The organism is Providencia sp. wls1922, assembly GCF_009706505.1.
GTDB classification, from domain to species: Bacteria; Pseudomonadota; Gammaproteobacteria; order Enterobacterales; family Enterobacteriaceae; genus Providencia; species Providencia lanzhouensis.
This window is the reverse complement of the sequence record NZ_WLUG01000027.1, coordinates 1-50,478: the sequence shown is the minus strand read 5'-3', so window position 1 is coordinate 50,478 and position 50,478 is coordinate 1. Positions and strand designations below refer to the sequence as shown.

At 41.8% G+C, this 50,478-nt stretch carries 46 protein-coding genes and 1 other annotated feature; of the genes, 22 read left to right on the top strand and 24 right to left on the bottom strand.

The window, feature by feature from the left end:
- The first annotated feature begins 6 nt into the window (after positions 1-6).
- The 4 genes from htpX to asmA all read left to right on the top strand — a co-directional run bounded on the left by htpX (position 7) and on the right by asmA (position 4,400).
- The gene (gene htpX, locus GKR71_RS01375; protein ID WP_036949682.1) at positions 7-963 is read left to right on the top strand and encodes a zinc metalloprotease HtpX; all 957 of its coding nucleotides are present in this window, start codon (positions 7-9) and stop codon (positions 961-963) included.
- 170 nt (positions 964-1,133) lie between these two features.
- Positions 1,134-1,778: a uridine kinase gene (udk, locus tag GKR71_RS01370; RefSeq protein WP_036949681.1), complete on the top strand. Its 645-nt coding sequence runs from the start codon at positions 1,134-1,136 to the stop codon at positions 1,776-1,778.
- Positions 1,779-1,843: 65 nt separating this feature from the next.
- A complete protein-coding gene (dcd, locus tag GKR71_RS01365) occupies positions 1,844-2,425 on the top strand; it encodes a dCTP deaminase (RefSeq protein ID WP_036949679.1) in 582 nt (193 codons plus the stop codon).
- A gap of 112 nt (positions 2,426-2,537) precedes the next feature.
- Positions 2,538-4,400 carry an outer membrane assembly protein AsmA gene (gene asmA / locus GKR71_RS01360; RefSeq protein ID WP_154633849.1) on the top strand — a complete coding sequence of 621 codons (1,863 nt, stop codon included), beginning with the start codon at positions 2,538-2,540 and terminating at the stop codon, positions 4,398-4,400.
- A 67-nt stretch (positions 4,401-4,467) separates the two neighbouring features.
- On the opposite strand, the gene GKR71_RS01355 is transcribed toward asmA, so the two are convergent.
- Complete coding sequence (locus GKR71_RS01355) at positions 4,468-5,145, bottom strand: hypothetical protein (RefSeq protein ID WP_154609424.1); 678 nt, start codon at positions 5,143-5,145, stop codon at positions 4,468-4,470.
- Positions 5,146-5,359: 214 nt separating this feature from the next.
- Complete coding sequence (locus GKR71_RS01350) at positions 5,360-6,943, bottom strand: TerC family protein (protein ID WP_036949673.1); 1,584 nt, start codon at positions 6,941-6,943, stop codon at positions 5,360-5,362.
- A 242-nt stretch (positions 6,944-7,185) separates the two neighbouring features.
- Here GKR71_RS01350 and gndA point away from each other — a divergent pair, with 242 nt between their 5' ends.
- The 5 genes from gndA to GKR71_RS01325 all read left to right on the top strand — a co-directional run bounded on the left by gndA (position 7,186) and on the right by GKR71_RS01325 (position 12,808).
- Complete coding sequence (gene gndA / locus GKR71_RS01345; protein ID WP_108478980.1) at positions 7,186-8,592, top strand: NADP-dependent phosphogluconate dehydrogenase; 1,407 nt, start codon at positions 7,186-7,188, stop codon at positions 8,590-8,592.
- Positions 8,593-8,848: 256 nt separating this feature from the next.
- Positions 8,849-10,141 carry a DKNYY domain-containing protein gene (locus tag GKR71_RS01340; protein WP_230084995.1) on the top strand — a complete coding sequence of 431 codons (1,293 nt, stop codon included), beginning with the start codon at positions 8,849-8,851 and terminating at the stop codon, positions 10,139-10,141.
- An 87-nt stretch (positions 10,142-10,228) separates the two neighbouring features.
- On the top strand, positions 10,229-11,422 hold the full coding sequence (locus GKR71_RS01335; RefSeq protein WP_036951940.1) for a multidrug effflux MFS transporter: 1,194 nt from the start codon (positions 10,229-10,231) through the stop codon (positions 11,420-11,422).
- Between the two features lie 128 nt (positions 11,423-11,550).
- A complete protein-coding gene (locus GKR71_RS01330) occupies positions 11,551-12,186 on the top strand; it encodes a CatB-related O-acetyltransferase (RefSeq protein ID WP_154599915.1) in 636 nt (211 codons plus the stop codon).
- Between the two features lie 199 nt (positions 12,187-12,385).
- Positions 12,386-12,808: an FxLYD domain-containing protein gene (locus GKR71_RS01325; protein WP_036951934.1), complete on the top strand. Its 423-nt coding sequence runs from the start codon at positions 12,386-12,388 to the stop codon at positions 12,806-12,808.
- A 55-nt stretch (positions 12,809-12,863) separates the two neighbouring features.
- On the opposite strand, the gene GKR71_RS01320 is transcribed toward GKR71_RS01325, so the two are convergent.
- From GKR71_RS01320 to hisG, 9 genes are all read right to left on the bottom strand, one after another.
- On the bottom strand, positions 12,864-13,292 hold the full coding sequence (locus tag GKR71_RS01320) for a YbaK/prolyl-tRNA synthetase associated domain-containing protein (RefSeq protein ID WP_230084997.1): 429 nt from the start codon (positions 13,290-13,292) through the stop codon (positions 12,864-12,866).
- A 188-nt stretch (positions 13,293-13,480) separates the two neighbouring features.
- Complete coding sequence (hisIE, locus tag GKR71_RS01315; RefSeq protein ID WP_154633847.1) at positions 13,481-14,092, bottom strand: bifunctional phosphoribosyl-AMP cyclohydrolase/phosphoribosyl-ATP diphosphatase HisIE; 612 nt, start codon at positions 14,090-14,092, stop codon at positions 13,481-13,483.
- Positions 14,086-14,862: an imidazole glycerol phosphate synthase subunit HisF gene (hisF, locus tag GKR71_RS01310; protein WP_154633846.1), complete on the bottom strand. Its 777-nt coding sequence runs from the start codon at positions 14,860-14,862 to the stop codon at positions 14,086-14,088. Before hisF ends, hisIE begins: the two co-directional genes overlap by 7 nt.
- Positions 14,844-15,581, bottom strand: a complete 738-nt coding sequence (gene hisA, locus GKR71_RS01305) for a 1-(5-phosphoribosyl)-5-[(5-phosphoribosylamino)methylideneamino]imidazole-4-carboxamide isomerase (protein ID WP_036951923.1) — start codon at positions 15,579-15,581, stop codon at positions 14,844-14,846. The genes hisF and hisA overlap by 19 nt, the downstream gene beginning before the upstream one ends.
- Before the next feature lie 5 nt (positions 15,582-15,586).
- Positions 15,587-16,180, bottom strand: coding sequence for an imidazole glycerol phosphate synthase subunit HisH (hisH, locus tag GKR71_RS01300; RefSeq protein ID WP_154633845.1), 594 nt, complete (start codon positions 16,178-16,180; stop codon positions 15,587-15,589).
- Positions 16,180-17,247, bottom strand: a complete 1,068-nt coding sequence (hisB, locus tag GKR71_RS01295; protein ID WP_036951917.1) for a bifunctional histidinol-phosphatase/imidazoleglycerol-phosphate dehydratase HisB — start codon at positions 17,245-17,247, stop codon at positions 16,180-16,182. Before hisB ends, hisH begins: the two co-directional genes overlap by 1 nt.
- A gap of 13 nt (positions 17,248-17,260) precedes the next feature.
- Complete coding sequence (hisC, locus tag GKR71_RS01290; RefSeq protein ID WP_036951914.1) at positions 17,261-18,331, bottom strand: histidinol-phosphate transaminase; 1,071 nt, start codon at positions 18,329-18,331, stop codon at positions 17,261-17,263.
- Between the two features lie 3 nt (positions 18,332-18,334).
- Positions 18,335-19,651 carry a histidinol dehydrogenase gene (gene hisD / locus GKR71_RS01285; RefSeq protein ID WP_036951911.1) on the bottom strand — a complete coding sequence of 439 codons (1,317 nt, stop codon included), beginning with the start codon at positions 19,649-19,651 and terminating at the stop codon, positions 18,335-18,337.
- A gap of 6 nt (positions 19,652-19,657) precedes the next feature.
- Positions 19,658-20,557 carry an ATP phosphoribosyltransferase gene (gene hisG, locus GKR71_RS01280; RefSeq protein ID WP_036952018.1) on the bottom strand — a complete coding sequence of 300 codons (900 nt, stop codon included), beginning with the start codon at positions 20,555-20,557 and terminating at the stop codon, positions 19,658-19,660.
- A 40-nt stretch (positions 20,558-20,597) separates the two neighbouring features.
- Positions 20,598-20,725 (bottom strand) — a sequence feature (His leader region).
- A 252-nt stretch (positions 20,726-20,977) separates the two neighbouring features.
- Between hisG and GKR71_RS01275 the strand changes: the two genes are divergently transcribed.
- Complete coding sequence (locus tag GKR71_RS01275) at positions 20,978-21,802, top strand: SDR family oxidoreductase (RefSeq protein WP_036951908.1); 825 nt, start codon at positions 20,978-20,980, stop codon at positions 21,800-21,802.
- A gap of 41 nt (positions 21,803-21,843) precedes the next feature.
- Here GKR71_RS01275 and GKR71_RS01270 read toward each other — a convergent pair whose 3' ends face one another.
- Positions 21,844-22,467, bottom strand: a complete 624-nt coding sequence (locus GKR71_RS01270; protein WP_036951905.1) for a glutathione S-transferase family protein — start codon at positions 22,465-22,467, stop codon at positions 21,844-21,846.
- Between the two features lie 283 nt (positions 22,468-22,750).
- Between GKR71_RS01270 and GKR71_RS01265 the strand changes: the two genes are divergently transcribed.
- Both GKR71_RS01265 and GKR71_RS01260 read left to right on the top strand, forming a co-directional pair.
- Positions 22,751-23,956 carry a serine hydrolase gene (locus tag GKR71_RS01265; RefSeq protein ID WP_154599918.1) on the top strand — a complete coding sequence of 402 codons (1,206 nt, stop codon included), beginning with the start codon at positions 22,751-22,753 and terminating at the stop codon, positions 23,954-23,956.
- Positions 23,957-24,203: 247 nt separating this feature from the next.
- Entirely contained in the window at positions 24,204-25,772 is a 1,569-nt protein-coding gene (locus GKR71_RS01260) for a hypothetical protein (protein ID WP_154633844.1), read from the top strand.
- Between the two features lie 64 nt (positions 25,773-25,836).
- On the opposite strand, the gene GKR71_RS01255 is transcribed toward GKR71_RS01260, so the two are convergent.
- The 4 genes from GKR71_RS01255 to GKR71_RS01240 form a co-directional block, all read right to left on the bottom strand.
- Positions 25,837-27,204: an L-serine ammonia-lyase gene (locus GKR71_RS01255; RefSeq protein ID WP_036951897.1), complete on the bottom strand. Its 1,368-nt coding sequence runs from the start codon at positions 27,202-27,204 to the stop codon at positions 25,837-25,839.
- 154 nt (positions 27,205-27,358) lie between these two features.
- Complete coding sequence (locus GKR71_RS01250) at positions 27,359-28,675, bottom strand: serine/threonine transporter (RefSeq protein WP_108478971.1); 1,317 nt, start codon at positions 28,673-28,675, stop codon at positions 27,359-27,361.
- A gap of 905 nt (positions 28,676-29,580) precedes the next feature.
- Entirely contained in the window at positions 29,581-30,189 is a 609-nt protein-coding gene (ybjG, locus tag GKR71_RS01245; protein WP_230084994.1) for an undecaprenyl-diphosphate phosphatase, read from the bottom strand.
- 419 nt (positions 30,190-30,608) lie between these two features.
- Positions 30,609-30,872 (bottom strand): GrxA family glutaredoxin, encoded by a 264-nt coding sequence (locus tag GKR71_RS01240; protein WP_006657693.1) that lies wholly within the window; start codon positions 30,870-30,872, stop codon positions 30,609-30,611.
- A gap of 192 nt (positions 30,873-31,064) precedes the next feature.
- Here GKR71_RS01240 and GKR71_RS01235 point away from each other — a divergent pair, with 192 nt between their 5' ends.
- The 3 genes from GKR71_RS01235 to rlmC all read left to right on the top strand — a co-directional run bounded on the left by GKR71_RS01235 (position 31,065) and on the right by rlmC (position 33,234).
- Positions 31,065-31,421: a YbjC family protein gene (locus GKR71_RS01235; protein WP_154609407.1), complete on the top strand. Its 357-nt coding sequence runs from the start codon at positions 31,065-31,067 to the stop codon at positions 31,419-31,421.
- Between the two features lie 159 nt (positions 31,422-31,580).
- On the top strand, positions 31,581-32,099 hold the full coding sequence (locus GKR71_RS01230) for a YbjN domain-containing protein (protein WP_036951887.1): 519 nt from the start codon (positions 31,581-31,583) through the stop codon (positions 32,097-32,099).
- Between the two features lie 7 nt (positions 32,100-32,106).
- The gene (gene rlmC / locus GKR71_RS01225; protein WP_154599922.1) at positions 32,107-33,234 is read left to right on the top strand and encodes a 23S rRNA (uracil(747)-C(5))-methyltransferase RlmC; all 1,128 of its coding nucleotides are present in this window, start codon (positions 32,107-32,109) and stop codon (positions 33,232-33,234) included.
- A gap of 24 nt (positions 33,235-33,258) precedes the next feature.
- Here rlmC and GKR71_RS01220 read toward each other — a convergent pair whose 3' ends face one another.
- The 7 genes from GKR71_RS01220 to GKR71_RS01190 all read right to left on the bottom strand — a co-directional run bounded on the left by GKR71_RS01220 (position 33,259) and on the right by GKR71_RS01190 (position 40,294).
- Positions 33,259-34,659, bottom strand: coding sequence for a hypothetical protein (locus GKR71_RS01220; protein ID WP_154599923.1), 1,401 nt, complete (start codon positions 34,657-34,659; stop codon positions 33,259-33,261).
- Between the two features lie 176 nt (positions 34,660-34,835).
- Positions 34,836-35,504 carry an arginine ABC transporter permease ArtM gene (gene artM, locus GKR71_RS01215; RefSeq protein WP_036951879.1) on the bottom strand — a complete coding sequence of 223 codons (669 nt, stop codon included), beginning with the start codon at positions 35,502-35,504 and terminating at the stop codon, positions 34,836-34,838.
- Positions 35,501-36,241, bottom strand: coding sequence for an arginine ABC transporter permease ArtQ (artQ, locus tag GKR71_RS01210; protein WP_154633843.1), 741 nt, complete (start codon positions 36,239-36,241; stop codon positions 35,501-35,503). The genes artM and artQ overlap by 4 nt, the downstream gene beginning before the upstream one ends.
- A 12-nt stretch (positions 36,242-36,253) precedes the next feature.
- Positions 36,254-36,997 (bottom strand): arginine ABC transporter substrate-binding protein, encoded by a 744-nt coding sequence (gene artJ / locus GKR71_RS01205; RefSeq protein WP_036951873.1) that lies wholly within the window; start codon positions 36,995-36,997, stop codon positions 36,254-36,256.
- A gap of 36 nt (positions 36,998-37,033) precedes the next feature.
- The gene (gene artP, locus GKR71_RS01200) at positions 37,034-37,762 is read right to left on the bottom strand and encodes an arginine ABC transporter ATP-binding protein ArtP (protein WP_036951870.1); all 729 of its coding nucleotides are present in this window, start codon (positions 37,760-37,762) and stop codon (positions 37,034-37,036) included.
- 99 nt (positions 37,763-37,861) lie between these two features.
- Entirely contained in the window at positions 37,862-39,343 is a 1,482-nt protein-coding gene (locus tag GKR71_RS01195; protein ID WP_154633842.1) for a DUF2867 domain-containing protein, read from the bottom strand.
- Between the two features lie 51 nt (positions 39,344-39,394).
- Positions 39,395-40,294: a lysine exporter LysO family protein gene (locus GKR71_RS01190; protein ID WP_036951864.1), complete on the bottom strand. Its 900-nt coding sequence runs from the start codon at positions 40,292-40,294 to the stop codon at positions 39,395-39,397.
- A 412-nt stretch (positions 40,295-40,706) separates the two neighbouring features.
- Here GKR71_RS01190 and GKR71_RS01185 point away from each other — a divergent pair, with 412 nt between their 5' ends.
- The 7 genes from GKR71_RS01185 (at position 40,707) to GKR71_RS01155 (ending at position 50,091) form a co-directional block, all read left to right on the top strand.
- Positions 40,707-42,371: an ATP-dependent nuclease gene (locus tag GKR71_RS01185; RefSeq protein WP_036951861.1), complete on the top strand. Its 1,665-nt coding sequence runs from the start codon at positions 40,707-40,709 to the stop codon at positions 42,369-42,371.
- A gap of 108 nt (positions 42,372-42,479) precedes the next feature.
- The gene (gene macA / locus GKR71_RS01180) at positions 42,480-43,589 is read left to right on the top strand and encodes a macrolide transporter subunit MacA (RefSeq protein ID WP_036951860.1); all 1,110 of its coding nucleotides are present in this window, start codon (positions 42,480-42,482) and stop codon (positions 43,587-43,589) included.
- A 2-nt stretch (positions 43,590-43,591) separates the two neighbouring features.
- Positions 43,592-45,535, top strand: a complete 1,944-nt coding sequence (macB, locus tag GKR71_RS01175) for a macrolide ABC transporter ATP-binding protein/permease MacB (RefSeq protein ID WP_154633850.1) — start codon at positions 43,592-43,594, stop codon at positions 45,533-45,535.
- A gap of 464 nt (positions 45,536-45,999) precedes the next feature.
- Positions 46,000-47,346 carry a purine-cytosine permease family protein gene (locus tag GKR71_RS01170; RefSeq protein WP_154599926.1) on the top strand — a complete coding sequence of 449 codons (1,347 nt, stop codon included), beginning with the start codon at positions 46,000-46,002 and terminating at the stop codon, positions 47,344-47,346.
- Between the two features lie 10 nt (positions 47,347-47,356).
- Positions 47,357-48,190, top strand: a complete 834-nt coding sequence (locus GKR71_RS01165; RefSeq protein ID WP_154609405.1) for a nitrilase-related carbon-nitrogen hydrolase — start codon at positions 47,357-47,359, stop codon at positions 48,188-48,190.
- Positions 48,187-48,933 carry an IclR family transcriptional regulator gene (locus GKR71_RS01160; RefSeq protein ID WP_036983690.1) on the top strand — a complete coding sequence of 249 codons (747 nt, stop codon included), beginning with the start codon at positions 48,187-48,189 and terminating at the stop codon, positions 48,931-48,933. The genes GKR71_RS01165 and GKR71_RS01160 overlap by 4 nt, the downstream gene beginning before the upstream one ends.
- Before the next feature lie 222 nt (positions 48,934-49,155).
- A complete protein-coding gene (locus tag GKR71_RS01155) occupies positions 49,156-50,091 on the top strand; it encodes a DUF1177 domain-containing protein (protein ID WP_154599928.1) in 936 nt (311 codons plus the stop codon).
- A gap of 103 nt (positions 50,092-50,194) precedes the next feature.
- Here GKR71_RS01155 and cspD read toward each other — a convergent pair whose 3' ends face one another.
- Complete coding sequence (gene cspD / locus GKR71_RS01150; RefSeq protein ID WP_036951850.1) at positions 50,195-50,428, bottom strand: cold shock domain-containing protein CspD; 234 nt, start codon at positions 50,426-50,428, stop codon at positions 50,195-50,197.
- Between the last annotated feature and the right edge of the window lie 50 nt (positions 50,429-50,478).

Genomic DNA, 50,478 nt, shown 5'->3' with positions numbered 1-50,478 from the left:
TTTATTATGGATTTTAGAAACGTTATACGTAAAAACAATATCCGTACTCGGTTAGTTGTACTGAGTTATATTGTGCTGATGTTAGTGATTGGTTTGCTGGCGGATACTGCAACCCATCCAGATGAGAGAATGGATTTTACCTCGAACCTGATAGCATTTGCGACATTACAACAACTGCCTGTGGCAACTTTTATTATTCTTGGGCTGACATTTTTAGGTCTACTTTATATTCATTTCTTCGGGCATAAATTGATGCTTGCCGGAATAAATGCGAAGGAAATCACCCAAGAAGGCGCTTCAACTCCTGAAGAAAGACAGCTATTTAATATTTTAGAAGAATTGAGCTTAAGTGCGACATTACGTTATGTACCGCGTCTGTATATTTTGGATACTGACGAACCAAATGCATTTGCGGCTGGCTGGAATTCTCGTAATGCTTTAGTTGGCGTCACGCGTGGTTTATTACAAACGCTAAATCGCCAAGAAGTTCAGGCGGTAATGGCCCATGAAGTGGGGCATATTATCCATGGTGATTCTAAATTAACGTTGTATGTGGGTATTTTAGCGAATGTTATTTTGACGGTAACGAACGTTTTTGCTCAAGTGTTTATTCGCTCAGCAGGGCGTAGCCGTAATAATTCAGCGAATAAAGCACAAACTATTTTATTATTGATGAATATCGTGTTGCCAATTATTACCAAAGTACTTTATTTTTATTTATCGCGTACCCGTGAGTATATGGCGGATGCGGCAGCGGTGGATCTAACCTCTGATAATCAAGCGATGATAAGTGCTTTGAAGAAAATTTCAGGGGATCATCAAAAGCATGATTATGATGATGAAAGCACAGGACAGGCATACAGACAGGCGGCATATATCTTTAATAAGGGGGATTCTGTGTTTTCAACCCATCCTTCTATAGAGAACCGAATTGCGGCCTTAGAAGGGCGTAAAGAATTTTAAGCTTAGCGCGAAGCTTACGCTTTGAAGAATAAAAATTGGGTGCGTTTTTTTATCAGTCTTTGACGAGATAGACTGGTACAGCGCACCATTACACCCTATAATTCCCGCCAACCATAACACTATGATGTTATGCACTTCATTTCTAAAATTTTTAACCAGGTTACCATTTTATGACTGACATATCGCATCACTGTACCATTGTAGGTATATCGGGCGCTTCTGCATCTGGCAAAAGCCTAATTGCAAGCACCTTATATCGGGAATTAAGAGAAAAGGTTGGTGATCATAATATCGGTGTTATTCCAGAAGACTGTTACTATAAAGATCAGACAGATATTCCTATGGAAGAACGACTAAAAGTGAATTATGACCATCCAAATTCAATGGATCACAGTTTGCTTTATGAACACCTCAAAGCACTGAAAAGTGGTCAAGCCGTCGAAATTCCTCAGTATGACTATGTCGCTCATACTCGCAAACAGCAAACCGTCAGTTTTAAACCAAAAAAGGTCATTATTATTGAAGGTATCCTATTATTAACAGACAAGCGTTTACGTGAAGAGATGGATTTCTCTATTTTTGTGGATACGCCGCTGGATATCTGCTTAATGCGCCGTATTAAACGTGATGTTAATGAAAGAGGAAGAACATTAGACTCCGTGATTGAACAGTATAATAAAACGGTTCGCCCAATGTTCTTACAATTTATTGAACCATCGAAACAATATGCCGATATTATCGTACCTCGTGGCGGTAAAAACCGTGTGGCGATTGATATTTTGAAAGCGAAAATTGGTGAATTTTGTCAGGACTGATAGCGTCAAATATCACCAGCGATAAGCTGCCATAAATATATAAATAATGAAGGGGGAAAGTGATCATGCGTCTTTGTGACCGCGATATAATTCAGTGGATGGATGAAGGTCGACTTGTTATTAGCCCGCGTCCACCGATTGAACGGATCAACGGAGCGACCGCGGATGTTCGTCTTGGAAACCAATTTCGTGTTTTTCGTGGACATACTGCGGCATTTATTGATCTCAGTGGACCAAAAGATGAAGTCAATGCGGCGCTAGACCGTGTGATGAGCGATGAAATTGTTCTTAAAGATGACGAACCTTTCTTCCTTCACCCTGGTGAATTGGCACTGGCAGTTACGCTAGAATCCGTCACGCTACCCGATAATTTAGTCGGTTGGTTAGATGGACGTTCTTCACTAGCAAGACTTGGACTAATGGTTCACGTCACAGCCCACCGGATTGATCCAGGCTGGCGCGGCCAAATTGTGTTAGAGTTTTATAACTCAGGTAAGTTACCTTTAGCATTACGTCCAGGCATGGTAATTGGTGCACTAAGCTTTGAACCGCTATCAGGCAGTGCAGATAGACCTTATAACAGCCGACAAGATGCAAAATATAAAAACCAACAAGGTGCCGTTGGTAGCCGTATTAGCCAAGACTAATACAGCAAGATAGCGAGCGACCTCTTCTATGGAGTTTGAAGAGGTCAGCAATCGCTAGCGTCAAGGAGTGACTGGCGAAAGGTGTGACAAATAAAGTAAAAGAGAGGGATGCATGAAACGGTTTTTAACGACGCTGATTATTTTACTTGTAGTGGTAGTGGCGGGGCTAACAGCTTTAGTGATGTTAGTGAACCCGAATGATTTTAGAGGCTACCTCGTTCAACAAGTTGAGAAAAAAAGTGGTTACCAACTTGATTTCAAAGGTGATATGCGTTGGCATGTATGGCCAACACTGAGCATCATTACTGGTCCAGTCTCAGTCACAGCACCTAACGCCAGCCAGCCTATTTTAAGTGCTGAAAATATGCGTTTAGGTGTGGATTTATGGCCACTAATTTCCCATCGACTGTCTGTTGAGCAAATTGTCATTGATGGGGCGGTAATTCGCAAAACACCTGAGAGTGAACCGATTACGACGGTTAACACTCCTGTTGCCCCTGGCGGTAGCCAAGCACCTTCCGATACAACAGATAAAAGCAAATGGTTACTCGATATCAGTAAAATTGATATCACCAACAGCTTAGTTATCTGGCAAACATCAAAAGATGAATACAACCTACGCAATATTAATCTGTCACTGAAAAAAAGTGATGATAAACAAGTTGCGATGAAATTCAGCGGTAATTTAAATAAGAACCAACAAGAATTTAATTTTGATATTAAATCAGATATCGATTTATCTAAATTATCTCAGCAGGTAAGTGGAAAAATCACGCAGTTTGATTATCAACTTAGTGGTGTTGATTTACCAGAAAATGGTATTAGCGGAAAATTCACCTCAGATTTTCTGTATACAAAAGCCAATTCAGGGGCGATTAGTCTTGAGAATCTTGCCATTCAGGCAAATGACAGCCAATTAGTAGGGACAATCAATGTCAATTTAACCGATATTCCTGATGTAACGGTGAATCTATCCTCGCCTACTTTGAATCTCGATACGTTAATTGGGCAGGCACCAGCTGCGGGTAAATCGAATACAGCCAATGCAGCTTCTGAAAATACCGTCAGTAATAATGAGCGTGTTGGCGTGAAGCCCGTTATTTCGGGTTCCAACATGCAGAAGTATGATTTAACGGGATTGAAAGGATTTACTGCTCAATTTGATGTCTCGATGGACACATTGATTTATCGCGGCATGTCGATGACCGGGGTAAAAATTAAGGGCGATAACCAAACACCACGTTTAACGATTTCTCAGTTAGAGGGTAATGCGTTTGGTGGACAATTTTCACTACCTGTGACCATTAACTACAACGCTATCCCTGCTCAGGTTTCAGCAAAACCTGTATTTAATAATATTAATCTTACTCCGGTATTAAAGGCATTTAGTATGCCTGAAAAACTGAGCGGAATTATTTCATTAAATGCTTCGTTATCAGGTACTGGCTACGATGATTATGCGGTTAAAAATCAGTGGCAAGGACCGGTTAATTTTGAACTGCGCAGTGCTAAATTGGCGGATTTAAACATTCCGCAATTGATCCAACAATCGGTGTCCCGTTTCACTAATAAAATCAATATGCCAACAGATACCAACAGCTTCACAGAAGTGGATTTATTCACTGTGTCGGGATATCTCAATAAAGGCAATATGAATATTTCCTCCCTTAAAGCAACGTCTTCACTGCTGAATATTACAGGGCAAGGGCGCGTGAATATTCCAAAAGAAACCATCGATGTTAATTTAGGCGTAAATATTCTTGGCGGATGGGCAGGGGACTCTCGTTTGGTTCAGCAGTTGCGTAGTATGAATATTCCACTACGTATTTACGGCGGTTGGAATAACTTACAGTACCAATTAGATGTGGAAAAATTACTGCGTAATGAGCTACGAACTCAAGCGAAAGAAGCTATTGGTAGCTTCTTGAAAAAAGAAGAAAATAAAGGGCTAAATGATTTATTAAACGCGCTTTAACATATTATAAGACCGTCTTTTGTTATAAAACGAAGACGGTTTTTATTTAGTTATTATACAGTCTTAGTTATCCATAACCGTTTTCTGCGTAGTCCTGTTTTCTTCTCTCCTTTGCAGCATTTTTTTCAGAGAGATCATAATAACCTCTTTGCTGCTCTGTTTTTTTATCCTGTTGTTCTTCCACTAACAGCTCTTTAGAACTAGGTTTAGAATCTTGGAGTTTCGCCATTTCATTTTTTAGGTAATTAATTGAACCATTTTTTGATTTAAATGCTTTATCTAATGATTCCAGATCTATTTTTTTAGATTTATGGTGTTTATAACTTGAACTATCCAGCTTATTCTTAAGTTCTGTTATTTTTTCACCTAACTTATTTATTTGACTATTCACATCACTGAAAATAGTAGAGTCACTTGTAATTACATGTTGTGTAGAAATAGTTTCTCCAACAATGAAAATCGCTCTTATTGATGAAATGAGAGAGTTCACTTCATTATGAAGCTGTTTTATATCTTTCAGATGAACGGTTTTTTGATCCGTGGTGATTATTCTCACATGTTTAGCTTTTTTAGGGGAAGATGCATCACTGATAGAGTTCGCCGTTTTCAAAATAGGTTTAGGCATAGAAGTAGAATCATTATTTACACTTTTAGCTGAGCGTGAAAATTCAGTTGTCTTGCCTTGCTGATCAGTCACACTCATACGGCGAAGTTGGACTGGTTGGGTATTATTAATTGTAGTCATAGGTAGAGTCTCATTAAAGATTGATTATTAAACGATTTGAATTATTCAATACGCAAATAATTAATTCTTTAAAAAAACGCTACTACTTTTTAGTAATGGTTATACGGCAGTCATTTCCTCGACAAAAAAATACCGGCTCAATATTAAGATAAAAGCCGGTATTTAGATTGTATTAATCGTGACTTGTCTTAATCACACATTGCATTAACTAAGATTAGTCATCCACATAATCGTAGCCATCACCTACTGGTGCTGGTGGTGTAATCAAAACTTTATTCACGCGATGGCTATTCACCTCAAGGGGCTGGAAAATACAGCCATTGATTTCGACTTGCTCGCCCACTTCTGGAACGCGTTGTAAATGCTCCATTAAAAGACCCGCGATGGTTTCATACTCGCGCTTATCATCCAGCTCCATTGGGATATACATAATTAAATCTTCCAGTGGCATAAAGCCATTGGCAATCCATGTACCATCGTCCAATTTTTGAATGTCATGGCGGGAGTCATTTTCTTCATCGCCAACGGGTAAATTACCTGCGATAGTTTCCATCACGTCGGTTAATGTCACGATACCTTCGACTGAGCCGAACTCATCGACCACAAATGCAAAGTGGGTATGTGCTTTACGGAACTGTTCTAACGCTTTTAACAGTGATAAACCTTCAGGGAAAATAAGCGGCTGAGTAACCAGCGCACGTAAATTCAGTTGTTCACCACTAAGTTGCTGTTTGACTAAATCCAGCACATAAACCACGCCAATCGGGTCATCGCCGATACTTTCATCGACAACAACAAAACGTGAGTGTGGATTTTTTTCCATCAGTTCAATCAGTTCTGCAGACGATTTGTTAATATCCAAATAATCGACGTCGTGGCGGGACGTCATAATACTTTCGACGTTACGTTGCGCCATACCCAATACACGAGCAATCATTAAGCGCTCTTGTGGGTCAAACACAGATTGATTATCGGAGATTAAATCAGAGGTTCTTGCGTCTAATTCACCACGTTCAGTTTTACCACTTAAAATACGTAAGACAGCTTCTGCGGTACGTTCACGCAGAGGACGGCTACCTTTTAAGAATTTACGGCGGTTAAACTGCGCAAACTGGTTGAGCATCTCTATCATGATAGAGAAACCAATCGCTGCATACAGATAACCTTTTGGAATGGCGTAACCAAAACCTTCAGCCACAAGGCTGAAACCAATCATCAGTAAGAAGCTTAAGCACAAAATGACGATGGTTGGGTGCGCATTAACGAAGCTGGTCAGTGGTTTACTTGCCCAGATCATTAACATCATGGCGATAGTCACCGCTGCAACCATAACGCCGATATGGTCAACCATACCGACCGCAGTGATCACGGAGTCCAATGAGAACACCGCATCCAATACGATAATTTGCGCGACAACCGCCCAGAAATTGGAGGTTTTACGTTGGTTATTGGTATGTTCGTCCTTTCCTTCTAACCGCTCGTTTAGCTCCATGGTGGCTTTAAACAAGAGGAATATCCCCCCGATAAGCATTATCAGGTCTCTGGCACTAAATGGATGCTCAAATAGAGTTAGAATAGGTTGGGTCAGCGTGATCAACCATGAAAGGCTGAATAACAGAATGATACGCATTACCAGGGCACACGTTAACCCTGTGATACGAGCTCTATCACGCAGTTTAGCTGGGAGTTTATCGGCCAGAATGGCGATAAAAACGAGGTTATCAATACCAAGAACGATTTCAAGAACGATTAGGGTAGCTAAACCCGCCCAAATCGAAGGATCTGCGATCCATTCCATACAGTTTGTTTTACCTTCTGATATGACGGCTTATACCGACTGGTGAATAATGAGGTTTGTTGACTTAAATATCAATAAAAATTCATTCAAGTAGCGTGATATTTGGCAAAAAATGATTCGATTAGTTTATCGATTGCATCAATAACTACCATGGAGCGGCATCCTGAGTTAACATGTGATCCCGTTAACAGAATGTCAGCACAATCGAGGCTGACTTGGTCCTAATCAGACAGGAGTTTTTCATGTCAAAGCAGCAGATTGGTGTTGTCGGAATGGCGGTCATGGGTCGCAACTTAGCCCTGAACATCGAAAGTCGCGGTTATTCAGTCTCTATTTTTAACCGTTCAAAAGATAAAACTGATGAAGTCATTGCCGAAAATCCAGGGAAAAAATTAGTTCCCAACTACACGATTGAAGAGTTTGTCGACTCTCTGGAAAAACCACGCCGCATCCTGTTGATGGTTAAAGCGGGTGAAGCAACAGACAAAACTATTGCTGCATTAACGCCACATTTAGACAAAGGCGACATTTTAATCGATGGTGGTAACACGCTGTACAAAGACACTATCCGTCGTAATCGCGAATTGTCAGAACAAGGATTCAACTTCATCGGTACAGGTGTTTCCGGTGGTGAAGAAGGCGCACTGAAAGGCCCTTCAATCATGCCTGGTGGACAAAAAGAAGCGTACGAATTAGTTGCCCCAATCTTAAAAGAGATTGCAGCGAAAGCGGAAGGCGAACCGTGTGTGACTTACATTGGTCCAGACGGAGCCGGTCATTATGTGAAAATGGTTCACAACGGTATTGAATACGGTGACATGCAATTAATCGCTGAAGCTTACTCTTTATTAAAAGGTTCTCTGAACCTGAGCAATGAAGAGCTGGCGGAAACGTTCTCCGAGTGGAACCAAGGCGAACTGAGCAGCTACTTAATTGAAATTACAGCGGATATCTTCAAGAAAAAAGATGAAGAAGGTAAATATCTGGTTGATGTAATTTTAGATGAAGCGGCTAACAAAGGTACAGGTAAATGGACTAGCCAAAGCGCTTTAGATCTTGGCATCCCACTGACGTTGATCACTGAATCTGTCTTTGCGCGTTATATCTCTTTCCTGAAAGACCAACGTGTTGCCGCATCTAAAGTTTTAACTGGCCCAGTACTGAAAACGGTTGAAGGCGATAAAAAAGTCTTTATCGAGAAAGTACGCCGTGCACTTTACTTAGGTAAAATCGTTTCTTACGCTCAAGGCTTCCAGCAATTGAAAGCAGCGTCAGATGAGTACAACTGGGATCTGAACTACGGCGAAATCGCGAAAATCTTCCGTGCTGGCTGTATCATCCGTGCGCAGTTCCTGCAAAAAATCACTGATGCATACAATGACAATGCACAGATCGCAAACCTACTGTTAGCACCTTACTTCAAGCAAATCGCAGATGAGTACCAACAAGCTCTGCGTGATGTTGTCTGCTACGGTGTTCAAAACGGTATCCCAACACCAACATTCTCAGCGGCTATCTCTTACTACGATAGCTACCGATCAGCGGTGCTGCCTGCGAACTTAATTCAAGCGCAGCGTGACTACTTTGGTGCTCATACTTATAAACGTACTGATAAAGAAGGCGTTTTCCACACTGAGTGGATGGAATAAGAATAAACCGCAAGGTTATCTTCCGTAAGTGAAAAAAGGTGCTCAATCGAGCGCCTTTTTTATTTTTAACTTTTTATACACTTTCAGACTTCGAGTATTTCTTTCCTCACGCTTTTCCCGTTGAATATCCAGACAAAAATAGATTAAAAAAACAAAATAGGTATTTCACAGCATGAAATCCAAAACGATAAGTTTAATGGTAGTTGGTGTCACTCTTCTCGTCTCGATAGCGCTTATATCAGGAATGATATTATCAATGAATGACGAGCCATATCATGAAGTTGACAGTAAGGGCGAAAAAGTCGGTTACAGTATTTACGTTATTTATAATGATAAAGTTTATGCGAGTGTGCCGAGCAATGGCTTTTATCTGATGAAGGATGCCGATCCTGCAAGTTTTAAATTATTACCGGAAGGTACTTATTATGAACGTCAGTTTGCGATCGATAAAAACCATGCTTATTGTGGAAATTTGCTAATCCCTGCATTTAATCCGAACAGTGCAAAATCGCTGGGAAATAACTATTTTACCGATGGAAATCAGACCGTATATTGTTCAATGGGCTCAGTAAGGAATTATGAGCTTTCAACAATGGATGAATTATTTCAGTCTTGGTTATATGGTTGGGATTTAGGGGATAAACCACAAACCTATATTTACCCGATGAAACCACTTCCTGCATCATCGACACCATATCAATCATTATTGTTACGTTATTTGGCAACAGATGGACAGCGCGTTTTTTATCAAGGGGAATATATGCCAGATGCTGACCCTGCGACCCTACAAGATATTGGCTCCCTTCAGGATGATGGTTCCGTGAGAGATAGCCTTCATTTTTATCGTGATAATCTGAACGTCTATTATGACCAATATAGATTGCCAATAAAGAGTCATTCAGGTTTATACAGTTTGATACTGGATGGGTTATTTCAAGAGGGTTATTTGATTGATCCACAATCTGGCAATGTGGCAATGAATGACATTTTATTCCCTGAGGAACATGCGCCTTACCTACTAATAAGTCGTAATAGCCAGCATGTGAATCAAGCGTTATTTCTCTCTAAAGATGGCGTATTTTTCTACCATAGAGAAAAAGAAATTATTGTTCGAGCAGGGGCGAATCCATTTATTGATGGCGAATTAAAGGAAATAGCTCCCTTAGTATTCACTCATAATAACCAAACTTATTATCTACAGGATTCTGAGATTTGGGGAACGAATAAAAATCCGGGGTTAATTTCACGGAGTACAAAAATTTATCGTTTCAATGAGACGAATAGCGCACCTTGGGAAAAGGTGGGGGATTTAGATCATCACAGATTTGGTCAGGTATGGAAAAAAGGGAATGAATATTATTATTTTGATAATTTAGGCTCCACTCAACTAATTCGATATACCATTTATCGGATTGACAACCAGCGTACTGTGAATCGTTTGTTGAATGAATCGTTATTACCAAAAGATATTCGCATTTTGATTGATAATGATGATTTGCAACCGATAAGAGGCACTGAAGTGGTTCATGCAATTACCAAGTATCGATAAGATTCGATATCTATGCAGAAATTCTGATATTATCGATAGCCATTTTCAAAATCGCTATCGATAACTCACCTGTTCAGAATCGGTCATATGCATAAATTTCTCGCTTTATTATTACTTTTAGTCCTATTAGGGCCTCTTGGGATAGACCTGTATTTACCGACTATTCCGGCTATCGCTAAAGATTTAGGGAGTAGCGAGTCCATAATCCAATCCACAATTGGGTTATTTATTTTAGTCTTAGGGATAGGGCAGCTAATTTCAGGACCTCTAGTCGATAGATTTGGTCGAAAGCCTATCGCTATCATTGGCTTAGCGATTTATTTGGCTGGATCCATTGTTGCGGCATTCTCAACGACGGCAGGGCTATTTATTGCTTCCCGATTGTTGCAAGGGGTGGCTGTGTGCTGCACCTCCGTGGTGGCATTTAGCTGTGTCCGCGACCGTATGAATGGGACTGAAGCCGCACGAGCATTTGGTTTTTTAAACGGAACACTTAATATTGTGCCAGCCTTGGCACCTTTATTAGGGGGATTACTGGCGGAGGCGTGGGGCTGGCGAGCGCCATTTTGGTTCTTAGCGATTTACGCTGTGGCAATTTTCTTGCTGATTCTATTTTTCCTACCAGAAACACGCCCATCCAGTTTACAACAGGTTAAAAAGCTTCAATTTAAGAGCTATTTTCGAATTTTAACCAGCGAGCATTTTTTGATTTTCGCGTTAGTCAATGCTGGCGCAATGGGCATGGCACTGACGTATGTCTCTTTAGCTCCTAGCGTATTAATGGGGGATGCTAAGCTATCGCCTCTCGAATTTTCCATTGTCTTTGGTGTCAATGGCTTCTGGATCATGCTGGCGAGTTATATCGCGAATTACTGCATTCGAAAAATGGGGCGTCCAGCGTGTTTATCTATTGGTAGTGTCATGATGGCACTCGGCTGCATCGGTTTATTATTCGGTTTGATGGTGCTTTCACCTGAAACACAAACCCATTGGTCAGTGTATATGCTGCCAGTAGCCTGCGCCTGTACTGGGCTTGCCTTTATGATGGGTACCGCGACCAGCTATGCATTGGAACCTTTTGGTAACGAAGCGGGAGCGGCTTCTGCATTAGTCGGGTTTGTGCAAATGGCGGGTGGCGCTGTATTAGGGTTATGTGCAATTGCGTTACCAATTGCGCCAAAATTGTCCCTTGCGTTGGTAATGCTAGCGGGATGTGTTTTCGGATTAGTTGCAAGAAAAACCAGTATAAAACGCGCTGCTGTAATAGAAAAAATAGAGTAACCGATATGATGAATAATCCACTGTTAAAGCAGCCGAGGATCGGTTAGTGGTGATGTAGTGTGAACGCAATTACATCACCATAGAATGCGTTCTATGGTAATTAAATACTGATTTGAAGGTTATTTACCATGAAAAATAAACATTGGTCGAAAACGCAGTTATTACATGAAGTTGTTCAAAACCCCAATATCCATATTAAAGGACGTCACAGTTATTATAGTGATTGCTGGGATGATGGTTTTGAACAGTCTGTCGTGCGTTATTTACAAGGCGATGAACAGAGCCGAGATTGGCAATTAGCTTGGGATGTAGACCAACTCTATATTGGTGATTATGTGTGTATTGGGGCTGAAGCCGTTATTTTGATGGGGGGAAATCATACCCATCGATTAGATTGGTTCTGTTTGTATCCTTTTCTTGAGCATATTGAAGAAGCCTATGTTGGTAAAGGCGATACCATTATTAGTGATGGCGTTTGGATTGGGATGCGGGCATTTGTCATGCCGGGCGTTCATATAGGCGAAGGTGCGGTGATTGCGGCGAACAGCGTTGTGGTTAAAGATGTAGCGCCTTACACTATTGTAGGCGGTAACCCTGCAAAGCCCATTAATACACGCTTTTCCCCTGATGTAATCGAGCAATTATTAGTGCTGAAGATTTATGAGTGGCATGAAGATAAATTCGAAGCATTGAAAGCGTTTATTTGCAGCTCAGATTTTCTGGCATTAAAAGAGGCTAGTGAGCAGTATGACCAAACTCATTAATCGGACATAGTACTTAAAATCTCTTTTTTCAACTTGAAGGGTTATCGCGAGATAGCCCTTTTTAGGATTAATTACCCATCATTTTGTGACTATTTCGGTTTTTTTATTATCATAATACGAGTACGTTAATTAAGCAGTTAGGTGTTAGGTTTGCTCATGCAGTATCAAACTCATGCAGTTTTAATTTGAGTCAACGCCTATGAAAAAATTAACTTGTCGTATTTTTCATTTACTGGCTTCTTATCGTTGTATTTTGTTGGTTTCCATTATTAGTAGCTATTTTTCTTCTTTTCTTTATGCATCCTCGGAAAAAGCGGTCGCATATCCCGCACCGATTAATATCAGTCAGATTGAAATTAAATATAATGATCAACTGGATTATCCTGAGATAATTGGCAACATTACGAATGTTTCAAATGTTGTTTTATATCAGACCTATATTCGATTTGAACTACTGAAAGATGGCGTGTTTATTGGGGAAACAAACTATAGAGTGACTAGCTCAATTAAACCAAAACAAACGGTAAATTTCATTGCTACCATTCCAGATTATGATGTTGTACCCAATGAGCAGATTATTGTTGAAACTATCGCTGCCTATTATTTGGATAAACCGCGTTGAGTGTCATTTAGGAGCCAGCTGATGATGGTGGCTCCTTATCAATCAGAGTGATGGGTTATTCATCATTTGTGCGAATAAACTCGATTAAAGTGGGTGAAGCGATACGCTGGTAATCTTGGGTATTAAGAATAATTGAGCGCTCTAGGCTTCCCGCATTAAACGCGAGTTCATCAAAGCGGGTAAACAGGTAGGGGTCAGCGATAAGCTTCAGTGATGGATGAAAGCTAAATGGCGGGATAGCGCCGAAGACACAGTGAGTGAGTTCATCGACCTCTTTTGGGCTAGCTAATGAGGCACGAGTACCGCCAATGGCTTTGGTAATTTTACCTAAATCTGCTTGTTGATCAGCAGGTAAGATGGCTAAAACATGCTGGCGAATACCATTTCCTTTCACATGACAGACTAACCCTTTAGCGCCTTGACCTAGCTGTGTTCCGCGGATTTTTGCCACTTCTTCAGATTTTCCCGCCGTTGGGTGTTCCATCACGCGATACTTAGCATTTTTGCTATTCAGTAATTGGGTTAATTGTGTAAAAACGCCATTGTCAGACACAACGAGCTCCTTCTAAAATCCACATTAAATGAGGGGAATGATAACAAGTTCAGAGAGAGAAACAATGACGTGAGAAGAAAGTAAGGGCAGCTATCATAAAATAGTTACCCTTAAGCAAGTTACTGATGGCGCTCTTTCAAACGTTTGATAATGGCAGTTAAATCAAGGTCTTGATCTTGCAGTAAAACCATTAAGTGATACATCAAATCGGCGGCTTCGTTGGTTAGCTCTTCGCGGTCATTAACCGTGGCAGCGAGTGCAGTTTCAACGCCTTCTTCACCCACTTTTTGTGCAATACGCTTGGTGCCGCTAGCATACAGGCGGGCAGTATATGAACTTTCTGGGGAGGCATTTTTGCGCTCTTTCAGTAAGGTTTCTAATTCATATAAAAAGCCCCATTCGCTTTGAGCCGGTGCAAAGCAGCTGGTGGTGCCGTTATGGCAGGTGGGACCATCAGGCAGAGCCATGGCAAGTAGCGTATCGTTATCGCAGTCAGCAACAATATCTACCAAATTCAGGAAGTTGTTGGAGGTTTCCCCTTTGGTCCACAAACGTTGTTTGGTGCGAGAGAAAAAGGTGACTTTACGACACTCTAAGGTGACTTGTAGCGCTTCTTGGTTCATATAACCTAACATCAGAATATCGCCAGAAATAGCGTGCTGAACGATGACGGGCATCAGGTTATCGACTTTTTGCCATGCAAGCTGATTACATTGTTCTGTGGTTAACATACTCTAATTTGAACTCCATTTTCTGCTAAGTACTGCTTTAAGTCACCGATGTTAATAATCTGCTTGTGGAACACCGAAGCGGCTAAAGCGCCATCGACACCTGCGTCAGTAAAGGCGTCTAGGAAGTGGATTTTTTCCCCTGCGCCGCCGGAGGCGATCAGTGGAACTTGGCACACTTCACGAACTTTTTTCAGTTGTACCAGATCGTAACCTTGACGTACACCGTCTTGGTTCATCATATTGAGAACAATTTCTCCAGCGCCACGCTCCTGAACCTCTTTCACCCAATCAAGGGTTTTCCAGCGGGTTTGGGTTGTGCGTTTTTCATCGCCAGTGAATTGATAAACTAAGTATTCATTGGTCTGCGCATCAAACCAGGTGTCGATACCGACCACAATACACTGAACGCCAAAGCGATCAGCCAGGCGGCTAATCAGTGTAGGGTCGGACAGCGCAGGGGAGTTGATAGAAATTTTATCCGCACCAAAAGAGAGGATTTGCGCGGCGTCTTCGACACTTTTGATCCCACCCGCAACGCAGAATGGAATATCAATCACTTCGGCCACTTTGGCGACCCAGCTTTTATCGACAACACGCCCGTCAGATGAGGCTGTGATATCATAGAAAACTAACTCGTCAGCACCTTCTTGGGCATAGCGTTGAGCCAGTGGAACGATATCACCGATGATTTCATGGTTGCGAAATTGCACCCCTTTAACCACTTGTCCGTCACGGACATCCAAACAAGGAATTATGCGTTTTGCCAGCATTGGATTGCCTCCGTTACGGTAAATTTACCTTCTAATAATGCGCGACCCACAATCACGCCTGCTGCGCCAGAAGCTGGTAGTGCGGCGATATCGTTTAAATTACCAATTCCGCCAGAGGCTTGCACCTCGATATCAGGGAATTTTTGGCTGATTTCGCGGTATAAATCCACATTGGAACCCGCCAGCGTGCCATCTTTTGAAATATCGGTGCATAGCACATGTTTTAAGCCATAAGGGCGATACATTTCAATAGCTTGTTCAAGGGATAAGTTTGAGTTTTCTTGCCAACCACTAATGGCAATCTCTTTGATGCCTTGGGCATTAATACGAACATCCAGCGCCAGTACGATAGCGTCGCCACCATAACGTTGGAACCACGTTTTGACTAACTCTGGTTGGGTCACTGCCGTCGAGCCAATCACCACGCGAGTCGCACCAGCATCTAACAGCGCTTTGACATCTTCTTCAGTACGAATTCCGCCCCCAACTTGCACCGGAACGGTCACGCCTGCCAATAGTTTTTTCAGCAGAGGAATTTGGCGTTTCTGTGGATCTTTAGCGCCCGTTAAATCCACTAAGTGCAGCAGTTTTGCCCCTTGCTTTTCATAATCTTGTAAGCGAGGGAGTGGATCTGTGCCATAGTCCGTTTGTTTGGCGTAATCCCCTTGATGTAAACGCACTACGGTGCCATCAATTAAGTCTAATGCTGGAATAATCATGGTTTTTACATCTCCAAGAAGTTTTGGATCAAGCGAGCACCCGCAGCACCCGAACGTTCTGGGTGGAACTGCACGCCATAGAAATTATCTTTATTCACGGCACTACTAAACAGGTTGCCATATTGTGTTTGCGCGATGGTGTTGGCGGAAATAGGCATTGAATAGCTGTGTACGAAATAAAAATAGGCATCGTCGCTTATCCCCTTAAACAGGGGATTGCCCGCGAGTGCTTTCACTTGATTCCAGCCACTGTGAGGGACAGGTAAGCCGTTTGCATCCATTTTGCGAACGGAGCTGTCGATCAATCCTAACAGTGGAATTTCTGTTTGACCTTCTTCACTGATACTGCCGAGTAATTGCATTCCAAGGCAGATACCCAAAACGGGTTGGGTTAGTGCTTTAATTAACGGAATGAGTTCACGCTCAGCCAGTTTTTCCATGGCTGCGCTGGCGGTGCCAACACCCGGTAGAAAGACTCTGTCTGCTTGTAAAATAGTGTTTGTGTCGCGGCTCACAATTGGGTCATAACCTAGGCGCTTAACGGCATAGGCGACGGACGCTAAGTTTGCACAGCCGGTATCGAGGATCACAACCTTCATTACAGAACTCCTTTCGAACTTGGCAAGGAATCCCCTTCAACGCGAATCGCTTGGCGTAAGGTACGACCAAAAACTTTAAACAGGCTTTCCGCTTTGTGGTGATCGTTTTTCCCTTTCGTTTTCAGGTGTAGCGTGCAGCCCATCGCATAGGATAACGAACTGAAGAAGTGCTCAATCATCTCGGTACTCAGGTCGCCAACTCGCTGATATTTAAATTCTGCTTTGTATTCAAGGTGCGGACGCCCAGAAATATCCAGTGCACAGCGTGCTTGGCATTCGTCCATCGGTAATACGAAACCAAAACGGGCAATGCCACGTTTGTCTCCGAGTGCGACGCGTAGTGCTTCGCCTAACGCCAAGCCGGTATCTTCGACGGTGTGGTGGTCGTCAATAAAGAGATCCCCATTAACTTCAATGCGCAAGCGGAAGCCGCCGTGGGTGGCGATTTGGTCCAACATGTGGTCAAAGAAGCCAACGCCAGTGTTGATTTTGCTACCGCCTTCTTGGTCAAGCCACACTTCCACTTGGATGTTGGTCTCTTTGGTTACGCGCTCGACTAAGGCGTAGCGGTTACGCTTAGTGAGTTGGTTGGTGATGGTATTCCAATTCAGCTCTTTTGCACTGTAACGTAGCCCTTTAATCCCCATATTTTGGGCAAGCTGAATATCTGTCTCGCGGTCGCCAATGACATAGCTGTTTTCGATATCGAGAACACCGTCATTGAGGTAGCTTTCTACCAGCTTAGTTTTTGGTTTACGACAGCTGCAATTGTCTGCAGGCATGTGTGGGCAAATCAGCACATCATCAAAACGGATACCTTGAGATTCAAACACCTGCATCATTAAATTGTGTGGTGGATTGAAATCTTCCGTGGGGAAGCTCTTGGTGCCTAAACCGTCTTGGTTGGTGATCATTACTAAGCGATAATTGGCTTTTTGCAGTGCTAATAGGCTTGGAATGACATCATTTTCAAAGGCGAGCTTACTGAGGCTATCCACTTGATAATCTGTCGGTGGTTCGGTAATTAATGTTCCATCACGGTCGATAAAAAGAATTTTCTGGCTCATGACTATTTCCTAATTAGCAAAGTGCTTTAATTGCTTCAATAACGCGGACGTTTTCAATTTCGGTACCAATGGTGATACGCAGGCAGTTGACCAACCCCGGTTGCTTGCTTTGGTCGCGTAAAATAATGCCTTGATCCCACAGGGCTTTAAACACTTTAGCGCCATCGGTAAAACGCACCAGAATATAGTTGGTTTCACTTGGGTAGACGGTTTCAACGACAGACAATTCACGCAATGCCTCTGAAAGCGCAATGCGATTCTCGCGAATTTCTAACACGCGCTTTTTCATGGTGGCGATGCCATCAGCATTCAGGGCTTTTTCTGCTATCAGCGCCACAGGGGTAGAGAGCGGATAGGGGGCGATGACTTTCAGTAAAACTTCAATTACTTCAGGGGATGCTAAGGTAAATCCACAGCGTAAGCCCGCCAGTGCAAAAGCCTTTGATAAGGTTCTTAAAATTACTAAATTTGGGTATTTGGCAAGCCAGCTAGCGACGCTGAACTCAGGGCAAAACTCAATATAAGCTTCATCGACGACCACCAGCGCACGGTCAGCCGCCATTTCTAATACTTCCAGCAGCGCTTTATTATCGATGATATTGCCCGTCGGGTTATTTGGGCTACAGATGTAAATCAGCTTGGTATTCGATAAGTTTTCGCGGATAGCGGCGACATTCAGTGACCAATCTGGCAACGCCAGAATTTTTTTCTGTTCTACACCAAAGGTTTCCGCGCTGACGCTGTACATACCGTATGTTGGTGGGCAGAACATCACCGCATCTTTACCGGGTTCGCAAAATGCACGGATCAATAGTTCGATAGATTCATCCGCGCCACGGCACACTAATACTTGCTCAGGAGATAACCCTGCATAGGCGGCATAATTGTTAATCACACCAGCAGGTTGTGCCTCTGGGTAACGGTTAAGATTGCGTTCAATAAACTGATAATCTGGCGCCGTTGGGTATTCGTTGGCGTTGAGCCATACATCTCCATTTCCCCCAAGACGACGGGCGGACATATACGGGGTCATTACTTTTACATTTTCGCGTGCAAGGCTGGCTGCGTTAAACGTCTGGCTCATAGTTCACTCCTGATTTTGTTTTTTTAGTTCGGTGACTCGTAAGGTAACGGCGTTTTTGTGGGCAGTCAGCTGTTCCGCTTGTGCCAAAGTTTCTATGGTGTTGGCTAATCCTAGTAACCCTTGAGCCGACAGTTTTTGGACTGTCATTCGCTTCATAAAATCGGCTAAACCAAGGCTTGAATAGGTTGATGTGTAACCATAAGTTGGTAATACGTGGTTGGTGCCGGAAGCGTAATCCCCAGCGGATTCAGGGGACCAATCTCCCACAAATACCGATCCTGCACTGGTGATAGACTCAACCAAATCATCGGCATTGCGAGTTTGCAAAATCAAGTGTTCAGGTCCGTAGCGGTTACTGATTTCAACACATTGGTTGATAGAGTCCGCGATGATCACTCGGCTTGCGCTGAGCGCTTCACGCGCAATAGATGCACGAGATAACGCCGTCAGTTGTTTTTCAGTCTCTTCAATAACGCGCTGTGCAAAATCCGCGTCGTCGGTGAGCAAAATGACTTGAGAATCTGGCCCGTGTTCTGCTTGGGAGAGTAAATCCGATGCCGTAAATGCAGGGTTAGCTTGGCTATCGGCAATCACTAGTACTTCGGATGGCCCCGCTGGCATATCAATAGCCGCACCTTGGTAGCTTTGGCTAACTTGTCGTTTGGCTTCCGTTACATAGGCATTGCCCGGTCCAAAAATTTTATCAACGCTCGGAATACTTTGGGTACCAAATGCCATTGCAGCAATAGCTTGGGCGCCACCAACTTGGAAAATGTCAGTAATGCCACATAGTTTGGCTGCATATAAAATTTCGTCTGCAATCGGTGGAGGTGAGCAGAGAATAATGTTGCGGCATCCGGCGATATTTGCAGGCGTTCCCAGCATCATGACAGTGGAGAGCAACGGTGCGGAGCCGCCTGGAATATACAGCCCAACAGAATCAATCGGGCGGGTCACTTGTTGGCAAATCACACCTGCTTGAGTTTCAACAGTGATCGGCGCAGGTTTTTGGGCTTCATGGAAGCGGCGAATATTGCCAATCGCCGTGTTCATTGCCGCTTTAATGTCATCGCCAAGGCGAGCTTGGGCTTCATCAACGGCTTCTTGTGAAACACGAACAGAGGTAATGTCTGTTTTATCAAAACGTTGGCTCAGGGCGATGAGGGCTGCATCTCCCTCTGTACGCACTTGGTCAATAATTTGACTGACCGCGGCGCTAATGTTGCCAGAGGCGGCAATAGCAGGGCGCATCAGTAAAGCTTCTTGCTGCTCTTCAAGGCAGTCTGACCAGCGAATTGGTTGATTGAATCCCAGTTCCATGGCGAATTACTCCATCATTTTTTCAATTGGTAAAACAAGAATTGAACTTGCGCCCAAGGATTTCAGTTTTTCCATGGTTTCCCAGAATAGGGTTTCTGAGCTGACCATGTGCATTGCAACACGGCTTTGATCCCCTGCTAATGGCAAAATAGTTGGTCGCTCAGCACCCGGTAACAGTGCGATGATCTCTTCGAGTTTTTCACCCGGAGCATGCAACATAATGTATTTTGATTCGCGTGCTTGGATAACACCTTGAATACGCGTCATCATGCGGTCAATTAACTGTTGCTTATCGGCAGACATTTCACCGTCACGCTGGATTAAGCACGCTTTTGAGCGGTAGATGACTTCCACTTCTTTTAAGCCGTTTGCTTCAAGGGTTGCGCCTGTAGAAACGAGGTCACAAATGGCATCGGCTAAACCAGCGCGTGGTGCGACTTCGACTGAACCGTTCAGTAAGCAAGATTTGAATGTCACGCCTTTTTCATCAAAATAGCGTTTCAGTAGGTACGGGTAAGATGTCGCAACACGAGATCCATTCAAGCATTCTGCCCCGGTATAATTGAAGTCTAATGGCGCGGCTAAAGAGAGGCGGCAGCCACCAAAATCAAGGCGACGTAGAGTGGTAAATTGCGGATTTTCACCGCGAGCTTGGCGGCTTAATACTTCTTCTTCCAGTACGTTTTCGCCAATGATACCGAGGTCAACCACACCGTCCATTACCAGTCCCGGGATATCGTCATCACGTACACGAAGTAAATCAATAGGCATATTTTCTGCATAAGCAATCAGTCGCTGCTGTTGTAAATTGATTTTAATGCCGCAGCGAGCCAGTAGCTCCCTTGACTCTTCGCTTAGACGTCCTGATTTCTGTATTGCGATACGTAAACGTGATTTGTCCAACATAATTTTGCTCCACATCCCAAAAATATCTTTTTGATTAATAATAAAAAAACCCTCGGAAGATAATCTTCCGAGGGTTTTCTCAATTCGCATTTCAGCCACCGGAAGAGTCGTTGATCGTCTTCCAGCACACATCGCCCGAAAGACTAATCAGGATGATGGTGATGATGATGGTTGCGTGAAATACGAGTCATAATAGCTTCCGTTTAGTTATTTGGATAATTGCTTAAACATTCAATACTAATCAAGCTATCCGATTTTACACTATGAATGCAACCCTTTTTTTCAAAATAACTCATAATAATTAGTTCCCGGTTTTTTATAGTGATTAATCCCTTGGAAAATAGCTTCGGAAGTTGAATGATTTTCAGCTAATCTATGAGGCATTGATGCAATCACTTTCTCAGGATGCGGGACAGTCTTATGAAAAAAATCACCATTATTGGTTTAGGTTGGTTAGGGGTTCCTTTAGCGAGTCGCTTGATGGCGCAGGGAATGACGGTCGCAGGAACGAAAACGAGTTTGGATGGTGTTGAAGCTGCCAAAAGGGTTGGTATTGACTGTTATCAACTGCAATTGACGCCAGAATTACAATGCGATACCGAAGATTTATGTGAATTAATGGAGGAGGCGGAGGTGATGGTAATTTTATTACCGCCATCAAAAGTCAGCCTTTCTGAGTATATTGTGGCGATTGAGCAATTAGTTGATAGCGCGATTAGCTATCAAATTCCTCGGGTTATCTTTACATCATCGACTTCTGTCTATGGTGATGTGGATGGAGTCATTAATGAAGATGCGCCGTTACTTGGTGAAACCGCCTCAGCACAAGCGTTAATTGCGGTTGAGCAATGGCTGCATGATTTACCCAATATTCAGGTGGACGTACTACGATTAGCTGGTCTTGTGGGTGAAAAGCGCCATGCAGGTCGCTTCTTAGCAGGGAAACAACAAGTCAAAGGGGCTAATCAGCCTGTAAATATGGTGCATCAAGATGATGTGATCGCCGCAATTTTGTTGTTGATCCAGCAATCCAATGGTGGACATACCTATAATTTATGTGCGCCTGAGCACCCGACGCGTCGGGAGTTTTACACTGAAGCAGCAAAGTCATTAGGCTTAACTCCGCCAGAATTTGCGCTTGAAGAGCATGAAGCGACAGGGAAAACAATCGATGGAAATCGAATTTGCCAAGAAATGGGGTTTGAGTATGAGTTTACTCACCCACTTTATATGCCGATGAGTTAAATAAAATCCGTGGCGCTCAATACGAACGCCACGCTAAATGCTTATTTGATAGGTAACATCACAATTTCTTGGAACGCAGGACGCTTGGTCAGTGTTTGATACCAGCGCTCTAAATGAGGAAATTCAGGGCGTTCTGTCACAATTTCATGCCATGGGTAGAACAGTGGCGCTATGGCAATATCTGCAATACCAAATTTATCTCCGCTAAAATAGGCTTGAGTCGCCAGAGCATCATCCGCAATTTTCAGCAGTTTTTCGATATTTTGATAAATGACTTTGGCTTGAGCCGGGTCTCTATCGGCTTCAGGAACGCGAACGATTTTGTTCATCATCTGCTTGATATGGTCAAACAAATTAGCGCTGCTCCAATCCATCCATTTATCAGCAGCCGCTTTTTCTTGCAGATCACGGGCTAACAATAGGTGAGAGTGATCATACTTTTCCGTAAGGTAACGTAAAATTGCATTGGATTCCCACAGGGTAAAGCCTTCATCCTGTAAAGTTGGAATTGTGCTGTTTGGATTCATTTTCTTATATTCAGGTGTATCAACACCACCGAATGGGCCACCAACATCTTTTTGATTATAAGGAATATTCAGCTCTTTCAAGCACCACAGTACTTTTTTCACGTTTGAAGAGTTAGTACGTCCCCAGACAGTTAACATTGGAATCTCCCATGACTATGTTTTAACTTAAAGACGGTATTTTTGACCTAAACAAGATAGATGAAATTAATGAATTGAGAAACTTTATTATTTATTAATTGCGGTGGTCATCATCACTTATTTTGTTTAGGGTATAGGGGGACTTTAATTAGCGTAATATTTTGCAGTATCTCGATGAATTTGACTGCATTTTTGGTTTCTAGTGAATATTTTATTAAACATGGTTTGATTGTGATGAACGCTTTGAATGGTAATAGCAACACTAATAGTAAAGGAGTAACCAATGAATAAAACAACATTGTCCTCAGCAATTAGAGGAACAGGTATCGGGTTCAGTCTATTCGTTGTGATGAGCACAAGTAGTTATGCAGCTCAGACACCAGTTGCTCCACAGGTTGACGCAAAAGCGTTTGTATTAATGGATTATAACAGCGGTAAAATTTTGGCATCGGGTAACCCTGATGAGCGTTTGGATCCTGCAAGTCTAACCAAGATCATGACTAGCTATGTGGTCGGGCAAGCGGTCAAAGCAGGGAAAATTACACCGCAAGATATGGTGACAGTGAGTGAAGCCGCATGGGCGACAGGAAACCCTATTTTAAAAGGTTCTTCCTTGATGTTTTTGAAACCGAAAGACCGTGTTTCGGTATTGGATTTAAATAAAGGCGTGGTAATTCAATCTGGGAATGATGCCAGTATTGCCTTGGCTGAGCACGTTGCGGGGAGCCAAGAATCTTTTGTTGACCTGATGAATGGCTACGTCCAAAAAATTGGCTTAACCAATACCCATTTTAAAACCGTACATGGTTTAGATTCTGAAGGGCAATACAGTACCGCTCGGGATATGGCTGTGTTAGCGCAAGCGCTGATCCGCGATGTACCTGATGAATATGTATTGCATAAAGAGAAAGAGTTTACGTTCAATAATATCCGTCAACCTAACCGTAACCGTTTATTGTGGAGCCAAAATCTCCATGTTGATGGCGTGAAAACAGGACATACCAGCGGGGCGGGTCATAACCTAGTCGCATCAGCAACCGATGGTCCTATGCGTTTGATTTCAGTTGTTTTAGGTGCTCCAAGTGACCGCGTTCGTTTTTCTGAAAGTGAAAAGTTACTCACTTGGGGCTTCCGTTTCTTCGAAACAGTGACGCCGATTAAAGGGGATGCTGTTTTACAGAAACAACGTGTTTGGTTTGGTGACATTTCGGAAGTGCCTTTAGGGGTCGAAAAAGATGTGGCAGTGACTATTCCAAAAGGTCAGTTACAAAACCTAAAAGTGGATATCAAACTGGATAATGACTCCCTTGAAGCACCTTTAGCATTAAACCAAAAAGTGGGCACGATTAACTTTATTCTTAATGGTGAAGTGATTGAGCAGCACCCACTGGTTGCAAAACAAGCCGTAGAGGAAGCGGGGTTTGTCGGTCGTATTTGGGATTACATCATGAAAACCATTACTGGCTGGTGGAATGCTATTTTTGGATGATTAAAACCTAATTATCAAATTAATATATGGAGACCTCTTTATGAGGTCTCTTTTTTTTTGTAATGAATAACATTAAATAAATTTACAGATAAACTTCAATTGAAATATTTTCTATTCAATTTAATAATCATTTTAATTGTTTGAGAGCTAACTATTTTACTGTTATTTAAATATCAATGGCTGAAATTATCTCATGCAATTTCATAATATATTTATTAATTTAATTAATTGAAATGGAGAATTATCAATGGGCATTTCCATGGAAGAAAGAATGCATCAGCTGTCCTTGCAAAAAAATACCAAAGGGATTGGGGAAAACAGTGTTAATGGTGGTCGTGCGGATAATCGCGGTGAAAATAGTGGTGTTATGAAATCCGGTGATGCGGTTGATTCCGGTAACGGGGGCGGTTCAGTGAATGGTGGTAATACACTGAACATGAATATCAATAAACACAAAATGCAAGGAGGAATTGCACGTAATGATGGCTTAAATAATGGGGAAGTTGTGGGAGGGAATAGTACCAACCATGGTTTAAATAACAATGAACTTAATGGTGGTTCCGCAACGAATGAATTTGGTTCTGTTAACCATGAAAATTCTTTTATTAAGGGCGGTAATGCTATTCGTGAATTGCAACGTGGTCTTGATGAATATAAAGGAATGCAAAAGCAATTGGCGATGATAGATGAAGAGGTTACTAAAAAAAATAATCAATTATCAGAATTACAAAAGCAGCAGAAAGCGTTAGGAGATCAAGCTGATCAATCGGATGAGACAAAACAGCGTTTTATGCAAATTGAAGGAGATATGAAGTCACTAAAAGATGAGGTGAAACAGACGCAAGCGGAGGCAAAGAAACTTAATGTAGGTATGGATGCTCAACGTGTTGAGATAGCAGAACTCAAAACTCAGTTTGATAAAAACCAAGAACAGGTCAAACAGCTGGGAGAAAAAATGAATGCTGAGAAAGAAGAATTGAAAGTGCGATTTGCAACCCAAGAAGCTCGTAATAAAAAACAAACAACAGATATTGCTAATATTAATACCAAGATTGACGGCAAGCAAAAAGAAGTTGACGCTTTGAAGCTCAAGTTTGAAAGTGAAGGAAAAGCTAAAGCAGATACGAATCCTAAAATACTGCGTTTAGAAAGGGATGCTCGCAAGTTACAGGCCGATCTAGATAGTAAATCTGATAATCAGTCTAAGAGTCAAGCTAGAATGGATAGCCTGGAGGCGAGAATTAAAGTTTTAGAAGTGAATGAAAAAACGGCAGAATTGGAATTAAAGGAGATAAGTCTGAAGCAACAGGAAATGACTGAAAAATTTGCTCGCTATGAGCAGACTGTTGGTCAAGACATCGATAAACTTGGAGAGCTGGAACAGGTGTTCAAGCAAATTGGTGAGTTGAAAAGTCAAGGTGAAGGTGTTTTAGCAGGGTCGTCTAAAACTACGACAGCGAATCGTACAACCGTCTCGTACTCTCGTGAGACAAAAACACCAAGTGGTCATGTATCTGCTGGATTTGCACAAAACTTAGGGGATAATTCAGGTTCTATGCGTGGTGGTGATAGCATTAGTAATTCGTATGAGACAAATATTAATAATGAGACAAATATTAATAATGAGATAAATCTTAATAATGAAGTGACGTTTAAGATTGATGCTGACCAGATCGCCAATAAAGTAGCAGAAGGAATGAGTACTTTCACTCAGCCTGTTGAGGCTACTGCTTTAGATGTAGGAAATTCGGTTAAAGGCGCTGCCGATACTGTTAGTGCATTAGTCTCAACGAAAACACCATATCAACTTCATTAATAATACTTAGCCAGTAACCAAAAGGCCTGCATTTGCAGGCCTTTTATCGTCAAAAAGCAATTAGCTATTCACAGTGCCCTAACTTAATCGCCAAACCGCCTTGGGAAGTTTCACGGTATTTTGCGTTGATATCTTTACCTGTTTCATACATGGTTTCGATGACTTTATCGAGACACACGCTTGGCGCACTCACACGGCGTAATGCCATACGAGCAGCATTCACAGCCTTAACAGATGCAATTGCGTTACGTTCGATGCAAGGTACTTGGACTTGCCCACCCACAGGGTCACAGGTTAAGCCTAAGTTATGCTCCATGGCGATTTCCGCCGCGACGCACACTTGCTCTGGGCTGCCTCCCATTAATTCTGCCAAACCAGCAGCTGCCATGGAACAGGCTACGCCGACTTCACCTTGGCAACCGACTTCTGCACCAGAGATGGACGCATTCATTTTGTACAGCGTACCAATCACGCCTGAAACTAAGAAATAGCGGGTATAAGAGTTTTCGTTGACTGGGCGAATAAACTTATCGTAGTAAGCCAATACCGCAGGAATAATTCCACACGCACCATTCGTTGGGGCTGTTACAACACGGCCACCCGCAGCGTTCTCTTCATTGACGGCAAGGGCGTACATATTGATCCAGTCAATTACTGCCATTGGGTCAATATTGTTATTGTCAGAGGTCACTAATTGACGGCGTAATGCCGCTGCACGGCGAGGAACGCGCAGTGGACCTGGTAATAAACCTTCGGTGCTCACCCCACGTTCAATACCGGCTTTCATGACATCCCACACCGCAGCCAGATAGTCAGAAATCTCTTCTTTGCTGTGCAGGGCTAATTCGTTTTGCATTACTAATGCAGATAAAGATAATCCCGTTTCTTTACAGTGTTTTTGTAAATCAGCTGCATACTTGTATGGGTAAGGGACTTGAACCGCATTTTTAGTTTCTTGACCGAAATGTTCTTCATCGACGATAAAACCACCGCCAATAGAATAATAATTCTTGGTATACAGAACGTTATCGTCATCAAATGCGGTAATTGTCATTCCGTTTTCGTGTAATGGTAGGTTGGTTGAATGGAAATTCATCCCACCTTCCGTTGGGAAATCGACTTCATGTTGACCATTTGCCAGCAACAGTTTGCCAGTTTGCTCAACATTGCGCATAAATGCTGGGATAGCATCAATATCAATCGTATCAGGCAGATTACCCGCCAAACCCATAATAATCGCCATATCGGTGGCGTGCCCTTTACCTGTTAGGGATAAAGAACCATAAACATCGACGGAAATACGTGTGGTTTTAGTGAGAAGATTTTGCTGGATGAGGTCATCGACAAACTGCTTACCGGCTTTCATAGGGCCGACAGTGTGTGAGCTGGATGGTCCGATACCGATTTTAAAAATGTCGAATACGCTAATCATATTCTGTCTTCCTATATTGAAGGATCCCCATCAAACTGGCAATTACAGGGTATTTGTTGTCAGTAAGATGATTATAGAAGATCCCTCAATTAACCAGATTGATATAGGTTAATTGAGGGCTTAGATTTACTTAATTATTTGCTAATTTTTTTAATTAGAAGAATAACTTGTAAGTTGCAGCGGAGATAGCGACCAGACCCATGATGACAACGAAGATATTGCTGAGTTTACCGGAGTATTTACGCATCGCAGGAACTTTGCTGATTGCATACATTGGCATTAAGAACAGCAGGATTGCGATAACTGGGCCACCCAGACTTTCAATGATATCCAGTACACCAGGGTTCAATGTTGCAACAATCCAAGTTGTTACTAACATGAACAGTGCAGTACCACGATTTAATTTTTTAACATCAACTGTTTTGCCTTTTGCGCGATATGCACGCTCAACTAAACCATTGAAACCTTCACGAGCACCTAAGTAGTGGCCTAAGAATGATTTGATGATAGCGATAAAGGCGATGATAGCTGCGGCATACTTGATGAACGGCTGATCAAAATAGCCAGACAGGTAGTCAAGGATACTGATATTTTGCGCTTTAGCTGCAGCAAGGTCAGCTGAAGACAGTGTGAATACACAGCTGATGACGAAGAACATTACAGTCAGAACCATCAGGATGTGTGCAGAAGCTAGAATGCGTGAGCATTTTTTCTCAGCCGCTTCATCATACTCTTCACGTTTTGCAACAGAGAAAGCAGAGATGATTGGTGAATGGTTAAACGCGAAAACCATAACTGGGATTGTTAACCAGATAGTGATCCAAATGCTTTGTCCACCTGATGCTTTAGCCGCTTCAGTCACGTTATCTAAAGATAATGTGCTCAGAGCATCGGTGCTCCAATGTGGAACCATATACAGAGAGAAAGCGACCAGTACGGCGATGAATGGGAACACCAGCATACTCATGACTTTAACAATGTATTTTTCACCGAATGCCACGATTGCCATGACGCCACCGACTAAAATCAGTGCCAGCAACCAACGTGGTGGTGCACCAACGCCTAATAGTTCAGTCAGGAATTTGTTAACGTTGTTAGTGATGGAAACGCCATAAACTAACAAAATAGGATAAATTGCAAAGAAATAGAGCAGGGTGATCCAGTTACCTGCTGTACGACCAAAGTGCTCTTCTACCACTTCGGTAATGTCACCGTCTTTCTTTGAACCGGAAAGGACAAAGCGTGTTAAACCACGGTGAGCAAAAAATGTCATTGGGAAAGCAAGTACTAACATCAGTAATACTGGCAGTAATCCACTCATACCCGCATTGATAGGCAAGAATAAAACACCAGCGCCGATGGCGGTACCATAAAGACCGAGCATCCACACGGTGTCTGTTTTACGCCAAGCGGTAGCATTCCCTGTTTGCGAGGCTGTTTTGTTGATGGAACCAACTTTTGTTGTATCCATAATAGTCTCCAAAAATAAAAGTCAAAAAATAAAAATTGGGTGCCTATTTCACTAGGCTCTTAATCTTTTTGTACGATTAATCGACGGTTTAATTAATGGTTAGTAAATAAACAATCGGTTAATACACTGTCTAGCCATTAATAATGGTTTTATACGTAACAATCTGATTGGAAATAAAACTAAGATGAATATGAAATTCATTTTCAATCAGTTTTGCAATTTTATAAGTAATTTTTAAAAGTGGATTTTGAGTGTGAGAGTCTACATTTTAGCAGAACAAAATGCCGTGATCATTATCTCAAAAGAGAAATATCCCCCATGTTTATCAGCTCACAGTGAATTTTGTAAAATTGTTAATGAAATTTAACTTAGTGCTAGCTATTACTGGTTTTCAACCATATTCATAAAATGATTATTCGACAAATTTATTTATATAAAAATACAAAACATTAAAACCGTTATCATGTTAATAAAAAATTTAACGTCAATAAAATGATCAATGACTTGAAAATAAAGATGGAAAAACCACGCTATTCCTTGGATGAGTTTCAACTTTATAATTAACGTAACATAGTGATATTTATTGTATTTTTGTGATTGCATTAATTGATTAATAACGTGATTAATTTTTTTGGTTAATTAATGTTCTTGAGGAATATGTTAATTGTTTTAGGGGATTTAAGATTAGAAATAGAATACTTATTTTTCGTCACAAAAAATAATAAGAAAACGTTACAAAATATTTGTTAATTAATTGTTTTAATATTTATTTGATAAATTCAAATAAAGTTATTGATGCTAAAAATAAATGAAAACAAACTTTGATTTAGCTCAATATTTAATGACGGGAAAAATGAAGGGGAAAGTACTGACACTAATAATAGGTCAGTACTTTAAATCACCAATTAAGGTTGCATCCATCTTTTGCGAATGAGAGAACCAAATACGAGGTGGTAAAGACGAGTGATTGGCTGCTGAATAACACTGCCGCCCACAGCCCAAATCAGCTGAGATAAACCGCAAGAAATAGCACCTAAGATAAATGCACCAATCATGTCTAACGGCCAGTGAACGCCAAGATAAATACGAGACCATGCAATAACGATGGCAGGAACCATAAACACGAAGCCAACCCACGTTCTTAGCCAGAATAAGAAAGCAAAAACAAAGGTAAAGACGATAGTTCCATGGTTACTCGGAAAAGAAGGTGTTGCGTCGTGATCTAAGAAATTAGAACCAATTCCCATCACAAAAGGGCGTTCATGTGGCGCAAAATAACCAATCAACCAAGAAATCACTAAACCAATAACAATGGCGTAAGCCGTTTTACAGGCAAAGGCACGTTGGCGAGTCATATTTGGCTGTGCACCCCAAAACCAGCATGCAACAGTAAATAGCGGAAAAATAAGGATCAAGCGTTTGGCGATCACCGTGGCTAACGCAATAGTACCACTTGCGGACTCAGGCGTTGCGTTGATCAGATTAAAAAGATCCAGATTTAGTTGTTCCAGCACGATCGGAGTACCTCGGACATTAGTTCTCAAGAAGACGGGACATAGCAATGGGAAGGGGGTGAATCAAGACACGCTCTAGACCTTGCTACTCAAGCTGACAAATTTACTTTTTGTTAAACATTAACTCAATCAATATTTGCTCAATAACAGTGATTTATCAGGGCAATGCAAAAGTTCTAGACACAAAAAACCCGATAGCATGAAAGAATCAAATGGCTATCGGGCTCCTCAATATGGGGACATCAAAGAAAAGCAGTGGCACTAATTAAGACTACGGCAAAGGAGGAAAGTTCTATCGGTGATCAGAAAAAGTGCAATTTTTGATGAAAATATTTTTGCATAGCACAAAAAGAAAAAATAAAGCCCCAAATGATAGGCTCATCTGGGGCTTTATAAAAGAAAATGTCTTGTAAGATTGATTACTTATACAGGCTCAGATTTTCTTTAGCGTATGCTTCAAAATCAGTACAACCACCGATGTGTTTCTCATCGATAAAGATTTGAGGAACGGTTTCTACAGTTTTACCAACGGTTTTAGATAAGTCTTCTTTAGAGATACCTTCCGCTTGGATATCAACATAGCGATAATCGAAGTCGTCACGTTCATTTTTCAGTTTTTCTGCAAGTTCTTTAGCACGAACACAGTATGGGCAACCAGGGCGACCAAAAATAACAGTGTACATAATATCTCCTTAAATTTAGAACTCAGATTTTAATGACTATTCAGATACGAAATAATAATGCCCAATACTATGCCAACATCAGCTTCTAAATAAAAGTTGAATTTTCCTTTCATAGCTATAGGCAGTATATATAATTTGCTAGAGGTGGTGACGATACTGTCAGTATAAGGCAATAAAACGAAGGAAAACATCATGGAACAACAGCAAAAACCCACAAAAGAGACTAAAGGGACGATGCGCTCATTAGCGGATATGCCAAAACCCGTTCTTTTTCTTGAGGGTATCGGAATATTATTACTAATCACCGTATTACTTGCTACTAATGACTATATTACTCTGCCGGAATGGCTAGCCAGCTCTGGCGCGATTGTTTCTATGGTGCTGGTCGGGATGGGCTGCTTAATTCCGGCGATGATTAATATTATTTGGCGAGCCGTGCATGGTCTTACTTTTTTGGGAATTGATAATAAATCGGGTGGCGCGAGTCGTGACCGTCGTAATCAACCAAAAGAGACGATGCGAGATGATGATAAACCAGACGAAAAGTAGAGCAGGGCATGGTTTTACTGGTGTTTAGATTGGCTATGTGTGAAAATTGTCCGCTTTCTATTTGTTAGACTGAATGATTTGTTAGTATGAGTGCTTGGTTGGCATGAATATGGTTATTTTTGGTATATCGCTATTTTGAGTTGAAGAAGGTTATTGCTCATGGATTCTATTTGTTACCCAGATATCTCACAGCTGCGAGAGTGGCTAGACCAACTCAAAACGTCTTATTTCGAGTGTGATTCTTGTGCTGCTTTGCATCTCCCTCATATGCAAAATATTGATGGGATCTTTGATGCTAAATTAGACATTATTAATAATGTGTTAGTACTCTCAGCATTGGCAGAACTTAAACCTACCGCGATTATTACGCTGGTGGCAAATATTAGCCAAATTAACGCCAGTTCATTAACGGCAAAAGTTTTTCTCGAAATTAATAATGAAAATCTACCTAAGTTGGTGGTTAGCCAATCATTTTCGTTAGAAGCCGGAATTACTTATCGCCAATTTAGCCATTTCTTACAGCAGGCCGAAGAGCAAATTTCCGGTATTGTGTTTGAAATTTTCAGTAATAATCTACTGTATGCAAACCAAGATGAGTATGAAGAGTTAGAGTCGGATGATAATGATGACGACACTGAATCCGACCTTGATGATAAACCTTCTGTAATTATTCACTAAATACCCTATGCATTGTGAAAAATATTTGGCAGGAGAATGTCGCTCCTGTCAGTGGCTAGAATTATCGCCAGAACAGCAAATTGCCCGTAAACAAGATAATCTGCAATCGTTATTGCCTTCTTTGGCGTCATCTATATTTTTGGCACCCGTGATGGGACCATTTGAAGGATTTCGAAATAAAGCCAAAATGGTTGTCAGTGGTAGCGTTGAAAAGCCAATTTTGGGTATTGTTAACCGTGAAGGTGACGCCGTCAGTTTAACGGAGTGCCCGTTATATCCCTCTGAATTTTCGCAAATCTTCGCGCAGCTTATTCCTTTTATCGCGAGAGCTGGGTTAACCCCCTATAACATTGAGCGTAAGCGTGGAGAGCTAAAATATATTTTGCTGACACAAAGCTGGCATACCAAACAATTTATGTTGCGCTTTGTCTTGCGTTCCGATAAAAAAATCGAGCAATTACAGAAAGCATTACCTTGGTTACAAGAAAAATTGCCGCAATTAGCCGTGATCACCGCCAATATTCAGCCCGTACATATGGCTATTTTAGAAGGTGAACAAGAAGTTATGTTCACTGAGCAACATGTGTTGCGGGATGAATTTAACCAAGTTCCTCTGTTTATTCGTCCGCAAAGTTTTTTCCAAACTAATCCTATCGTGGCATCTCAGTTATATCAAACTGCACGAGAGTGGGTAAAAGAATTGAATATCACTAGTTTATGGGATCTATTTTGTGGCGTGGGTGGCTTTGGTTTGCATTGCGCGGATAAGACGATCAAACTAACGGGGATTGAGATTAGTGCGCCAGCTATTGAGTGTGCTCGTCAGTCTGCCCAAGAGCTAGGTTTGCAGCACGTTGAGTTCCAAGCGTTAGATTCAACAAATTTTGCCACCAGCCGCCAAGATATTCCCGATTTAGTGCTGGTGAATCCACCTCGCCGTGGTATCGGTAAGAATTTATGCAATTATTTATCTGATATGCATCCTGAGTATATTCTCTATTCTAGCTGTAATGCCCAAACTATGGCGCAAGACTTTAAATTATTATCAGGATACGAAGTTTGCAAAATTCAACTGTTTGATATGTTTCCGCATACTGCACACTATGAAGTATTGAGTTTATTGAAGCGAAAATAGTGATTAAAATAGATAGGTTTACGCCTATCTATTATGAATTTCCCCATATTTATCAATAGACAAATTACCTTTTGTGTTCTTTATTAATGGGAGATTTTCAGTAATAGTTGAAATCATTTTTTTAACGTCAGTTTCATTTGAATCGAGATTCCATTTTTTTAGTCCCTTATAAATGGTGATTTTGGTTATATTACTTATTAAGTCATGGCTTTTCAGTTTTATTTTGAAATTATTGGGTAATACTATATTTGCTTTATTTTTTATGAGTGCATTTTTTATATTAGTTTGAATATCTTCATCAGAAAATTCAGGTAAGCTAAGTTTGTTTTGACTGTTGGCTCTTTTATCAATTATGCGGACATTAAGTAATGCATGACCAGCATAAGAATGCTCAGTTTGATCATTGGTACTAAATTCATTAAAAAATTGAGATAATTGTTTGAAAAACCTGTAGCTATCTTCATCAAATAAAATGCCATTGTTTGGATCAAAAAATGTATATACTACTTTCTTGTTATTACTTTTGGCAGAAATAGCCATACAGTGGCCGATTGTTTCTACAAGAGAATAATAATAACCTTTGCTTTTTATTGATTCATCGATATCCATTTCTATATCAGCTAGTGTTTTTAACTCGCCATAATGATTGATATTTTGTCTATTTTCCAGTGGTTGTGTATTATCGTCGATTAATCCTGCGCGAATTTGTCTATCAACGGAGATTAGCCCCATTCTGTCTAACTCAAATTTTAAAAAGGCAATCAAAATTAAATGGGCATCATCTGTTGTTAACGGCATTCTATAGGATAATTTTTCTCTTATTGGTGCTATTTCTTCCTGGGATAAATGCAAGCAACTGGAGCCGTTTCTATCCAGTATTTTTTTTATAAAAAATACTAAATTGGCAAGGGAATCATAGCCAATGATAAATTTATCGGGGTCACTCAATATTTTAGTGATCTCAGGTAGTTGAAGTAAGTTAGCCAAATACACAATATTTTCTTCCTGAGCACTTATCTCTCTAAGTGTGAGGTTCTTTATATCGAATAATAGATTATCCAATGCAATAGTATTTGAATAATCTATTTGTTCATTGACGGCTTGGTGCATTAAAACATTAAATTCTGAGAGTTTGACATTTTTAATGAAATTTAAAAGATACTCATCGAGTGTATTTTGAGGCTCTTCATAATGGGCTAAAGTGTCAAAGGACTCATTTATCTTTTCTATATATTGCGTGCCACGGTTATTGTTCTCATGCAGCAGAAAACAAGTGGAAAGACCACGGCAAATACCTGCTTGAATAGGGCTAATATTTGATACTTTGACAAGCTTATTCTGAAATAGATCGGGGATATTCGTTGCTATGTAATTAACAATAGGTTCTTGTTGAAAAGGAACGGAAAAATTAATTTGTGTAATCATCTCGATAGCCTTATTTAATCGGTATAATTTTGCAATGATTCATGCTACCAATACAAAAAAGGTCTATCTTTCAAAAAGCAATATAATATATAGAAATGATTTGCCATATATGTTTTTCATACAAAAAAGCTTGGCATAAGACCAAGCTTTTTCATTTAAAAACAATCTGTTAACTTTTAGCTGCGATGTTCAAAAGCCAGTGCTTTACGCTCAATCAGACGCATAATTAACGTCAGAATCGCATTCACCACAAGATAGATAATCCCTGCCGCGACAAACGCCATGACATCCCATGTCTGCCCAAATACTTGGCTACTGTAGCCCATAATATCCAGCATCGTAATGGTACTGGCGAGAGAGGTACTTTTGAAAATCAGTACGACTTCGTTGGAATAGGATGAAAGTGAACGTTTAAACGCATAAGGAAGAATAATCCGCATAGTTTGCAGCTTATTCATACCCAGCGCTTGGCAAGACTGCCACTGACCTGACGGAATGGCTTTTACCGCGCCATGGAATAACAGTGTGGAATAGGCTGCACTGTTTAATGCTAATGCCACCATCGCACAAACCCAAGGCGTCGAAATAAACTCCCACAGCATAGGGTAATCTTGCAGTGACTTAAATTGGCTCGGGCCATTATAAATCAAGAAGAATTGCACTAATAACGGCGTACCCGTGAATAGGGTGATATACACCTTAACCGCTTGTGAAATGACGGGAGTTTTGAGGGATAAGATCAGCGTAAAGAAGATGGCTAAGATAAAAGCCACCAATAATGCACTGAAGGTCAGTGACAAGCTGGTTGGTAATCCCGGTAATATTTGTAGAATTAAATCGATCATTTCGCATCACTCCGTTCAAAACGCGTGGTGCGCAGTTCAATACGTTTTAGCACCAATTGGCTTAATAGGGTGATAGCGAGGTAAATCAGTCCCACAATAGCGTACCAAGTAAATGGTTCATGGGTACGATTCACAATGGTTTTAGTTTGTAGCATTAAGTCATTGACGCTAATTAAGGAGACTAACGCGGTATCTTTGAGTAACACTAACCATTGGTTACCTAAGCCGGGCAGGGCATGGCGCCACATTTGCGGCATGATATAGCGAAAGAAAATGGTGCGTTTGCTTAATCCAAGTGCTAATCCCGCTTCCCATTGACCATAAGGTACGGCTTTCAAGGCACCATGCAAGGTCTGGGAGGCGTAAGATGCATATAACAGCGCGAGCGCAACTACACCACAGAAGAATGGTGTGTAGTCAAATTCGCCGCTATCAGCAAAGAAAATGCTCGGGTCAATTTGGAAAGTACCTTGCCAGAAGCCTAAGTTAATGGCGATACCATCACCTAACAGGTTAATAAGCTGGAGGGTTCCAAAATAGACAAACAGCACCACCAGTAGTTCAGGTAAACCACGGATCAGCGTGACCCAGCAGGTTCCTAAAAAGGCGAGAGGTTTGAACCGAACAGATTCCCACGCGGTAAATAGCATCGCGAGAACCAATCCAAGGACTAGTGCTAAAACGGCAAGGCCGACGGTAATACCGGCGGCACTTGCTAAAAAGAATAAATCATTCATTAATTATATCGACTACTGTTGAAACCATTTTTTATGGATAGCATCGTAGGTGCCATCGGCTTTAACTTCAGATAAGGCTTTGTTCATTTTATCCAGCAACTCTTTGTTGCCTTTACGAACCGCGATACCTAAACCAATGCCAAAGTATTGTGGATCGGTCACTTTGTCGCCCACAGCCGCTAAGTTTTCATTACCTTTCGCTTTTAACCATTCATCAGCAACGGCTGTGTCACCGAATACCGCATTAATACGACCGTTTTGCAGATCTAAAATGGCAGATTGGTAGTTATCATAAGGGACAACCGTCATATCTTTATGTTGTTCCAGAATGTATTTCTGGTGTGTGGTACCGTTTTGTACCCCGATTTTTTTACCTTTTAACTGGTCAACGGCAGTAATCTTATCTTTTACTGCAATAAACTCAGCGGAGTTCGGATAGTAAGTTTCGGTGAAATCCACTTGTTGTTGACGCTCAGGGGTAATATCGATACCCGCCATTAACGCTTCAAAGCGACGGAATTTCAGGCTTGGAATTAAGCTATCAAAAGATTGGTGTGTGAATGTGCAGGTTGCATTCATTTTTTCACACATTGCATTTGCCAGATCTACGTCAAAACCTACGATTTGGTTGTTTTTATCAAACATTTCAAACGGGGCGTAAGTTGCTTCAGTTGCAAAACGGATGGTCTCTTTTTCCGCCGCCGCCGCAGATAGGGTTACAGCGCCTAATAATGTAGCTAATAATAATTTTTTCATTGCTTAATCCTATATCTATTAGTGGGACAGAATCTATTAATGGGATAGATAATTTGCAAATGCTTCGGTTTGAGGTGCAGCGAAGTGGCTAGCATCTCCTTGCTCTACAATATGACCGTTTTCCATATAGACCACACGGCTTGCGGTTTTACGGGCAATTTCAACTTCATGGGTCACGATAACTTGGGTGATCCCTGTTGCTGAAAGTTCACGAATAATGTCTACCACTTGCGCTGTAATTTCAGGGTCAAGTGCGGCTGTTGGTTCATCAAATAACAGAACTTGAGGTTCCATCATCAAGGCGCGAGCAATCGCGACACGTTGTTGCTGTCCACCGGATAAATGCAGGGGATAACGGTCAGCAAATTGCGATAAACGTAAGCGCTCTAACAGCTTAGCGGCTTTTTCTTGTGCTTGCTGTTTGGATAGCTTCAAAACGCGGCATGGCGCTTCAATCAGGTTATCCATCACACTTAAATGAGGCCAGAGATTATATTGTTGGAAAACCATACCTACATTTTGGCGCAGATCGCGAATGGCTTTCGCATCTGGTGTTTTGGCAAAATCAAAAGTATGGTTGGCAACATTGAGTTGACCTGAACGTGGCATTTCTAGCAGGTTCAGTACGCGCAGTAAGGAGCTTTTACCTGCGCCACTTGGCCCGAGTAATACCATGGTTTCACCAGCAGAGCACTCTAAGTTGATATCAAAGAGTGCCTGATGGTTACCGTAGAAACAGTTTATGTTTTTTAATTGAATGCTCATGCTTACCAATAATATCTAAATTAACTACCCGCGATATTAATCCTGTAAGCATATTTATGCAATGTTTTATGCATAAAAATTTGGTTTTTTACGCTAAATTTATTCTGGCTTATTGGAGCTATCTTCCGCTATCGGTGCTGTCACAAGCTTTTTGTCCCGTTGAATAGCCAATTCACTAATACGCTTAGCCATGCCTTTAAAGATGAACAGATGAGCTGGCATCATCGCAAACCAATAGAGTAATCCGCTGAAACCCGCAGGATGCCACCATGCACGAACATCAATGGAGCGTAGGTTTCCACTATCATGAATAGTGAAAGTTAATCGACCTAAACCTGGTGCTTTCATACCAAAAAGTAAGCTAAGTTGTTTATTTGGTTCCAGATTAATGACTCGCCAACCATCAACTTCATCACCAACCTGTAAGGTGTTACGATCAGGTCTGCCATATTTGACTTTATTCAACATCATATCGTCCATAATGGCGCGTGTTTTCCAAAGGATATTGGCGTAAAAATAGCCTTCCTTTCCACCAATTTGCTGGACGGTATGCCAGAGCGATTCTGTGGTTGCTGTGGTGCTAAAAGTAAAACCCGCTTGTTTAGGGTAGTAGCCGTAACCCGGTCGCCAGCGTTTTCTCACCTCCGGATCGTAACCCCAATCAGAGTTATCAATAGCACTGGCTTCTTCCGCTAATGTGGTTCTGACTGCATCATCAAATGAAATCAGCGTTTGCGGGATAAGCTCGCGAATGAGTTTATCGTCTGCAGGCAGATCGTGTTGTAAGCCTTGGATCAACTCTTTGGCAATAGTCGGCGGCACTGAAGTTATCAAGCTAATAAAGTGCACGGAGATCATGCTGACAGGGATTGGAATTGGAATTAACAAGCGACGCTTTCCAGAGACTTTGATAAAGCGCTTGAAGAGCTCTTGGTAGCTTATATATTCAGGGCCACCCGCATCTAACACTCGACTTTCTGTCACGGGAAGTTGGGCTAACTGGGTGAGGTAATACAGGATATTTTCAAGGGCAATTGGGGATGATTTTGAACGTACCCAACGAGGCGGCGTCAAGATGGCAAGGTTATACACCATATCTCGCATAATTTCGAAGGCCGCAGAACCTGAACCAACAATTATGGATGCGCGAATTTCAGTCACAGGAATACCACTTTCGCGCAGAATCTCCCCTGTTAAGCGTCTGGCAATTAAATGCGGGGAATAAGTATGCCCATGTTGCAGTGCGCTGAGATAAATCACCTGCTTGACGTTAGAGCCTTGCAGCGCATTTTGTACATTGCGTGCCGCTTCACGTTCACGTTCAATAAGATTGGCTTGATCCGCCATGCTATGAACGAGGAAGTAAACAATATCCACCTCGTCCATGATATTTTTCAGGGTTTCAGGCTGGTGTAAATCCACATAGATACAGCGAGTATCCGACCAACCTTGGGATAGCATCCAGTCTACACGTCGGGCGGCAGCAGTGACTTCATGCCCTTCTTCCAATAATTTAGGAATTAAATTTTGCCCAATATAGCCACTTGCACCTAGTACTAAAACTCGTTGTTTACCCGTCATGTTAATTTCCTGTGATACCTAAATTAACGGCTATTGTGACTGAAATTCTACTTATGTAAAGAAGGCCATAAGGATTGGCGTAATTAGACTTAAAACGAAGCCGTGAACGATAGCCGCGGGGACAATCGACACGCCACCACTACGCTGCAATACCGGTAAAGTAAAGTCCATAGACGTAGAGCCACAAATTCCCAATGCAGTAGAACGATAGCGATTAATGATTAATGGAATCAACATGATGGCAGTCAATTCTCGCAATAGGTCATTAAAAAATGCGGCGCTACCCATCACGGGACCATAGGCATCGGTAATTAAGATACCAGTGAGTGAATACCAACCAAATCCAGAGGCGATAGCTAACCCCATTTTGATAGGAAGCCCAAGGAAAAAGGCTGCGGCTGCCCCACCGATAAGGGCGCTAACCCCCATGACTAAGGCAATAGTCGTACCTCGGCGGTTAATTAAAATCTGTCGAATATGCATGCCACTATTACGCAGTTGTACCCCAACCAGTAACAGCAGCAACATTAGCGCCACTTGGCTGCCTTTATCCGCATAATGTAAGAATTTAAACCCCGTTAATCCTACTAAAAAGCCAATGAGCAAGACACCACACAGCTGCAAGGATTCAAATACCATTTTGATACGTGAAGGGGGCTTTTCTTGCTTGTGCTGCGGTACTTTCCACGGATCAAGTTTATCCAGGAGAATTAAAGAAAGCGCATTGAGGCCAAAAATGCAGGCGAAGAAGGTCAGGGCATAAATTAAGATGGACACTAAATGTGCGCTGAGGTTTTCAAGCAAAGCAAGGGTAATACCCATTAAAAATAAAATAACGTACACCATCGAATTTAAAGACTGATGAACTCGATGAAGAACATTTTTATTTTTTATAGGTATCAAGTAACCAAGAAACAGAGGTAAAAGAATAATCAGCAAGCCTGAATACATGTTAGTGCCCTTTTATTTCATTTCGTTTTACTGCATTAACTACACTAATTTATGCCAATATAAACAACAGATTATATTTAAAAATTCATGAACATAGCTATCGAAACATGAATAAATTTAACCTGTGATGCTAAATATCACGTGAGTGATAAATATTTTTCAATGGCTGATTAACTAAAAATAGGAGAAAAATGCTGGAAAATAAAGCATAAACATCCTATATCACCAACTAAATAAGCTCAATACAGGGACATGTATCGCAACGTGTTTTTTTTGTACTGTGTTGACTCGTATAGTAATTAATTGGCTTAATGAGTAAGCTTTTATTTGAGATAGTTCAGGTTGTTTCACGGATCCTTGAGTGGTCAAGATGTTACAATCAAACTCAGTTTTCGATAGCAAGGAGAGAGATATGTATCTGGAACGTGTGGAAATATACGGATTTAGAGGGATCAACCGACTTTCTTTAGAACTTAATAATAATACCGTTCTCATCGGGGAAAACTCATGGGGGAAATCAAGTTTACTCGATGCCTTAGATATTTTGCTCTCTCCCGAACATCGCGAATACCAATTCACAGCTAATGATTTTCACCATCCTACAGGGGATGATGAAACACGTTTTCGTACTTTGCAGATTGTCTTAAAGTTCTGTGAGAGTCGTCCTGGTCGCCATCATTCTTATCGTTTCCAAAATCTAGCTTCTGTTTGGGTCGATAATGGGGATGACTTAAAACATATTTTATTCCGAGTAAGTGCGGAGCTAAAAGATGATAACAGCGTTACGGTAGATAAGTGCTTCTTAAATTCTGGGGGTAATAAATTATCCCTTGATAATGTGGGTAAGTATATTAAAGAAATTGTCCGTTTATATCCCGTAATTCGCTTACGAGATGCGCGTTTCTTAAATAGTATAAACCCCGAGACGATAGTCAGCGGAAGCAACAATTTCCGTGAAAACTTTAATCATCAGATTAAAGAATTGACGATGGCGCTGGTGAATAATCCTGAACGCTTAAGTGATAATGACCTTGAAGATGGGGTGGACGCGATGCAGCAATTGCTGAGCCACTATTTTTCAGGGAAAAGCGGTCATATGGTGAAAACGGATAATCCAATGATTAGTATCGAGCCTCGTAAGCGGGGGTGGCAGGCATTGGATAATATTAACCGATTAATAGCGAAGCCGAATCAACGTAATATTCGCCTGATTATCTTAGGGATGTTTTCATCGTTACTGCAATCTAAAGGGAATATTGAGCTGGATAAACATGCTCGCCCAATTATTATTGTGGAAGACCCTGAAACACGGTTACACCCTATTATGTTGTCTATTGCGTGGGGGCTGTTTAGTTTATTCTCCTTGCAGCGGATCACCACAACCAATTCTGGTGACTTACTTTCCCAAGCGCCAATTGACAGCTTATGCCGTCTTGTCCGTGATACTAATAAAGTGTCTGCATATCGTTTGAACCCGCAGGATTTAAGTGCTGAAGAGTTACGTAAAATCTCTTTCCATATCCGCTTTAATCGACCTTCCGCATTATTTGCCCGTTGTTGGCTACTGGTTGAAGGTGAAACGGAAATTTGGCTAATGAGTGAATTTGCAAGGCAGTGTAATTATTTCTTCGAAACAGAAGGCATTAAGGTAATTGCTTTTGCACAAAGTGGCTTAAAACCTTTATTAAAATTTGCCAATAAAATGGGCATTGAATGGCATGTATTAACTGATGGGGATGAAGCAGGGCGAAAATATGCCGCAACGGCGACGCATTACGCCAACAAAATTAATTCGCCAGATAGAGACCGGTTAACCATGTTGCCTGCACCGGATATGGAACATTTTCTGTATCGCGAAGGGTTTCAAGGTTTGTACCATGAAATTGCAGAAATTCCTGAAAATGCTCGAGTATCCACTCGCCGCGTGATTTTAAAAGCGATTGCACGGACGTCAAAACCTGACTTAGCGCTGGCGACAGTAAACCGTGCCGCTGAATTAGGCCCTGAAGCTGTACCATTAGCTCTGAGAAATATGTTCTCAAGAGTCGCATGGTTGGCACGCGGTAAGGCGTATTAATATAAATTGCAGTTAATCTTAAATCTGTTTAGTGAAGAGTGATAATTATTCAGCTATCTTATTTTCAAGAGAGGGGCGGCCCTCTGATTGAAAATAGGAACAGAGTTAATGAAGGCAGCATCAAGAAAAAAATGGATTTATGGCATATTTGTCCTACTCGCGGCGCTGGTTACCGCATGGTTTTTTCTTGGTAACCAGCAACCAGAGAGCTACCAAACGGTTGATGTGACTCGTGGCGATCTCGATAAGCGGGTTATGGCGACGGGTAAATTAGATGCTGTACGTAAAGTGGATGTGGGGGCGCAGGTTAGCGGTCAACTGCAAACACTGTACGTTAAAGAAGGTGATACCGTTAAAAAAGGCGATCTGCTTGCCGTTATTGACCCGCAAAAAGCGCAAAACGAAGTCACTGAATCTCAAGAAACTATCCATGAATTAGAATCCAACTTGGCATTGGCTCAGGCTGAATTAAAGCTTGCACAAGTGACTTACCAACGCCATTTAAGCCTCTCAAAAGTACAAGCGGTGGCTCAGCAAGAGCTGGATAAAGCCAGAACCGATGTGGAAGTGAATAAAGCGAAGGTGGCCACGTATCAGTCGCAGATTAAACGTAATCGCGCCTCTTTAGATACCGCAAAAACGAATCTGAAATACACCCAAATTACAGCGCCAATGGATGGTATTGTGACGTTTATCAAAACATTACAAGGGCAAACGGTAATTGCCGCCCAAGAGGCACCAACGATTTTAACGCTCGCTGATTTGGATACTATGTTGGTCAAAGCAGAAGTTTCCGAAGCGGATGTTATCTACCTTGAGCCAGGGCAAAGTGCGTCTTTTACCGTGTTAGGCGCTCCGGATAAAAAATTCGCAGGAAAATTGAAAGATATCCTACCGACCCCTGAAAAAATTAACGATGCGATTTTCTACTATGCCCGTTTTGAAGTGCCAAACCCTCAACATCTTTTAAAGCTACAAATGACCGCACAAGTGGTGATTGAGCTTGAGTCCCATAAAAATGTGCTGCTCCTTCCCTTGCTCGCTTTAGGAAACGAAGTCACTCCGCAAGTTTATGAAGTGGAAGTTTTGAATGATGGGATACCGCAAAAGAGAAACATTGAAATTGGCAGTCGTAACGATGTTTCAGTGGAAGTGATTAAAGGGTTGCAAGAAGGGGATAAGGTCATCGTCGGTCGCAGCAGCGATACGGAATTGTAATGATGACGACTTTACTGGAGCTGCATAATATTACGCGGCGCTATCCTGCGGGTGAGCAGGAGATCACCGTACTCAAAGATGTTTCGTTGAAAATAAATGCCGGTGAAATGGTGGCGATTATCGGTGCGTCAGGGTCGGGAAAATCGACGTTGATGAATATTTTGGGATGCTTGGATAAACCCACATCAGGGGAATATTTCGTTGCAGGTCAAAATATTGCGACATTGGATAATGACCAATTGGCACAATTACGACGTGAACATTTTGGCTTTATCTTCCAGCGTTACCATTTACTGAGCCATTTGAGTGCTGAGCAAAATGTTGAAATCCCCGCTATTTATGCCGGAGCAGGCAAGTCTCAGCGACAGGAACGGGCGGTGCAATTACTTCAACGTTTAGGCTTAGGTGAACGAGTTCATTATCACCCAAGCCAATTGTCGGGGGGGCAGCAACAAAGGGTTAGTATTGCTCGCGCTCTGATGAATGGCGGACAGGTTATTTTGGCGGATGAGCCGACGGGGGCGCTGGATAGCCATTCGGGGGAAGAGGTCATGAAGATCTTAAAAGATCTTTGTGCCCAAGGGCATACGGTGATCATCGTTACCCATGACCCGAAAGTCGCGCAACAAGCAGAGCGGATCGTTGAAATCAAAGATGGCGAAATCATCAATGATTCAGGTATGTTAGCAACGAAGAAAGCTGAGTTTCCGGCAAAAATCGCGATGAAGAAAAATCCATTAGGGCAATGGGTTAGCCGATTTAGTGAAGCTTTATTGATGGCGTGGCGCGCGATGGTAGTGAATAAAATGCGCACCTTGCTGACGATGCTGGGAATTGTGATTGGTATTGCCTCAGTGGTATCCATCATGGTAATTGGCGATGCGGCCAAAGGGATGGTATTGAATGATATTAAATCGATTGGTACCAATACAATTTCGGTGTATCCCGGAAAAGATTTTGGCAGCGATGACCCAGAAAACCGGCAAGCGTTGAAATCCTCTGATATTTCTGCCATTGCTCAGCAGCCTTATGTTCAGTCGGTGACTGGCTCCATTGATACCTCAGCTCGATTACGTAAAGGGAATTTAGATGCGGTGGCTCGAGTCGCAGGAGTGGGGGTAGGTTATTTCCAAGTTTATGGTAATAAATTCGCTGAAGGGATGGGATTTACTCAGGATATGCTTGATCGGCGTGCGCCTGTGGTGGTGATTGACGGTAATACGAAACGACGATTTTTTCCGAACAAACAGAATGTCGTGGGTGAGACATTGCTCATCGGAAATATGCCCGCCACTGTCATTGGTGTATTAGGAGAACAAAAGTCAATTTTTGGTTCCAGTAAAAGCCTAGAAGTGTTTTTACCCGACACGACAATTAACAGTAAGCTGATTAACCGTTCTTACTATGACAGCATTGTGGTTAGAGTGAAGGATGGCATTGATGCGAAAGTGGCTGAGCAGCAACTGACCCGTTTGCTGACTTTGCGTCACGGTAAGAAGGATATTTTTACCTATAATATTGATACATTGGTCAAAACAGCGGAAAAAACCACCCAAACTATGCAGCTCTTTTTGACTTTGGTCGCTGTCATTTCCCTTGTGGTTGGGGGGATTGGTGTGATGAATATTATGTTGGTGTCTGTCACAGAAAGAACCCGTGAAATCGGTATTCGTATGGCGGTTGGTGCTCGAACGATGGATGTGATGCAGCAATTTCTTATTGAGGCGGTGTTAGTGTGTCTTATCGGTGGCTTAATGGGAATTGGCTTATCTTATGGCGTCAGTCTGATTGCTCAAATGGCGCTGCCAGGCTGGACATTTGCATTTGATCCAATTGCACTTGTCAGTGCATTTGCCTGTTCAACGGCGATTGGGATTATTTTTGGTTTCCTACCCGCGAGAAATGCGGCGAGATTAAATCCGATTGATGCATTAGCAAGAGAGTAATTTATCCATCAGTGATTATTTGAAAAGTTGTAGAGGGGGGATCTCTACAACTTTTTTCTCACGAATAAGGCAATTTATTAGATAAAATAATTAGTGAATAGCTGTTTAGGTCGAATATTTTGTGAGATTAACGGCAATGAAAAGATAATTTACTCTATATTTGCGTGTCTAAATTAGAATTATCTATCGATGAACACTCATTTTGTGAAATTTCTCTAATCAAATGTGGTTTTTTTAACCTATTAATTTACAGCTTATTTTGTTTTTACCCCCTCCTATTTCTCCTACCATTTAAATAACCGATAATAAAAAAGCTATCAAAAAGGTAAATTCTACTTGCGATTTAGTACCGATCGTGGATATTATTCGTCTTGTAGAATAAATGAAACCTAGTTCCGTTAAATGGAACTTTAGCGAAAAGCCAAAAAATCACAAGTAAAGACTCATACACAGCAGGATAAAAAATGGCAAATAAAGCAGGTGAAGATTATTCTCTGGCGCGGGTACCGCAAAGTGCTCGTCGACCGTTTTATGAAGTGTTGATCCTCCGTATCGGTTCACTCGCTTGCGTTTCGCAAGTGATGCTAGGTGCAGCGCTTGGTTATGGATTAACGTTTTGGCAGGCGTTTTGGGCAACAATGCTCGGTTCTGTAATTTTACAGGTCGTCAGTTGGGGTCTCGGAGCGGCAGCTTGCCGTGAAGGAATGTCAATCAGTCTACTGTCTCGGTGGTCTGGTTTTGGAAAACTAGGATCGGCATTAATTGGAGGTGCCATTGCTATCTCCTTAATGGGTTGGTTCGGTGTCCAAAATGGTTTCTTCGCGGATGGTATGTATAAAGCGACTAACGTGCTAACACCAGGGACCTGGTCGCTTATTACAGGCATTGCGGTGACAATTATTACGGTATATGGGTATCGCTTTTTATCTATTACCGCGAATATTTCAACACCGCTATTTTTATTCGCACTAGGTTGGGCAACTTATAATTTATTATCGGGACAGGACATTAGTTTATTAATTAATGCCACTGAACCTGCCGGGCCTTTAATGACAATGCCAGCTGCAATTACGATGGTTGCGGGTGGTTTTATCATCTCTGCTGTAACAACACCAGACATCAGTCGCTTTATGCATAAGCCGAAAGATGTGTTCTGGATGACGTTGATTGGTACATTCTGTGGCGAGCTTTTCGTCAACATGATAGCGGTATTAATGGCTTTAGCATTACGCACAAGCCAAGTTTTTGATTTGATGATGGCGTTAACTGGGTTGCTAGGTGCATCGATTGTTATCTTCTCAACAATTAAAATGAATGATATCAATCTCTACTCTTCATCACTCGGCTTCTCCACACTGTTGAACGCTATTTTTAATAAGCGTTTTGACCGCCGTTATTTAACATGGATTATTGGTATTTTTGGTACTGTGGCTTCCATGTTAGGCATTTTAGATAACTTTATTAGTTTCTTAATTTATCTTGGTATTTCGATTCCGCCTGTCGCGGGTATTATGGTTGTTGATTATTACTTGTTAAAACGTGACAGAAAAGAGCTGGATATCACCCGAGAACAAGGCATTTTACCAACGCGTTGTGAAGCGTATAACCCAGTAACTTTAGTGGCATGGTGCTGTGCGGTCGTTGTTGGTTGGGGAACTTCTGCTCTAGGACCTTTGGGTGCAGATATTGGTGTCCCAGCGTTGAACTCTTTGCTGGTTGGTGCGGTGGCTTATTGGATTGGTATGCGCTTATTAGCGGCATTCCGAGGCGAAAAAGGCATTCACTTCCGCCAAGTTTCTCATTTAGATTGAGGGCAAATGGATGACTGATAACCGAGTTAAAGTTGCGCTAGCTCAGTTCGATTCTGAGCTAGGGAATAAGACGGGTAATTTGCAACGCATGGCGCAATTATGCGAACAAGCGGCATCGCAAGGGGCAAAACTTATCTGTTTCCCTGAGTTAGCCACAACCGGTTATCGTGGTGATCTATTATCTACTCAATTATGGGATCTCAGCGATTTTGACGGCAGCGAAACATATCGCATGTTTAGTCAATTGGCTTCCCGCTTAGATATCACGATTGTAGCGGGATTTGCCGAACGCGGTAGCCGTCTAGGTGAAGTGTATAACTCAGTGGGTGTATGGAATCCCGGCTGTGAAAATATCAGCGGTGTATTTCGTAAGGTTCATGCGTTTGGTATTGAAAAACAGTGGTTCAAAAACGGGGATACTTTCCCCGTGTTTGATACGCCAATCGGTAAAATTGGTGTGATGATTTGCTACGACATGGGCTTCCCTGAAGTAGCGCGGATCCTCACTTTACAAGGCGCTGAGTTACTGATTGCGCCTTCTGCCTGGTGTATTCAAGACCGCGATATGTGGGACATTAATACAGCGTGTCGTGCTTTAGAAAATAGCACGCATCTTCTAGCGGTCAATCGCTGGGGGCATGAAGAAGATTTACACCTATTTGGTGGCAGTAAAATTATGGGCCCGCGTGGGCAAGTTTTGTGTGAGGCATCTTGCGAACAAGAACAGTTGTTAGTTGGTGAGATTGATTTTCGTCTTCAGGCATATACGCGTTTAAATGTGCCTTATCTAAGAGATAGAAAGCCTCTGGATTATGGCTTGCTAGTGCAGGAAACTCAGGTATGAGTATTTTAACAAGTGTTGTCGACGTGTATCGCCTATTTTTACGCTCAGGTAATGAGCTAACGGTCACTACGTTGGTCAATGAATTATCGATGCCGAAAAGCTCCGCGTCACGTCTGTTAAAGCAGATGGCAGAACTTGGGTTACTCGAAAAGAAAAATAACGCGCCGATTTATCGTCCAGGTTTGTTGATTATGGAGATTGCCCACCGAGCTCGTGGCATGAACCATTTAATTGATATGGCGTTAGAAGCATTAGACAGTTTGACGAAAGATACGGGGTTTACCAGTTATGTATCTGCGTTAGATGAAGATAAAGTCCGTGTTGTTCATGCACGAATTGGTAATAGCATGCTGCAAGTGGTTACGCAGCCGGGAACGCGTTTACCTATTGGTGGCACATCAACGGGGCGCGCATTATTAGCACGTTTGCCGATAAATGAGCGCATAAACTTAATTAATTTAGAGCCTGAAGAGTCTCGAGCTAGTTTAAATGAGCGCATTAGCGTGATCACTGAACGAGGTTGGGAGTTTTCAGTCAATGAGTCAGTTGCCGGTGTCGCTTCTGTATCCAGTACAGTATATGACCCTTCACAAAATACGTTGTATGCGTTGTGTTTGAGTCTCCCTGCGTCGCAAATGACCGATGAGATTATCGTGCAGTTGTCCCAAGATCTTTACCGTAAGGCTTCTTACCTAGGATGTATGGTTGGGGATCCTTATTGGTTAGAGCGTAGTACCAAGTAGTCAAAAAACCTTGTGATATACAGCAGTATCAGTAGTAAAAGTTCAGTAATGAGTAGTTGCAGTAAATAATAATTAAATACCATTCAAAGTGCGTGAATACGCCTTCATCAGGAAATATACCCTTTGTCTTTAGTTAAGGGGTATTCAGAGTAAGCGGGTGCTCCTTTGGTGCCCGTTTACTCTAAAACTCTAAAAAAAATAATTAGAATTAAAGGGAGTACAATGACTCTAAAGCAAACTTTGTGCGTTTATGAGCTGCTCGATTGTGCGAATGTTAGTGGGCATGATGTTGTTCAGTTGTTCCAGGATTTCCCCTCAGTTCAAGTCATTTCAACGACGGTTGTCGATCAAAAAGGCCAAAGCGATTTCGTCAGAATCACCATTCCGGGTATACAAGGCAAGTCCCAAGGTAAGAATGCACCAACGTTAGGGATCATCGGGCGTTTAGGTGGATTGGGAGCCAGGCCTTCGCGCATTGGGGTTGTTTCTGATGCGGATGGCGCAATTGCTGCCATCACAACGGGATTAAAATTGGCTGAAATGCAGCAAAGAGGAGATGCATTACAGGGGGATGTGATCATTACAACGCATATCTGTCCAAATGCACCAACTCGTCCGCATACACCCGTCGATTTTATGGATTCCCCCCTTGAAGACGCAACGATGAATCTTCATGAAGGGATCCCTGAAGCTGATGCAATTTTATCGGTGGATACCACCAAAGGAAATCGCTTAATTAACCATAAGGGTTATGCGCTATCACCGACGGTTAAATCGGGGTATATCCTACCTGTTTCTGAGGATCTATTGCGTTTAATGGAGTGGAGTAGCGGACAAAATGCAGTGACTTTCCCGCTATCTATCCAAGATATCACGCCTTATGGCAATGGGCTTCATCACCTCAATAGTATTATGCAACCAGCAGTTTCAACGACGGTTCCGGTTGTTGGTGTCGCCATTTGCACTGAAACTGTTGTACCGGGTTGTTCAACGGGAGCCAGCCATGAAGTAGACATTGCTGCGACTGTGAAATTTATGATTGAAGTCGCAAAAGCTTTCGGTGAAGGGCAATGCGCGTTCTATGATGAAGAGCAATATCAGTTATTAACTGAATTGTATGGTGATATGCATCATTTGCAGGCAACGGATGAACAATAATATTTGTTGCAGACTGTCTTAATTTAGAACGTCGTTAATTTGGAATAGCCACAGTTAATTATTTACCCCTTAAAAATAATTAACTGTGCTCTATTACCCTAGCTTATTCTGTTTTCGCTTCACCACTTTCGATAATTGGGATAATGGCGGTAGCATGCGCGCCTTTAGGTCCGTCAATCATAAGCGTGTAGCTGACCTTTTGACCCGCTTTGAGTGTCCGGTAACCATCCATCTGGATTGTGGAATAATGTGCAAATACATCATCTCCGCCATCTTCTGGGCAAATAAAACCAAAACCTTTGGCATTATTGAACCACTTAACCGTACCTGTATTCATATTTCTGTCCTTCAAGTTTGCTACTGACTGTTTATATACATGCATAAAAT

Coding starts and splice junctions, on each gene's coding strand:
- htpX (WP_036949682.1), top strand. CDS start 7: ATGGATTTTAGAAACGTTATACGTAAAAACAATATCCGTACTCGGTTA.
- udk (WP_036949681.1), top strand. CDS start 1,134: ATGACTGACATATCGCATCACTGTACCATTGTAGGTATATCGGGCGCT.
- dcd (WP_036949679.1), top strand. CDS start 1,844: ATGCGTCTTTGTGACCGCGATATAATTCAGTGGATGGATGAAGGTCGA.
- asmA (WP_154633849.1), top strand. CDS start 2,538: ATGAAACGGTTTTTAACGACGCTGATTATTTTACTTGTAGTGGTAGTG.
- GKR71_RS01355 (WP_154609424.1), bottom strand. CDS start 5,145: ATGACTACAATTAATAATACCCAACCAGTCCAACTTCGCCGTATGAGT.
- GKR71_RS01350 (WP_036949673.1), bottom strand. CDS start 6,943: ATGGAATGGATCGCAGATCCTTCGATTTGGGCGGGTTTAGCTACCCTA.
- gndA (WP_108478980.1), top strand. CDS start 7,186: ATGTCAAAGCAGCAGATTGGTGTTGTCGGAATGGCGGTCATGGGTCGC.
- GKR71_RS01340 (WP_230084995.1), top strand. CDS start 8,849: ATGAATGACGAGCCATATCATGAAGTTGACAGTAAGGGCGAAAAAGTC.
- GKR71_RS01335 (WP_036951940.1), top strand. CDS start 10,229: ATGCATAAATTTCTCGCTTTATTATTACTTTTAGTCCTATTAGGGCCT.
- GKR71_RS01330 (WP_154599915.1), top strand. CDS start 11,551: ATGAAAAATAAACATTGGTCGAAAACGCAGTTATTACATGAAGTTGTT.
- GKR71_RS01325 (WP_036951934.1), top strand. CDS start 12,386: ATGAAAAAATTAACTTGTCGTATTTTTCATTTACTGGCTTCTTATCGT.
- GKR71_RS01320 (WP_230084997.1), bottom strand. CDS start 13,292: ATGGAACACCCAACGGCGGGAAAATCTGAAGAAGTGGCAAAAATCCGC.
- hisIE (WP_154633847.1), bottom strand. CDS start 14,092: ATGTTAACCACAGAACAATGTAATCAGCTTGCATGGCAAAAAGTCGAT.
- hisF (WP_154633846.1), bottom strand. CDS start 14,862: ATGCTGGCAAAACGCATAATTCCTTGTTTGGATGTCCGTGACGGACAA.
- hisA (WP_036951923.1), bottom strand. CDS start 15,581: ATGATTATTCCAGCATTAGACTTAATTGATGGCACCGTAGTGCGTTTA.
- hisH (WP_154633845.1), bottom strand. CDS start 16,180: ATGAAGGTTGTGATCCTCGATACCGGCTGTGCAAACTTAGCGTCCGTC.
- hisB (WP_036951917.1), bottom strand. CDS start 17,247: ATGAGCCAGAAAATTCTTTTTATCGACCGTGATGGAACATTAATTACC.
- hisC (WP_036951914.1), bottom strand. CDS start 18,331: ATGAGCCAGACGTTTAACGCAGCCAGCCTTGCACGCGAAAATGTAAAA.
- hisD (WP_036951911.1), bottom strand. CDS start 19,651: ATGGAACTGGGATTCAATCAACCAATTCGCTGGTCAGACTGCCTTGAA.
- hisG (WP_036952018.1), bottom strand. CDS start 20,557: ATGTTGGACAAATCACGTTTACGTATCGCAATACAGAAATCAGGACGT.
- GKR71_RS01275 (WP_036951908.1), top strand. CDS start 20,978: ATGAAAAAAATCACCATTATTGGTTTAGGTTGGTTAGGGGTTCCTTTA.
- GKR71_RS01270 (WP_036951905.1), bottom strand. CDS start 22,467: ATGTTAACTGTCTGGGGACGTACTAACTCTTCAAACGTGAAAAAAGTA.
- GKR71_RS01265 (WP_154599918.1), top strand. CDS start 22,751: ATGAATAAAACAACATTGTCCTCAGCAATTAGAGGAACAGGTATCGGG.
- GKR71_RS01260 (WP_154633844.1), top strand. CDS start 24,204: ATGGGCATTTCCATGGAAGAAAGAATGCATCAGCTGTCCTTGCAAAAA.
- GKR71_RS01255 (WP_036951897.1), bottom strand. CDS start 27,204: ATGATTAGCGTATTCGACATTTTTAAAATCGGTATCGGACCATCCAGC.
- GKR71_RS01250 (WP_108478971.1), bottom strand. CDS start 28,675: ATGGATACAACAAAAGTTGGTTCCATCAACAAAACAGCCTCGCAAACA.
- GKR71_RS01240 (WP_006657693.1), bottom strand. CDS start 30,872: ATGTACACTGTTATTTTTGGTCGCCCTGGTTGCCCATACTGTGTTCGT.
- GKR71_RS01235 (WP_154609407.1), top strand. CDS start 31,065: ATGGAACAACAGCAAAAACCCACAAAAGAGACTAAAGGGACGATGCGC.
- GKR71_RS01230 (WP_036951887.1), top strand. CDS start 31,581: ATGGATTCTATTTGTTACCCAGATATCTCACAGCTGCGAGAGTGGCTA.
- rlmC (WP_154599922.1), top strand. CDS start 32,107: ATGCATTGTGAAAAATATTTGGCAGGAGAATGTCGCTCCTGTCAGTGG.
- GKR71_RS01220 (WP_154599923.1), bottom strand. CDS start 34,659: ATGATTACACAAATTAATTTTTCCGTTCCTTTTCAACAAGAACCTATT.
- artM (WP_036951879.1), bottom strand. CDS start 35,504: ATGATCGATTTAATTCTACAAATATTACCGGGATTACCAACCAGCTTG.
- artQ (WP_154633843.1), bottom strand. CDS start 36,241: ATGAATGATTTATTCTTTTTAGCAAGTGCCGCCGGTATTACCGTCGGC.
- artJ (WP_036951873.1), bottom strand. CDS start 36,997: ATGAAAAAATTATTATTAGCTACATTATTAGGCGCTGTAACCCTATCT.
- artP (WP_036951870.1), bottom strand. CDS start 37,762: ATGAGCATTCAATTAAAAAACATAAACTGTTTCTACGGTAACCATCAG.
- GKR71_RS01195 (WP_154633842.1), bottom strand. CDS start 39,343: ATGACGGGTAAACAACGAGTTTTAGTACTAGGTGCAAGTGGCTATATT.
- GKR71_RS01190 (WP_036951864.1), bottom strand. CDS start 40,294: ATGTATTCAGGCTTGCTGATTATTCTTTTACCTCTGTTTCTTGGTTAC.
- GKR71_RS01185 (WP_036951861.1), top strand. CDS start 40,707: ATGTATCTGGAACGTGTGGAAATATACGGATTTAGAGGGATCAACCGA.
- macA (WP_036951860.1), top strand. CDS start 42,480: ATGAAGGCAGCATCAAGAAAAAAATGGATTTATGGCATATTTGTCCTA.
- macB (WP_154633850.1), top strand. CDS start 43,592: ATGACGACTTTACTGGAGCTGCATAATATTACGCGGCGCTATCCTGCG.
- GKR71_RS01170 (WP_154599926.1), top strand. CDS start 46,000: ATGGCAAATAAAGCAGGTGAAGATTATTCTCTGGCGCGGGTACCGCAA.
- GKR71_RS01165 (WP_154609405.1), top strand. CDS start 47,357: ATGACTGATAACCGAGTTAAAGTTGCGCTAGCTCAGTTCGATTCTGAG.
- GKR71_RS01160 (WP_036983690.1), top strand. CDS start 48,187: ATGAGTATTTTAACAAGTGTTGTCGACGTGTATCGCCTATTTTTACGC.
- GKR71_RS01155 (WP_154599928.1), top strand. CDS start 49,156: ATGACTCTAAAGCAAACTTTGTGCGTTTATGAGCTGCTCGATTGTGCG.
- cspD (WP_036951850.1), bottom strand. CDS start 50,428: ATGAATACAGGTACGGTTAAGTGGTTCAATAATGCCAAAGGTTTTGGT.